Annotated in this window: 53 protein-coding genes and 2 other annotated features (2 of these 55 cut by a window edge); of the genes, 11 read left to right on the forward strand and 42 right to left on the reverse strand. The window is 41.7% G+C overall.

Annotated elements, in window-relative coordinates; all coding sequences use genetic code 11:
- The 11 genes from hflX to hisC form a co-directional block, all read right to left on the reverse strand.
- Nucleotides 1-145: the beginning of a GTPase HflX gene (gene hflX / locus LI074_RS00495; protein ID WP_008706455.1), read on the reverse strand. The gene continues 1,091 nt to the left of window position 1, outside the view; the window shows 145 of its 1,236 coding nt (coding positions 1-145); it begins with the start codon at nucleotides 143-145; its stop codon lies beyond the left edge, outside the window.
- A 24-nt stretch (nucleotides 146-169) separates the two neighbouring features.
- Nucleotides 170-1,219, reverse strand: a complete 1,050-nt coding sequence (locus LI074_RS00500) for a tetratricopeptide repeat protein (protein ID WP_025579231.1) — start codon at nucleotides 1,217-1,219, stop codon at nucleotides 170-172.
- Nucleotides 1,220-1,239: 20 nt separating this feature from the next.
- Nucleotides 1,240-2,586, reverse strand: a complete 1,347-nt coding sequence (glmM, locus tag LI074_RS00505) for a phosphoglucosamine mutase (protein WP_008706453.1) — start codon at nucleotides 2,584-2,586, stop codon at nucleotides 1,240-1,242.
- Nucleotides 2,587-2,717: 131 nt separating this feature from the next.
- On the reverse strand, nucleotides 2,718-3,635 hold the full coding sequence (locus LI074_RS00510) for a nucleotidyltransferase family protein (RefSeq protein ID WP_173697582.1): 918 nt from the start codon (nucleotides 3,633-3,635) through the stop codon (nucleotides 2,718-2,720).
- Between the two features lie 80 nt (nucleotides 3,636-3,715).
- Entirely contained in the window at nucleotides 3,716-4,792 is a 1,077-nt protein-coding gene (gene prfA, locus LI074_RS00515) for a peptide chain release factor 1 (protein ID WP_008706449.1), read from the reverse strand.
- Nucleotides 4,785-5,750 (reverse strand): peptide chain release factor N(5)-glutamine methyltransferase, encoded by a 966-nt coding sequence (prmC, locus tag LI074_RS00520; RefSeq protein WP_173697583.1) that lies wholly within the window; start codon nucleotides 5,748-5,750, stop codon nucleotides 4,785-4,787. The genes prfA and prmC overlap by 8 nt, the downstream gene beginning before the upstream one ends.
- Nucleotides 5,747-6,715 carry a DUF1385 domain-containing protein gene (locus LI074_RS00525; protein ID WP_022380506.1) on the reverse strand — a complete coding sequence of 323 codons (969 nt, stop codon included), beginning with the start codon at nucleotides 6,713-6,715 and terminating at the stop codon, nucleotides 5,747-5,749. Before LI074_RS00525 ends, prmC begins: the two co-directional genes overlap by 4 nt.
- A gap of 74 nt (nucleotides 6,716-6,789) precedes the next feature.
- Nucleotides 6,790-6,993, reverse strand: coding sequence for a 50S ribosomal protein L31 (gene rpmE, locus LI074_RS00530; protein ID WP_020993628.1), 204 nt, complete (start codon nucleotides 6,991-6,993; stop codon nucleotides 6,790-6,792).
- A 188-nt stretch (nucleotides 6,994-7,181) separates the two neighbouring features.
- Complete coding sequence (gene rho / locus LI074_RS00535) at nucleotides 7,182-8,579, reverse strand: transcription termination factor Rho (RefSeq protein WP_008706443.1); 1,398 nt, start codon at nucleotides 8,577-8,579, stop codon at nucleotides 7,182-7,184.
- Nucleotides 8,580-9,017: 438 nt separating this feature from the next.
- A complete protein-coding gene (locus LI074_RS00540; protein WP_008706441.1) occupies nucleotides 9,018-9,518 on the reverse strand; it encodes a COG2426 family protein in 501 nt (166 codons plus the stop codon).
- 15 nt (nucleotides 9,519-9,533) lie between these two features.
- Nucleotides 9,534-10,589, reverse strand: a complete 1,056-nt coding sequence (hisC, locus tag LI074_RS00545; protein WP_173697584.1) for a histidinol-phosphate transaminase — start codon at nucleotides 10,587-10,589, stop codon at nucleotides 9,534-9,536.
- A 147-nt stretch (nucleotides 10,590-10,736) separates the two neighbouring features.
- Nucleotides 10,737-10,964, forward strand: a binding site (T-box leader).
- A 164-nt stretch (nucleotides 10,965-11,128) separates the two neighbouring features.
- Here hisC and thrS point away from each other — a divergent pair.
- Nucleotides 11,129-13,090, forward strand: a complete 1,962-nt coding sequence (thrS, locus tag LI074_RS00550; RefSeq protein ID WP_118339299.1) for a threonine--tRNA ligase — start codon at nucleotides 11,129-11,131, stop codon at nucleotides 13,088-13,090.
- A gap of 96 nt (nucleotides 13,091-13,186) precedes the next feature.
- Here thrS and LI074_RS00555 read toward each other — a convergent pair whose 3' ends face one another.
- Complete coding sequence (locus tag LI074_RS00555) at nucleotides 13,187-15,622, reverse strand: GH36-type glycosyl hydrolase domain-containing protein (protein ID WP_025579251.1); 2,436 nt, start codon at nucleotides 15,620-15,622, stop codon at nucleotides 13,187-13,189.
- A 396-nt stretch (nucleotides 15,623-16,018) separates the two neighbouring features.
- Between LI074_RS00555 and LI074_RS00560 the strand changes: the two genes are divergently transcribed.
- The 4 genes from LI074_RS00560 to LI074_RS00575 all read left to right on the forward strand — a co-directional run bounded on the left by LI074_RS00560 (nucleotide 16,019) and on the right by LI074_RS00575 (nucleotide 20,312).
- Nucleotides 16,019-17,032, forward strand: a complete 1,014-nt coding sequence (locus LI074_RS00560; RefSeq protein WP_055059313.1) for a LacI family DNA-binding transcriptional regulator — start codon at nucleotides 16,019-16,021, stop codon at nucleotides 17,030-17,032.
- 86 nt (nucleotides 17,033-17,118) lie between these two features.
- Nucleotides 17,119-18,447, forward strand: a complete 1,329-nt coding sequence (locus tag LI074_RS00565; RefSeq protein ID WP_055059372.1) for a hypothetical protein — start codon at nucleotides 17,119-17,121, stop codon at nucleotides 18,445-18,447.
- Nucleotides 18,448-18,525: 78 nt separating this feature from the next.
- Entirely contained in the window at nucleotides 18,526-19,434 is a 909-nt protein-coding gene (locus tag LI074_RS00570; protein WP_025579256.1) for a carbohydrate ABC transporter permease, read from the forward strand.
- 14 nt (nucleotides 19,435-19,448) lie between these two features.
- Nucleotides 19,449-20,312 carry a carbohydrate ABC transporter permease gene (locus tag LI074_RS00575; RefSeq protein ID WP_022380254.1) on the forward strand — a complete coding sequence of 288 codons (864 nt, stop codon included), beginning with the start codon at nucleotides 19,449-19,451 and terminating at the stop codon, nucleotides 20,310-20,312.
- A 125-nt stretch (nucleotides 20,313-20,437) separates the two neighbouring features.
- On the opposite strand, the gene LI074_RS00580 is transcribed toward LI074_RS00575, so the two are convergent.
- Genes LI074_RS00580 through rsxC form a run of 3 tightly spaced genes read right to left on the reverse strand, consistent with a single transcriptional unit; the run spans nucleotide 20,438 to nucleotide 23,928 of the window.
- Complete coding sequence (locus tag LI074_RS00580) at nucleotides 20,438-21,316, reverse strand: methylenetetrahydrofolate reductase (RefSeq protein ID WP_008706435.1); 879 nt, start codon at nucleotides 21,314-21,316, stop codon at nucleotides 20,438-20,440.
- 25 nt (nucleotides 21,317-21,341) lie between these two features.
- Nucleotides 21,342-21,962, reverse strand: coding sequence for a methylenetetrahydrofolate reductase C-terminal domain-containing protein (locus LI074_RS00585; protein ID WP_008706433.1), 621 nt, complete (start codon nucleotides 21,960-21,962; stop codon nucleotides 21,342-21,344).
- A gap of 1 nt (nucleotide 21,963) precedes the next feature.
- Nucleotides 21,964-23,928 carry an electron transport complex subunit RsxC gene (gene rsxC / locus LI074_RS00590; RefSeq protein ID WP_022380252.1) on the reverse strand — a complete coding sequence of 655 codons (1,965 nt, stop codon included), beginning with the start codon at nucleotides 23,926-23,928 and terminating at the stop codon, nucleotides 21,964-21,966.
- A 472-nt stretch (nucleotides 23,929-24,400) separates the two neighbouring features.
- On the opposite strand from rsxC, the gene LI074_RS00595 reads away from it, so the two are divergent.
- Nucleotides 24,401-25,006: an outer membrane protein assembly factor BamB family protein gene (locus tag LI074_RS00595; protein WP_173697585.1), complete on the forward strand. Its 606-nt coding sequence runs from the start codon at nucleotides 24,401-24,403 to the stop codon at nucleotides 25,004-25,006.
- Nucleotides 25,007-25,121: 115 nt separating this feature from the next.
- Here the strand turns inward: LI074_RS00595 and LI074_RS00600 are convergent, their stop codons facing one another.
- The 9 genes from LI074_RS00600 to LI074_RS00640 all read right to left on the reverse strand — a co-directional run bounded on the left by LI074_RS00600 (nucleotide 25,122) and on the right by LI074_RS00640 (nucleotide 35,379).
- On the reverse strand, nucleotides 25,122-25,646 hold the full coding sequence (locus LI074_RS00600) for a hypothetical protein (RefSeq protein WP_173697586.1): 525 nt from the start codon (nucleotides 25,644-25,646) through the stop codon (nucleotides 25,122-25,124).
- 58 nt (nucleotides 25,647-25,704) lie between these two features.
- A complete protein-coding gene (locus LI074_RS00605; protein ID WP_173697587.1) occupies nucleotides 25,705-26,604 on the reverse strand; it encodes a hypothetical protein in 900 nt (299 codons plus the stop codon).
- Between the two features lie 88 nt (nucleotides 26,605-26,692).
- On the reverse strand, nucleotides 26,693-27,319 hold the full coding sequence (locus tag LI074_RS00610) for a response regulator transcription factor (RefSeq protein ID WP_118586543.1): 627 nt from the start codon (nucleotides 27,317-27,319) through the stop codon (nucleotides 26,693-26,695).
- Nucleotides 27,267-28,652 (reverse strand): sensor histidine kinase, encoded by a 1,386-nt coding sequence (locus LI074_RS00615; RefSeq protein WP_173697588.1) that lies wholly within the window; start codon nucleotides 28,650-28,652, stop codon nucleotides 27,267-27,269. The genes LI074_RS00610 and LI074_RS00615 overlap by 53 nt, the downstream gene beginning before the upstream one ends.
- Nucleotides 28,607-30,274: a histidine kinase N-terminal 7TM domain-containing protein gene (locus tag LI074_RS00620; protein WP_173697589.1), complete on the reverse strand. Its 1,668-nt coding sequence runs from the start codon at nucleotides 30,272-30,274 to the stop codon at nucleotides 28,607-28,609. Before LI074_RS00620 ends, LI074_RS00615 begins: the two co-directional genes overlap by 46 nt.
- A 220-nt stretch (nucleotides 30,275-30,494) precedes the next feature.
- A complete protein-coding gene (locus tag LI074_RS00625; protein ID WP_173697590.1) occupies nucleotides 30,495-31,613 on the reverse strand; it encodes a DUF4428 domain-containing protein in 1,119 nt (372 codons plus the stop codon).
- A gap of 67 nt (nucleotides 31,614-31,680) precedes the next feature.
- Nucleotides 31,681-32,514: a hypothetical protein gene (locus LI074_RS00630; RefSeq protein ID WP_020993631.1), complete on the reverse strand. Its 834-nt coding sequence runs from the start codon at nucleotides 32,512-32,514 to the stop codon at nucleotides 31,681-31,683.
- Between the two features lie 372 nt (nucleotides 32,515-32,886).
- Nucleotides 32,887-33,585, reverse strand: coding sequence for a DNA/RNA nuclease SfsA (gene sfsA, locus LI074_RS00635; protein ID WP_118586553.1), 699 nt, complete (start codon nucleotides 33,583-33,585; stop codon nucleotides 32,887-32,889).
- A 66-nt stretch (nucleotides 33,586-33,651) separates the two neighbouring features.
- On the reverse strand, nucleotides 33,652-35,379 hold the full coding sequence (locus LI074_RS00640; RefSeq protein WP_173697591.1) for a S8 family peptidase: 1,728 nt from the start codon (nucleotides 35,377-35,379) through the stop codon (nucleotides 33,652-33,654).
- 284 nt (nucleotides 35,380-35,663) lie between these two features.
- Between LI074_RS00640 and LI074_RS00645 the strand changes: the two genes are divergently transcribed.
- Complete coding sequence (locus tag LI074_RS00645) at nucleotides 35,664-36,575, forward strand: 4Fe-4S dicluster domain-containing protein (protein ID WP_118341840.1); 912 nt, start codon at nucleotides 35,664-35,666, stop codon at nucleotides 36,573-36,575.
- A 208-nt stretch (nucleotides 36,576-36,783) separates the two neighbouring features.
- Here LI074_RS00645 and LI074_RS00650 read toward each other — a convergent pair whose 3' ends face one another.
- Nucleotides 36,784-38,478, reverse strand: a complete 1,695-nt coding sequence (locus tag LI074_RS00650; RefSeq protein WP_055052711.1) for a carbon starvation CstA family protein — start codon at nucleotides 38,476-38,478, stop codon at nucleotides 36,784-36,786.
- Between the two features lie 72 nt (nucleotides 38,479-38,550).
- Nucleotides 38,551-38,793, reverse strand: a binding site (T-box leader).
- Nucleotides 38,794-39,312: 519 nt separating this feature from the next.
- On the opposite strand from LI074_RS00650, the gene LI074_RS00655 reads away from it, so the two are divergent.
- The gene (locus LI074_RS00655; RefSeq protein ID WP_020993635.1) at nucleotides 39,313-39,627 is read left to right on the forward strand and encodes a hypothetical protein; all 315 of its coding nucleotides are present in this window, start codon (nucleotides 39,313-39,315) and stop codon (nucleotides 39,625-39,627) included.
- A gap of 18 nt (nucleotides 39,628-39,645) precedes the next feature.
- Here LI074_RS00655 and LI074_RS00660 read toward each other — a convergent pair whose 3' ends face one another.
- The 11 genes from LI074_RS00660 to LI074_RS00710 form a co-directional block, all read right to left on the reverse strand.
- On the reverse strand, nucleotides 39,646-40,440 hold the full coding sequence (locus LI074_RS00660; RefSeq protein ID WP_118613438.1) for a hypothetical protein: 795 nt from the start codon (nucleotides 40,438-40,440) through the stop codon (nucleotides 39,646-39,648).
- Entirely contained in the window at nucleotides 40,437-40,976 is a 540-nt protein-coding gene (locus tag LI074_RS00665) for an RNA polymerase sigma factor (protein ID WP_008706385.1), read from the reverse strand. Before LI074_RS00665 ends, LI074_RS00660 begins: the two co-directional genes overlap by 4 nt.
- Nucleotides 40,977-41,275: 299 nt before the next feature.
- A complete protein-coding gene (locus LI074_RS00670) occupies nucleotides 41,276-41,713 on the reverse strand; it encodes a PPC domain-containing DNA-binding protein (RefSeq protein ID WP_008706382.1) in 438 nt (145 codons plus the stop codon).
- 145 nt (nucleotides 41,714-41,858) lie between these two features.
- Nucleotides 41,859-42,641: a ZIP family metal transporter gene (locus LI074_RS00675; RefSeq protein ID WP_019160679.1), complete on the reverse strand. Its 783-nt coding sequence runs from the start codon at nucleotides 42,639-42,641 to the stop codon at nucleotides 41,859-41,861.
- A gap of 135 nt (nucleotides 42,642-42,776) precedes the next feature.
- Nucleotides 42,777-43,175: a CHY zinc finger protein gene (locus LI074_RS00680; RefSeq protein ID WP_008706377.1), complete on the reverse strand. Its 399-nt coding sequence runs from the start codon at nucleotides 43,173-43,175 to the stop codon at nucleotides 42,777-42,779.
- Nucleotides 43,159-43,743 (reverse strand): biotin transporter BioY, encoded by a 585-nt coding sequence (locus LI074_RS00685; protein WP_008706376.1) that lies wholly within the window; start codon nucleotides 43,741-43,743, stop codon nucleotides 43,159-43,161. Before LI074_RS00685 ends, LI074_RS00680 begins: the two co-directional genes overlap by 17 nt.
- A gap of 96 nt (nucleotides 43,744-43,839) precedes the next feature.
- Complete coding sequence (locus LI074_RS00690) at nucleotides 43,840-45,324, reverse strand: response regulator transcription factor (RefSeq protein ID WP_008706375.1); 1,485 nt, start codon at nucleotides 45,322-45,324, stop codon at nucleotides 43,840-43,842.
- Between the two features lie 54 nt (nucleotides 45,325-45,378).
- On the reverse strand, nucleotides 45,379-47,199 hold the full coding sequence (locus LI074_RS00695; RefSeq protein WP_008706374.1) for a cache domain-containing sensor histidine kinase: 1,821 nt from the start codon (nucleotides 47,197-47,199) through the stop codon (nucleotides 45,379-45,381).
- 35 nt (nucleotides 47,200-47,234) lie between these two features.
- Nucleotides 47,235-48,074: a carbohydrate ABC transporter permease gene (locus LI074_RS00700; RefSeq protein ID WP_008706373.1), complete on the reverse strand. Its 840-nt coding sequence runs from the start codon at nucleotides 48,072-48,074 to the stop codon at nucleotides 47,235-47,237.
- Nucleotides 48,075-48,093: 19 nt separating this feature from the next.
- The gene (locus tag LI074_RS00705) at nucleotides 48,094-49,002 is read right to left on the reverse strand and encodes a carbohydrate ABC transporter permease (protein ID WP_008706372.1); all 909 of its coding nucleotides are present in this window, start codon (nucleotides 49,000-49,002) and stop codon (nucleotides 48,094-48,096) included.
- Nucleotides 49,003-49,090: 88 nt separating this feature from the next.
- Nucleotides 49,091-50,359 (reverse strand): ABC transporter substrate-binding protein, encoded by a 1,269-nt coding sequence (locus LI074_RS00710; RefSeq protein WP_020993637.1) that lies wholly within the window; start codon nucleotides 50,357-50,359, stop codon nucleotides 49,091-49,093.
- Between the two features lie 358 nt (nucleotides 50,360-50,717).
- On the opposite strand from LI074_RS00710, the gene LI074_RS00715 reads away from it, so the two are divergent.
- The gene (locus LI074_RS00715) at nucleotides 50,718-51,887 is read left to right on the forward strand and encodes a Gfo/Idh/MocA family protein (protein WP_008706370.1); all 1,170 of its coding nucleotides are present in this window, start codon (nucleotides 50,718-50,720) and stop codon (nucleotides 51,885-51,887) included.
- A 71-nt stretch (nucleotides 51,888-51,958) separates the two neighbouring features.
- On the opposite strand, the gene LI074_RS00720 is transcribed toward LI074_RS00715, so the two are convergent.
- The 4 genes from LI074_RS00720 to LI074_RS00735 form a co-directional block, all read right to left on the reverse strand.
- A complete protein-coding gene (locus tag LI074_RS00720; RefSeq protein ID WP_242832773.1) occupies nucleotides 51,959-52,606 on the reverse strand; it encodes a hypothetical protein in 648 nt (215 codons plus the stop codon).
- Between the two features lie 281 nt (nucleotides 52,607-52,887).
- Complete coding sequence (locus LI074_RS00725; protein ID WP_020993638.1) at nucleotides 52,888-53,379, reverse strand: GNAT family N-acetyltransferase; 492 nt, start codon at nucleotides 53,377-53,379, stop codon at nucleotides 52,888-52,890.
- Nucleotides 53,380-53,493: 114 nt separating this feature from the next.
- Complete coding sequence (locus tag LI074_RS00730) at nucleotides 53,494-53,931, reverse strand: PPC domain-containing DNA-binding protein (RefSeq protein ID WP_008706366.1); 438 nt, start codon at nucleotides 53,929-53,931, stop codon at nucleotides 53,494-53,496.
- A gap of 124 nt (nucleotides 53,932-54,055) precedes the next feature.
- Entirely contained in the window at nucleotides 54,056-54,427 is a 372-nt protein-coding gene (locus tag LI074_RS00735; protein ID WP_008706364.1) for a hypothetical protein, read from the reverse strand.
- A 129-nt stretch (nucleotides 54,428-54,556) separates the two neighbouring features.
- Between LI074_RS00735 and LI074_RS00740 the strand changes: the two genes are divergently transcribed.
- Nucleotides 54,557-54,934, forward strand: a complete 378-nt coding sequence (locus tag LI074_RS00740) for a response regulator (protein ID WP_081018832.1) — start codon at nucleotides 54,557-54,559, stop codon at nucleotides 54,932-54,934.
- Nucleotides 54,935-54,995: 61 nt separating this feature from the next.
- Here the strand turns inward: LI074_RS00740 and LI074_RS00745 are convergent, their stop codons facing one another.
- Entirely contained in the window at nucleotides 54,996-55,814 is an 819-nt protein-coding gene (locus LI074_RS00745) for a TrmH family RNA methyltransferase (RefSeq protein WP_173697592.1), read from the reverse strand.
- A 308-nt stretch (nucleotides 55,815-56,122) separates the two neighbouring features.
- Between LI074_RS00745 and LI074_RS00750 the strand changes: the two genes are divergently transcribed.
- Complete coding sequence (locus LI074_RS00750; RefSeq protein ID WP_173697593.1) at nucleotides 56,123-56,650, forward strand: methylated-DNA--[protein]-cysteine S-methyltransferase; 528 nt, start codon at nucleotides 56,123-56,125, stop codon at nucleotides 56,648-56,650.
- A 39-nt stretch (nucleotides 56,651-56,689) separates the two neighbouring features.
- On the opposite strand, the gene LI074_RS00755 is transcribed toward LI074_RS00750, so the two are convergent.
- A protein-coding gene (locus LI074_RS00755; protein ID WP_173697594.1) for an MATE family efflux transporter crosses the window boundary here: on the reverse strand, nucleotides 56,690-57,671 show its 3' portion. The gene runs 320 nt beyond the window's last position; 982 of the gene's 1,302 nt are visible here — the last part of the coding sequence; its start codon lies off the right edge, out of view; it ends in the stop codon at nucleotides 56,690-56,692.

Genomic DNA, 57,671 nt, shown 5'->3' on the forward strand with positions numbered 1-57,671 from the left:
TCTGAATGATTCTTCCCACTGTAACAGCTCCCGCAGTTGATGCAAGCTCCTTCAGTTCATCCAGGGATTCTTCCACATTATCATGATCATCCGTCTGCACTCCCACAAGAACCACCCGTTCTTCAAGCTTTCCAAATTCTTCCATAAATTCTCCTCAGTCAGATGGATATTACACACGCGTTTTAAGAAATGCAAGTTCCTTCTTAACAGTTTTATCTTCCGGGTATAATTCCAGATATTCCTGTGCTTTCTGCAAAGCAGTCTGAAAATCCAGTTTCTTCTCATAGACTACGATCTCATTAAACAGCAGACTCTGCATATCCTCCGCTCCTGCCACATGGATTCCGCTTTCTATATCAGAAAGGGCACTGTCATAATCCCCATCCTCTATATCACACAGTGCAAGTCCGTTAAATCCTTTGGCTCCGTTTTCTGCCTGTGATACATACTGCTGAAACATTGCTTTTGCATTTGCGCTGTCTCCTTTATCCATATATACCATACCAAGCAGAACCAGTGCCTCCGTATTATCGCCGTCTATGGCCTGTTTCAGTTCACTTTCAGCATTTTCATAATCATCCATATAATAATAAACTCTGCCGCGGTCACAATGATCCTCTGCATTTTTTGCAGTTCCTGACAAAGCAGCTTCCAGATAACGGGTTCCGTCTGCTTCCATATCCCTGTTCAGATATGCCCCGTAGATCTGGATAGCTCTGTCATAAGTTGCATCTTCGCCGTAGGCCTGTTCAAAATTAGCAGAAGCTTCCTCATAGGAATCCATGGCCAATGCTGTTTCTCCCGTAAGGAAATACAGATCCGCATCCATTTTATAGTTTTCTGCCAGAGTCTGGCAGTCTTCCAGCGCTGCCTCATAATCCTTTACTTTGAGATAAGCCACAGCTCTATACGACAGAATATCTTTCTTTAATGCTTTGCCAACTTTGTCACATTTAAGCGCATCATTGAAATATGTTATGGCTTCTTCATAGTTTCCAAGCTTGAGTTTCGCTACACCTGCACCTCTGTACGACTGTGCAGGCTTCACTCCTTCAGAAATTGCTGTCTCGTATTCTTCAAGTGCTGCCTCATAATTTCCCTGTTCCAGATCCTGTGCAGCCTGTTTATAATTCTTTGTATTTCCCACATTGCAGCCTGTCAGAAGTCCAAGGCTTAAGCAGACAGCAGTCAGAAATAATCTTTTTTTTCTGTTATACATGTAATTCCTTTGCCAGTAAATCAGTCAATGAGCAATCCTTCAGATTCCATTACCTTTACTACATGATCAACATTCTCAAGGCAGAGTTCATCTGTTCCGGCTTCTACCATAACACGAATCAATGGCTCTGTGCCACTCTCGCGTACCAGAATACGCCCATCACTTCCCAGTTTCTTTGCAACTTCCTCTACAGCAGCAACTACCTTCGGATTCTCTCTCGCAGTCTTCTTGTCTGCCACCCGGACATTTCTGAGAAGCTGTGGATAAACCTTCATTTCCCTTGCCAGATCACACAGAGTTGCTTTCTTCTCTACACACGCTTCCATTACCATGAGAGAAGTAAGGATTCCATCACCTGTTGCAGCGTAACGGCTGAAAATAATATGTCCGGACTGCTCACCGCCAAGACTGTATCCATTCTCCATCATATTCTCTGCCACATATTTATCTCCTACTGCAGTCTGCTCATATTTCATACCCTCTCTCTCCAGAGATTTGTACAGACCGAGGTTTGACATAACAGTGGTTACTACTGTATCATCTTTTAATCTGCCCTGCTCCTTGAGATATTTTCCACATACATACATAATCTTATCACCGTCGACCACATTTCCCTTATGGTCAACAGCAATACAGCGATCTGCATCACCATCATAAGCAAAACCGATATCCAATCCATTGTCCACAACATATTTCTGCAGGACTTCAATATGGGTAGAGCCACAGTTTGTATTGATATTTGTACCATCCGGCTGGTTATTGATCACATAAGTCTTTGCCTGAAGTGCCTCAAATACACTCTTTGCAATAGCTGAAGAACTTCCGTTTGCACAGTCAAGCCCTACTTTAATGCCTTTGAAATCCCTGCTTGGAATAGAGATCAGATGTCCGATATAACGATTTCTTCCTGAAGCAAAATCCACAGTGCGTCCAATATCTTCTTTAGTTGCCAGAGGAAGATCCTCGATCAGGCCATCCAGATATGCTTCAATCCTTGCTTCTACTTCCGCTTCAATCTTCTGTCCGTTTCCATTGAGAAGTTTGATACCATTATCATAGAATGGATTATGGCTTGCGGAGATCATAATACCACAGTCAAAATCCTCTGTACGTACTGCATAGGAAACACTTGGGGTCGTCGTTACATGAAGAAGATATACATCTGCACCGGACGCTGTCAGACCTGCAACAAGTGCATATTCAAACATATAACTGCTTCTTCTTGTATCTTTTCCAATAACAATCTTAGCTTTATGGTCTCTTCCATAATACCAGCCTACGTAGCGCCCCACCTTAAATGCATGATCTACTGTCAGTTTAACATTTGCTTCTCCACGAAATCCATCTGTTCCAAAATATTTTCCCATAATTGCTCTCCTTTACTTTTTACAATATCCTCTGTTTCTGCACTGCATACTGTATTTCCCGGATCACACCCAAAACTGCTTTTAATCAGATCAGACATGTCTCCTGCGAAAGCTGCAGATATCTGCTTAACTTATTGATAAAGTCCCTGAGGATATATACCCGCTTCTGTAAGATTTTTAAATGCTCTCATTACTGCTTCTTTATCTTCCTGATAGGTTACACCAAACCATGTATCCTTTGTCTCCAGGACATCAACTTCAGCACTTTCATTTTTGATCAGATGGTCAACTAACTCCGGAAGCAGATATTCCTTTTTTGTATCTTCCGGTGCGAGTCCACTGAGAAATTCTGCAAATCCTTTCTCGAGAACCTCCATAAAGTCCGGCGTCAGTCCCCACATATTCATGGACACCAGATCCTTTACATCCAGTTCCTGCACACTTCCGTCCGCATTTCTTGACTCTGCACCTGTGGCAGTCTTAAATATATCATGCGTCTCTGTCACACCTGTAAGCCGTCCATTCTCAATATGGCAGATTCCTCTGGTAACGCTTCCATTATCGCTCAATGTATTTCCAAGCCTGAAGCCGGCCATACAGATATGGAGTTTTCCGTCCTTTGGCTGTTCCTGCACAAGATAATCATGCACCTTCACATAAGCTTCTTTTCCATAATAATCATCTGCATTGATAACAATAAATGGCTCATCCAGAACCTTCTTTGCAGCAAGTACAGCCTGTCCGGTTCCCCAGGGTTTCGTGCGGTCAGCCGGTTTCGTAAATCCCTCCGGCAGATCATCAAGCTCCTGGAATACATATTCTACTTCCGTAATTTTCTCAATACGCTCGCCGATCACTCTGCGAAACTCTTCTTCCAGATCTTTACGGATAATAAACACTACTTTGTTAAATCCGGCTTCCAGCGCATCGTGGATGGAATAATCCATAATAATCTCTCCACATGTTCCCACCGGTGCAAGCTGCTTGATTCCTTTTCCAAAACGACTTCCGATTCCTGCCGCCATAATTACAAGTGCTGTTTTCTGCATAAATATTTTCCTCCTGACATTCTTCTCTCATATCAATACTTTTTCAGTCATCTTCTGTCACATACCCTCTCCGCAATATTCTATTCCGCATCCTGAAGATTACTTAATTTTGCTGCCTGATCTGCTGCGATCAGACTGTCAATGATCTCATCCAGATCCCCGTTCAGAACATTCTCCAGTCTGTGCAGTGTCAGTTTGATTCTGTGGTCTGTCACACGGCCCTGTGGAAAATTATAAGTTCTGATCTTCTCTGAACGGTCACCTGTTCCAATCTGGCTTCTTCTTGCCTCAGCCTCAGCATCATGCTGTTTGGCAAGCTCCATCTCATACAGACGGGAGCGAAGAACTTTCAGTGCTTTATCTTTATTCTTAAGCTGTGACTTCTCATCCTGGCAGGAAATTACGATTCCGGTAGGAATATGTGTCAGTCGCACAGCAGAGTCTGTTGTATTGACACACTGTCCGCCGTTTCCGGATGCACGGAACACATCGAATTTACAGTCATTCATATCCAGATGGAAATCGATTTCCTCTGCTTCCGGCATAATAGCAACTGTACAGGTAGAGGTATGGATACGTCCGCCGGATTCTGTTTCCGGAACTCGCTGTACACGATGTACACCACTTTCATATTTCAGTCTGGAATAAGCACCTGCACCTGTGATCATAAATGTTACTTCCTTAAATCCGCCGATTCCGTTCTCATTGAGACTCATCATTTCTGTTTTCCAGCGGCGGGATTCTGCATATTTCACATACATACGGTAAATCTCTGCTGCAAAAAGGGCAGCTTCATCCCCACCTGCACCTGCACGGATCTCCACAATAACGTTCTTGTTATCATTAGGATCTTTCGGAAGAAGAAGGATCTTAAGTTCATGTTCCAGTTCCTCTACATTCTTCTTTGCCTCAGACAGTTCTTCCTTCAGCATTTCCCGCATATCTTCATCTTTCTCTTCCTCAAGCATGGAAAGACTGTCCTGTATCGTTTCTTTGTTTTTCTTATACTCCCGGTAAGCATCTACTATCGGCTGCAGATCGCTCTGCTCTTTCATCAGCTTCTGAAAATGTTCCTGATTATCGGTAACTCCCGGCTCTCCAAGTTCATTAAGCACCTCTTCAAAACGAATGAGCAGATCGTCTAATTTATCAAACATATTTATCCTCCTGTAATTTCTTTCGCCCCAGAACCACCCGGTCCAACCCGGCCAGATCCTGCCTTATCTCAATATCTTCAAATTTATATTTCCGCAAAAGAGCTGCCACATCTTCTCCCTGGCTGCATCCGATTTCATATAAAAGCCAGCCACCCGGAACAAGATGATCCTGTGCCTGTTTCGTGATAGCCCTGTAAAAATAAAGTCCATCTTCCATACCATCCAGCGCCATACGCGGATCATGCAATTTTACTTCATCCATAAGATCTTCAATTTCCGCTGTAGGAATATATGGCGGATTTGATATAATCATATCATAAGCTCTGCTATAATTTCTATTACTATTTTCGCATTCTGTCATTTTTACAGTATCTTTTACAGCAGTCCTTTTCATATACTCTGTTCCGTACACAATGTTCTGCATTTCAGAAAACAGATTACTCTGTACGAATTCCGCATGCTCTGCCACTTCCAGTGTCCGTGCATTCCGCACAGCCACTTTCAGTGCCTCATCTGACAGATCCACGCCTGTTCCGTATGCATCAGCTCTCTCCTTCAGAATACTGATAAGAATACAGCCGGATCCTGTACACATATCAAGAATATATGGATTTTTCACAGCTTTCATGCATTCAAGAGCGGACTCCACAAGTGTTTCCGTATCCTGTCTGGGTACCAGCACATTCTTATCCACATAAAATTCATGCCCCATAAAAAAAGCCTGATGCGTCAGATGCTGCAGCGGTATGTGTCCCGCACGTCTGCTGATCAGTTCCAGATATCTTTCAGCAGCACTTTCTGTGACACTTTCTTCTCCGTATGCAAAATAATACGCCCGGCTTTTTCCTGTGACATATTCCAGGAGAAGCCAGGCATCCAGCCCGGCTTCCTTAATCCCCGCCTGTGCAAGGATCATCTGTCCTTTTTTTAATAATCCTGTCAGAGTTTCTCCGTTCATTGTTCTGCTTCAACTCCAAATTCTTCCTTCAGATATGCTTTCCAGTCAAAAACCGCCTCTACAGCCCTGATCGCAACCTCTGCCATATCTGCTGTCGGTTCCTTAGTTGTAAGTTTCTGCATTGCCAGACCCGGTTTACTGAAAAAGTCAGCAAGTTTGCTGTCTGATCTTCCAGCCCACTGAATAATCTCAAAAGATATTCCTGCTACAACCGGCACCATAAGAAGTCTTCCAAACAGTCTCACCCAGTAAAACGGAACCAATACAAAAATAAAATGCAGAAAAATGCTGACCAGCATAACCAGAAACAGAAAACTGGTTCCACATCTCTTATGCAGTCTGGAGCTTGCAAGAACATTATCCACCGTAAGCGGCAGTCCATGTTCCACGCAGTTAATGCACTTATGCTCTGCTCCATGATACATAAATGTTCTCTGAATATCCTTCATTCTGGAAATCAGAAGCATATATCCCATAAACAATGCAAGCTTTACAAATGCCTCAACTATTGTAACTGCAAATTCCGAAGCGCCAACCCTTCTGCAAAGACTTGCAAGGGCGTATGGCAGCAACATAAAGGCGGCAACTGATACCACGATCGAGACAGCAACTGTCACATATAACAGCCATTTGAACTGCTTATCTTCTTTTGCCTTTTTTGCAGCAAGCTCCTCTTCTGAAAGAGCAGCATTCTTCTGCTTATCCTCTTCGTCCTCCTCATCCCCTGCGATCTCCGCTGAATACATCAGACATTTTGTGCCGACCACCAGAGAATCCACGAAGCTTACCACACCTCGGATCAGTGGATATTTGAGAAATTTTGCATTTCCGAATACACATTTGTAATCTTCTACTTTTAATTCAATCTCATTGTCCGGTCTGCGGACAGCAATGGAATATTTATCCTTATGGCGCATCATAATGCCTTCCATTACAGCCTGACCGCCGATGTTCGATGATTTCATTATATTTCTCCCAAAGAAACAAGAAAGGCTGAGATTTCCCAACCTCAACCTTCTCAATTCTTACTATATTCTGATTATTTGTTCAGGCCGTATTTCTTATTAAACTTATCGATACGTCCACGAGCCTGAGCTGCTTTCTGCTGACCTGTATAGAATGGATGACATTTAGAGCAGATTTCTACGTGGATGTCCTGTTTTGTAGATCCTGTTACGAATGTGTTACCACAGTTGCAGGTTACAGTTGCCTGATAATAATTAGGATGGATTCCTTCTCTCATGATTTTCACCTCTCTGTAAAGATTCTATTTTCTATTCGTATTCATTTGACGAATTTACTATTAAACAGCTTTATGAGTATAACATATCGTCCCATGGAATGCAAGTTATTTTAAAATTTATTTTAAAATTTATTTAATATTTTTGTTACTGAGAACGTAGCGAACAGTAACTGTTTTTTTACAACGTTTCAGATAAACTTCTGTTTTTTTACAGTCTGCACAAATTCAGCATTATTTTTCGTACGGGTAAACATATTCAGGATCTGTTCTACCGCATCTTCTGACTTCATTCCATTGAGGGCTTTTCGCATAATGTAAACCGCTTCCTGTTCTTCTTTACTCAGCAGCAGATCCTCTCTTCTTGTACCGGATTTCTGGATATCAATTGCAGGGAATACCCGCTTTTCCTGCAGTTTTCGGTCAAGCACCAGTTCCATATTACCGGTTCCCTTAAATTCTTCATAAATTACATCATCCATTTTACTTCCCGTATCCACAAGCGCTGTAGCAAGAATAGTAAGGCTTCCGCCCTCTCTCATATTTCTGGCCGCACCAAAGAAACGTTTCGGCATATGAAGAGCCGCCGGATCCAGACCACCGGAAAGAGTTCGTCCGCTGGGCGGTATGATCAGGTTGTATGCCCTTGCCAGTCTTGTAATAGAATCAAGAAGAATTGTAACGTCTTTTTTATGTTCCACCAGACGACGTGCACGTTCTATTACCATTTCAGACACACGTTTATGATGTTCCGGAAGCTCATCAAATGTAGAATAAATGACTTCCACATTATCGCCACAGATGGCCTCCCTGATATCTGTAACCTCCTCAGGACGCTCATCGATCAGAAGAATGATCAGATGCATGTCCGGATTGTTTCTCAGAATAGACTTTGCCACATCTTTCAGCAAAGTTGTCTTACCGGCTTTCGGAGGAGATACGATCATTCCTCTCTGTCCTTTACCGATAGGGCTGATCAGATCTACGATCCTCATGGCAACTGTGCCGCCCGGTCTTTCCATTATCAGTCTCTCATTTGGAAAAATCGGTGTCATATCTTCAAAATTATATCGTCTCTGCCCTTCACTGGGATGGAATCCGTTGATAGAGGTCACATATAGCAGGGCACTGAATTTCTCTCCCTGTGTTTTGATACGGATATTCCCCTTAATAATATCACCTGTTTTCAGGTTAAATCTGCGTATCTGAGAAGGTGATACATAAATATCATTTTCTCCCGGAAGATAATTCTCACATCGGATAAACCCATATCCATCCGGAAGTACCTCAAGGATTCCGTCTGCTCTCTCTCCACTGTCAAGCTGTACTGCCTCTGCCGGGGCATGATACTGTGTACGTTCCGGTGTTTTGTTATACTGGGGGATTCTCTCTCCGTTACCTTCCACTTCACTCTGCTGCGGTTTCTCCCGGACTGTTTCCTGTTTTTTTGTCTCACCTTCCAGTTCATCTTCGTGAAGCATTCTCTCGATCAATTCCGGTTTTCTCAATGCTGAAACCCCTTTTAATCCTCTGGCTTTTGCCAAATCCTTTAAAGTTGCCAGTGATAATGATTCATACTTTTCTCTCATAAAATAATCCTCTGCTTTTTGTTTTGATTGTTAATATTGATAATTATTTTTATTTTTGTTTTCCTGATTTCCTATGTATCTGAGCAATTTATTCTTTATTAACTTTTCCTGTAACAGTTAGTGGGATAATCTGTCTGAAGTGACACGAATATCAGATCTGCAGCAATGCATATCGCAGGAAAATTATACTCCTGCTCCTGTGTCGACAAGTTAATTCCTGTAGTAATCCTGTCTGCACACCGGTATCTTTATATTTATCTTAGCACATCTTCTTCATAATTGACAATACCATATTATTCCAAATCTTTATTATTGGCAAGCTGTTTTATACGTCATAAAACTGATATTATCGACATAAAAGCAGAAATCCGGAGACATAAAATATGTCCCCGGATTTCCGGTAAATCAGATATTAATAACACTTATTTAAGAAGACAATTAATGTACCAGATTTCCCACTAATCCATAAGAAACAATATACATAATGACAGTTGCCATAATAATGCCACAAAAAATTGCCAGAGAGGACTTCTTAATATCAATTTCCAGAAGAGATGCAATCAGAGATCCTGTCCATGCCCCTGTTCCCGGAAGCGGAATTCCCACAAACAGCATCAGTCCCCAAAACTCATATTTCTTTACCTGATCACTTTTTCTCATTGCCCTGTCTTCCAATTTCATAACAAGTCCCCGAAAGAGTTTCGTCTTTTTTAAAACCTTGAAAATCTGTCTGATAAACAACAGAATAAACGGAATAGGAATAATATTTCCAACAATACACAGTGGAATTGCCTTTGCAGCCGATATCTTAAGTAAGGATGCTGCAAGCAATCCTCCCCTGAGTTCCAAAAGCGGAATCATTGAAATAATAAAAACTGCCCCTTCCGGTGAAATATATTGTGACAGATTCTGCGAGAACCAATGTACCAGTGCTTCCATAAAACCTCCTAACTTTTACTTCAGATAATCCTTCAAAAAATTAATAAATTTCTGCATTTCTTCCTTTGTTCCAACTGTGATACGAAGGAAATTGTCAATTCTGTCCTTCTGGAAGTAACGAACATAAATATGCTGCCCTCTCAATGCCTCAAAAAGTTCTTTCGCAGGGCAGGTTTTATGCGTAGCAAAAATAAAGTTAGACATAGAATCCTGAAAAGAGAATCCCAGTGCCTTCAATTCTTTCTTTGTCCATTCTCTTGTCTCTATGATTTTATTACATGTCTCATCAAAATATGCTTTATCTTCAACTGCCGCCACACCTGCAGCAATCGCTGTACGGTCCATAGTATAAGAATTAAAAGAATACTTCACATCATTCAGGAATCTGATCAGTTTCTCATTTCCACACGCAAAACCAATTCTCATCCCAGCCATAGAACGCGACTTGGAAAATGTCTGTACGACCAGAAGGTTGTCATATTTTTCAATCAATGGAAGCGCCGACTGACCACCAAAATCCACATAAGCCTCGTCCACGATCACAATCACATCAGGATTATGGCGGATAATATCCTCCACTTCCTCCAGCGGCATCTCCACACCTGTCGGCGCATTCGGATTCGGGAATACAATTCCTCCGTTTTCTCTGAAATAATCTTCCTTCCTTATATGAAAGTTCTCATCCAGTGCCGGTCTCTCATATGGAATGCGAAACAGGTCTGCCCATACATCATAAAAAGAATATGTGATATCCGGAAAAAGGACCGGCTTCTGTGAATTAAAGAATGTAAGGAAACTCATGGCAAGCACATCATCGGAACCTACTCCCACAAAAACCTGTTCATCCTTCAGCCCGTAATTCTTTGCAATGGCATGTACCAGTTCTCCTGCTGTAGGATCCGGATAAAGTCTCATAGTATCTGTATCCATCTCCCTCAACGCCTTCTCCACTCCAGGTGCCGGCGGATACGGATTCTCGTTGGTATTCAGCTTGATCATATCCGGCTGATTGGGCTGCTCGCCTGGTGTATATGGTATTACTTTACGTATATTTTCTTCCCATCTGCTCATTTATCTGATTCCTTTCATGTTTTTTATTGTTTTTCACTTTCGTCAGTATAACATTAATCTCTATTTTCGTAAATCAACTTTTTGCATTTTACTGATTGACAAACCCACTTTGCAAGTTTATAATAGGCGGCAGAAAAGATAAGAAGGATCAAAACGTTGAAGAGAAGAGTACGCTGAGGAACGTTACAGAGAGAAATGTATACCGGTGCAAGCATTTCATCGCGAACCAGCCGAAGACCACCTCTGAGTGACTTTAATACAGTCCGGTGATTCCGTTACCATCGAATGAAGCGGTTCTGATCAGATGATTTATCCATCAGTAATGTATCAGAACAACCGGGGTGGAACCGCGAGTAATGTTATCTCGTCCCCTACAGTATTTAACCGTACTGTAGGGGATTTTTTTATTCTTTCTTTTACCCCTTCGCAGTACAAAAAACTGTTACTGTTCACTCCGTTCTCAACAATACGCTCCGCGGGATATCAACAGTGAACAGCAACTATAACAAATCCATACTAACGTAAAGGAGATAATCATCATGATCGTAACATTAAAAGACGGCTCAAAAAAAGAATACGCTGAAGCAAAATCCGTAATCGACATTGCTTACGACATCAGCGAGGGACTTGCACGTGCTGCCTGTGCAGGAGAAGTAAACGGAGAAGTTGTAGACCTGAGAACAGTTATTGACAGTGACTGCGAATTAAACATCCTGACAGCAAAAGATGAAAAAGGACTTGCAGTTCTCCGCCATACAGCATCCCACGTACTTGCCCAGGCAGTACAGACCTTATTCCCGGATGCAAAGGTTGCTATCGGACCTTCTATTGATACAGGATTCTACTATGATTTCGACTGCCCTCCATTCTCCCGTGATGACCTGGATGCAATCGAAAAAGAAATGAAAAAGATCATCAAAAAAGGCGCTAAGATTGAACGCTTCACAAAATCAAGAGAAGATGCCATCGCATACTTCCAGGAGAAAAATGAACCATACAAGGTAGAACTTATCGAAGATCTTCCTGAAGGCTCCGAAATCTCTTTCTATTCCCAGGGAGACTGGACAGACCTCTGCGCAGGTCCTCACCTTATGAGTGTAAAGGGTGTAAAAGCATTCAAGCTTCTCTCCTCTTCTAGCGCTTACTGGAGAGGCAGCGAAAAGAACGCAATGCTCACACGTATCTACGGAACAGCTTATGCTTCCAAGGATGAGTTAAAAGAACATCTGGAACAGATGGAAGAAGCAAAAAGACGTGACCACAACAAACTTGGCCGTGAGATGAAGATCTTCACAACTGTAGACGTGATCGGTCAGGGACTTCCACTTATCATGCCAAACGGTGTGATCATGATGCAGGAGCTTCAGCGCTGGATTGAAGACGAAGAAACAAAACGCGGATATATCAGAACAAAAACTCCGTTAATGGCAAAGAGCGACCTCTACAAGATTTCCGGACACTGGGATCATTACAAAGAGGGCATGTTCGTTCTCGGCGACGAAGAAACAGACAAAGAAGTATTTGCGCTTCGTCCTATGACATGCCCATTCCAGTACTATGTATACAAAGCAGAACAGCACAGCTATCGTGATCTGCCTCTTCGTTACGGTGAAACATCCACTCTGTTCCGTAATGAGGATTCCGGGGAAATGCATGGTCTGACACGTGTGCGTCAGTTCACGATCTCCGAAGGTCATCTGATCGTAAGACCTGACCAGATGGTAAAAGAATTTAAAGACTGTATCGCACTTGCACAGTACTGTCTGCAGGTTCTTGGTGTAGAGGAGGACGTAACCTATCACCTTTCCAAATGGGATCCTAACAACAGAGAGAAATACATCGGTGATGCAGAAGTGTGGGATCAGACAGAAGCTCATATCCGTCAGATGCTTGAAGAACTGAACATTCCGTTTACAGAGGATGTTGGCGAAGCTGCATTCTACGGACCTAAAGTTGATATCAATGCCAAGAACGTATACGGAAAAGAAGATACTATGATCACGATTCAGTGGGATGCTCTTCTGGCTGAACAGTTCGACATGTATTATATCGATGAAAACGGTGAAAAACAGCGTCCATACATCATTCATCGTACATCCATGGGATGCTACGAGAGAACACTGGCATGGCTCATTGAGAAATATGCAGGTATGTTCCCGACATGGCTCTGCCCGGAACAGGTTCGTGTGATTCCAATTTCCGAGAAATTCCACGACTATGCTGCCAAAGTTGAAGCTCAGTTAAAAGAAAACGGAATCCGCTGCTCTGTTGACCAGCGTTCCGAAAAGATGGGCTACAAGATCCGTGAAGCACGCCTTGCAAGAGTTCCATACATGCTCATTGTTGGCGCCAAAGAGGAAGAAGAAGGCAAGGTTTCCGTAAGAAGCCGTTACCTTGGCGACGAAGGAATGAAAGACCTTGGTGAGTTCCTTACATCCATCAAAGAAGAAATCAAAAACAAGACAATTCGTAAAATCGAAGTTCAGGAAGAAAATAAATAAAACAGGTATTTTACTTTAACCTGTTCAAATAAGTCCCCACCCTCTGCTTTAATTGCATCAGGCAATAAGCAATGGGTGGGGACTTTTATTTATCAGTTATCCCATCTGTACAATTACATGGTATTCGTTTCTGCCATTGACCATAGGAATCTGGTTTCCATTTATCCTCTCACCATCTACCTCAATCCATCTGACTCCTTTCTGCACACCTTTCGGTTTATGGATCTCAATATGATAATCCGCCCCTCTAAAATGACGGTTCACTTTAAAATCGCCAAACGTTTCCGGAAGGCAGGGGTCTACGATCAAACCATCATATCCTGGCAGAATACCAAGAAGCGCCTGTGACAGGTTTATAAATGTCCACGCTGCAGTTCCTGTCAGCCAACTGTTTTTTGCCTCTCCAAATCCTGGTGCATCAGCTCCCGCGATCATCTGCGAATATACATATGGTTCTGTCCGGTGAATATCACTGATTTCCTCAATATAAGATGGACATATTTTACGATAAACCTCAAATGCCCTGTTTCCTCTTCCAAGCACAGTCTCCGCAATGGAAATCCACGGATTGTTGTGGCAGAAAATTCCTGCATTTTCTTTATATCCAGGCGGATAAGAAGTAATTTCCCCAAGTTCCAGATGGTATCTTGTATAAGCCGGCTGAAGGATCATTATTCCATACTTTGTTTCCAGCAATTCATTCACAGAGTCCAGAGCTTTTTCTGCTATTCCTTCTTCCTTGCCGATTCCTGCCATAACACAGAATCCCTGTGGTTCAATAAAAATCTTTCCTTCTTCGCATTCTTTTGAACCAACCTTTTCAGACTGTGCATCATAGGCACGCAGGAACCATTCTCCGTCCCATCCATTATCCAGCACTGCCTGATACATCTCATCCACTGCTTTCCCTGCTTCTTTTGCAAGTTCTGTGTGCCCGGTCCGCTCACAGAGCTCCTCAAATTCTTTTCCATATTTCACAAACATACCTGCAATAAATACAGATTCTGCCACAGGGCCTTCCGACGGCCCTGTTGTCTGAAAGGATTCTCCAGGTTCACTGGAAAAACAGTTCAGATTCAGGCAGTCATTCCAGTCTGCCCTTCCGATCAGAGGAAGTTTGTGAGGACCAAGATGGGTTACTGTGTAATAAAAAGATTTCTCCAGATGTTCAAAAAGCGGTACCTCTGTTCCCTTCTTACAATCAAAGGGTACCTGCACATCAAGTATCCCATAATCACCAGTCTCTTTGATATATGCTGCTACTGCTGCGATCAGCCATAACGGGTCGTCATTAAATCCGCTTCCAACATCCAGATTCCCCTGTTTTGTCAGCGGCTGGTACTGATGATATGCACTTCCATCCGGAAACTGTGTAGATGCTATATCAATAATCCTTTCCCTTGCCCGCTCCGGGATAAGATGCACAAATCCCAGAAGATCCTGACAAGAATCGCGAAACCCCATCCCCCGTCCTGTTCCTGATTCGTAATAAGATGCTGATCTGGACATATTGAAGGTTACCATACACTGATATTGATTCCAGATATTTGCCATGCGGTCAATATGTTCGTTCTCGCTGACGACTGCAAAGCGTGCCAGCAATGTTTCCCAGTAATTTTTCAGTTCTGCAAAGGCCTGCATCGCTTTTTCCATTGTATTAAATCTTTCAATCAATGCTTTTGCAGAGGTTTTATTGATAATTCCGGGAGCTTCCCATTTATCATCTGCCGGATTTTCACAATATCCCAGCATAAAAACAAATTCTTTTTCCTCTCCCGGCAGCAGAGTCAGATCTATCTGATGTGCAGCAATGGGATACCATCCGCTTGCAATAGAGTTACTGCATTTTTTCTTACATACAGCTTCTGGAAAAGCATTCCCGTTTCCTGCTCCCAGAAAAGCATCTCTGTTGGTATCATAATTGTCCACCTGTGTATTTACTGTAAAGAAACTGTAATGTTTCCTTCTTTCTCTGTATTCTGTCTTATGATAAATCGTACTCCCCTGTACTTCCACTTCTCCGATACTTAAATTTCTCTGGAAGTTCGATGCGTCATCCACTGCATTCCAGAGGCAGAATTCCACGTATGAGAACAGAGAAATATTTTTTTCAGTTTCAGAGTTATTTTTCAGTTTCAGACAATTGATCTCACATGAAGCATCAGAGGGCACAAAAACCAGAAGCTCTGCTTTTAGATTATTTTTCGAAGAACAGAAGCGACTGTATCCAAGACCATGTCTGCATTCATAAGTATCTGTTTCTGTTGCAGACGGCATAGTTCCCGGATTCCAGATTACTCCGTCATCATTAATATAATAATACTTTCCGTTGGAATCTGCAGGAATATTATTATAACGGTACCTGGTAATTCGCAACAATTTTGCATCTTTATAAAAGCTATATCCTCCGCAGGTGTTGGAGATCAGTGAAAAGAAATCATTACTTCCCAGATAATTGATCCAGGGTAATGGTGTATGTGGTGTAGTGATAACATATTCTTTCGCCTTGTCGTCAAAATATCCGAATTTCATTGAAAAGCCTCCTTAAAAAGAATAAATAAACACTTGTGAAGAAAAGGCCGAAAACAGACTTGCGAAAACGAATACGTTCAGAATTTATATGTTTATTATATAGTTTAGATTGGATTTATCACAGTATAATTCAGTTTTTCAAAAAAATCAACTACATTTTTAGCAGTCAAAATATTTCACAACTGTTATTTTAACTTCCGTAAGATCATCGCGAAACTTTTCGTTATATTAAAGCCTGTTTTTTGTGAAATTAATAAATTATTATAAATTCTTTTTTGTGCAACAGGGATAAATTATGCAAATATAGCAAAAATACTTGAATTTTATCTGAAAATAAAGTACGATTAGCTTGCGAAAACGTTTTAGAAACAAAAACAGAAAAGGCTGGACTATAATATGGTATCCATGAAAGACATCGCAAAACAATGTAACGTATCTGTTGCAAGCGTCAGCAAAGCACTTAATGGTTATTCGGATATCAGCGAAGAAACCCGACAGCTTATTTTGAAGACTGCATCAGAAATGGGATATCTTCCAAATTCCTCAGCAAGAGCACTAAAGACCAGACGCAGTTATAATCTTGGCGTACTTTTTGTAGACGAAGCCATGAGTGGCCTCACCCATGATTATTTCAATCATGTACTGGAAAGCTTTAAACGCACTGCCGAATCCAGAGGATATGACATCACTTTTACCAGCGGAAACCTCTCCGGTCAGCATCTCAGTTATTATGAGCACTGCCGTTACCGTGGAGTCGATGGAGTGGTGATCGCCTGTATCAATTTTTTTACAGAAGAGGTACAGCGCCTGGTACAGTCCGAGATACCGGTAGTCACTATCGATCATGTATTTGATGGAAGAATTGCTGTTGTTTCCAACAACATTCAGGGAATGGAAGAACTTGTCTCTTATATTCTTGAACGGGGACACAGAAAGATTGCCTATATTCACGGAGAAGATTCCTCTGTCACACGAAACAGACTTGGAAGTTTTTACAGAACTCTCCAGAAAAAACGAATCGATATACCTGATGAATATATGCCAGTCATTCCTTATCGAGATGCAGAAGCTGCAGCAATAGCAACTTCAGAGCTTCTGGATCTGAAAGATCCTCCTACCTGTATCCTCTATCCGGATGACTTCTCCGCACTGGGTGGCATCAATGAAATCCACGAACGTGGACTTCGAATACCAGATGATATTTCCATTGCAGGCTATGACGGACTTACTTTTGCACGCATCCTGGAGCCACGGCTGACAACTCTGTGTCAGGACACAGAAACGATTGGACGGCTTGCCGCACAGAAGCTGATTGATCTTATCGAAAATCCTAAAACAACGATCATCGATAAATTCACCGTTGATGGAAGACTTTTCCCCGGTGCATCAGTCAGAAATCTGGCAAAATAAGAAAATCTTCAGTATCTTCACAGTTGGTGGACTGCTGAAAAGTTACAATCAACCCAAAACAATTATCACAAGGAGGTAATAACATGATGAAGAGAAAAGCTATGGCAATTACATTAACAGCAGCTATGCTTGCCGGTCTTACAGCAGTTCCAACATGGGCTGAAGATGCAGCCGCTGACGAAGGTAAAGTTTTAAACATTTATTGCTGGAATGAAGAATTCAAATCCCGTCTGACTGACCACTATCCCGGATATGAAGAAGTTGACGGAACTCATGGCAAGATCGGAGATGTTGATGTTGTATGGAACATTACTCCTTCTGATGACAATGCATATCAGAATAATCTGGATGAGACTCTTCTGAAACAGGCTGATGCAGCAGCAGATGACAAAATCGATCTCTTCCTTGTTGAAGCCGATTATGCACTGAAATATGTAAATACAGATTATACAATGTCTGTGGCAGATCTGGGAATCACAGATGAGGAAGTTGCAGACCAGTATCAGTACACCAAAGATGTTATGACAGATTCGGATGGCAACTTAAAAGGTCTTTCCTGGCAGGGCTGCCCGGGTGCTATGATCTACAGAAGAGATATTGCAAAAGAAGTATTCGGAAGCGATGATCCGGCAGAGGTTCAGAAGAAAGTTGCAGACTGGGATACATTTAAGGCAACAGCTGAAGAGCTGAAGGAAAAAGGCTATCAGATGACTTCCACTGTAAATGATGCCTACCGTGTATTCTCTAATAATGTAACTTCCCCATGGGTTGTTGACGGAAAGATCACTGTTGATGACAATATCAAAAACTGGGTAGATATGTCCAAGGAAATGGTTGATGCCGGAGAAACAGCTACCTATGAATTGTGGAGTGATGACTGGAGCAAGGGCTTCTTCAAAGACAGCAATGTATTCTCATATTTCGGACCTGCATGGTTCATCGACTTCTCCATGAGCGCTGACCAGGATGGTTCAGTTGGTAAAGATGGCGGCTGGGCTGCAACAGAAGGGCCACAGGGCTTCTACTGGGGCGGAACATGGATCACAGCAGCTGCAGGCACAGACAATCCCACACTGGTTGCTGATATCATGAGAACGATGACAACTAACGTTGACGTTATGAAAGAAATCGTTACTGCTGATAATGACTTCGTAAACAATAAACCTGCCATGGAAGAAATGGCTAAAGATGAAAGCTACGGCGATGCAGTTCTTGGTGGACAGAATCCTCTGGCTATGTTCTGTGCAGGCGCTGATAAGATTGATCTGAGTAACATGAGTATCTATGATCAGGGCTGCAACGAAGAATTCCAGAATGCCATGAAGAACTACTTCGAAGGCAACGCATCTTATGATGAAGCTCTCGACCTGTTCTATAAGGCAGTTGTAGAAAAATATCCGGAACTTTCCTATTAATCAAACATTGAAACCTGTGTGCCTGCCTGACCATCAGGCAGGCACACTTTGGATTACAGCAGACTATGGAGGAAGATAATGGCAAAGAATAATAACCATAAAGCGGTCAGCTATAACAAATGGGGATATATCTTCCTGATACCATTTGTAGTAGTATATCTCATATTCCAGCTCGTTCCGCTTATCAGTACAATTTATAACAGTTTCTTTGAAAATTACAGATCTGGATTAACGCAGATAGGACCGAATTTTGTGGGACTTGCCAATTATGCAAAGCTCTTTCAGGGTGGCGATATCTGGATTTATTTTAAAAACACAATGATCATGTGGGTAATGGGATTTATCCCACAGATCCTGGTTTCCCTGCTCCTGGCTGCCTGGTTCTCCAATCCAAGCCTCCGGCTTAAGGGACAGCGCTTCTTCAAAACAGTTATTTATCTGCCAAACCTGATCATGGCATCCGCCTTTGCAATGTTATTCTTTACCTTATTTGCAGACGGCGGTCCCATCAATGCAATGCTGATGCAGTCAGGAATACTGAAACAGGCATATTCCTTTTTCAGCCATGCCTGGAGTGCCAGAACCCTTGTTGCAGTCCTGAACTTCCTGATGTGGTTCGGAAATACAACTATTCTTCTTATGGCAGGTATGATGGGAATTGACTCCTCGCTTTACGAGGCAGCTGAAGTAGACGGTGCAACTTCCTCACAGATTTTCAGAAAGATCACTCTTCCACTCCTTCGTCCAATCCTGATCTATGTTATGATCACATCCCTGATCGGCGGCATGCAGATGTTCGATGTACCTCAGATTCTGACAAACGGAACCGGCGACCCCATGCGTTCCACTATGACACTGATCATGTTCCTGAACAAGCATCTGTTCAGCAAGAACTACGGAATGGGTGGTGCATTATCCGTATTCCTGTTCATTATCACAGGAGTGCTCAGCCTGATCGTATTCCGCTTTAACAAGATAAAAGACTGATGGAGGTGAGAAGAATGAATGAAAAAAACTCCAAAAATAAAAAAGGAATGAGCATGAAAGGTCAGCGTACTCTTGCCTATATCGTACTGATCATCATTTCCTTCTTCTGCCTGTTCTGGTTTTATGTACTGTTTATCAATGCCACCAGATCTAATGGCGCACTGAAAAAGGGATTCACAGCCATTCCCGGAGGACATCTCATTGAGAACTGGAAAAATCTTCTCGCAGGAACACTCCCTGTATGGAATGGTATGTTCAACAGTATTTTCATTGCTACCTGCTCCGCTGTTTTATGTACCTATTTTTCAACAATGACTGCTTACGCTATCCATGCATACAATTTTAAAGCAAAAAAATTTATGTTTACATTTATCCTTGCAGTCATGATGATCCCAACTCAGGTAACTGCTCTTGGATTCCTTCAGCTGTTGGGAAAAATAGGTCTGGACGACTCCTTTGTCCCACTGATCGTTCCAAGTATTGCTGCTCCTGTTACTTTCTTCTATATGAAACAGTACATGGAAAGCAACCTTCCTCTGGAGCTTGTGGAAGCAGCACGTATTGACGGTTCCGGTGAATTTAATACCTTTAACAAAATCGTATTCCCGCTTATGAAACCGGCTATCGCTGTGCAGGCAATTTTTACCTTTGTACAGAGCTGGAATAATTACTTCATTCCGGCGCTGGTCCTTCACTCAGATAAAAAGAAAACACTTCCTGTACTGATCGCACAGCTTCGAAGTGCAGACTTCCTGAAGTTTGACATGGGACAGGTGTATGTAATGATCGCCTTTTCCATCTTCCCGGTCATCATTGTCTACATTCTTCTTTCCAGATTCATTGTAGAAGGTGTTTCCGCAGGTGCGGTTAAGGGTTAGATGCTGATACAACAAAAGCTGTCTGTTCCGGATGCAAATACATCCGGAATCCAGACAGCTTTTTTAATTATTTGCAGTACTGTTCTGTAATGATGTTACTATTTACAGCTCAGAGTTTTATTTTCTTAGATCTCAGCCAGTTTCAGCAGATCCGGGATCTTGGATTCCCATCCAAGTGCCATGATATGTACACCCTGACAGTATGGCTTGCACTCTTTGATAATACGTGCAGCGATCTCAACACCTGTGATACCTGCTTTTGTCTTTTCTTTGTCTGCTTTCAGTTCCTCGAGCATTTCGTCCGGAACATGAATGCCGGCAACGTTGTTGTTCATGAATTTAGCCATTCCAGCGGACTTCGGAATGATGATACCAACCTGTACAGGTTTTCCGAACTGTTTTGCTTTTTCCATGAATTTGATGAATTTCTCCGGCTCAAATACTGCCTGTGTCTGGAAGTATTCTGCACCTGCAGCTACTTTTCTTTCCATTTTTGCAAGCTGTGCGTCAACGGAATCGCTGCATGGAGATACAACAGCACCCTTGGAGAATTTCGGAGGCTCGCCAACCAGTTCATTTCCGCCAAGATCCACACCTGATTCCAGAAGCTTCACTGTGTGAAGAAGGGATACGGAGTCAAGGTCGAATACAGGTTTTGCCTGTGGGTGATCACCCATCTTTGTATGGTCACCTGTAAGGCAGAGGATGTTGTCAATGCCCAGCATTGCAGCGCTGAGAAGATCAGACTCCAGAGCGATACGGTTTCTGTCACGGCATGCAAGCTGGAAAATAGGATTCATGCCTGCATCCTTGAGAACCTTACACATTGCAAGAGATCCAAGACGCATAACAGAAGACTGGTTATCAGTTACGTTAACTGCATGAACATCCTTGAGGTATGTTTTTGCTTCTTCTACCAGCTCATCTACGTGGATTCCTTTTGGCGGTCCTACTTCTGCAGAAACTACAAATTCACCACGGTCGAATAATTCTTTCATTTTCATTGTACATTGCTCCAATCATTATAATCTATTTTAATTCATCGTCTGTTGCAAAGTTATGAATCTGTGTCGGACATTTCAGCGCGTCAAGGCGTCCGATTTCTTTCAGACGTCTGTAGATGCGTTCCCATCCACATTCCATCTCGCTGTCCACTTCACATTTACCGTTCTTGGAACCACCGCACTGGCCGTTCACAAGGCTCTTTGAACATGCTGTGATCGGGCAGATCCCGCCTGTCAGGTTCAGGTAGCATTCACCGCACTGGTCACATTTGTACTCTAACGGTGTCACGCCCTGGAAACCTGGTACCGGGTATGTATCACAGGCTGCACAGACCATCTTGTCTTCCAGATATTCTGAAACGGTCTGTACACCAACACCGCAGGAGAATACCAGAACCAAATCTGCTTCCTGAATCTTGCTCATATGTTTCTTAAGACGTAATTCCATATTTTCCGGATTACAGATGTAATCAGTTGTCATGATCCCTGTCACATTTCCTTCAGCAGCAAGTTCCTTCTGAAGTCGGGCAGCTTCTTTTTCCGGAAAACGAACTTCTTTACATCCATGACAGTTGATAATGAAAACTTTCTTTCCGGCTGTCAGTGATGTAATTGCTTCTTTTGCTTTTAACTGGGTAATCAACATATTATTTCATCCCCCTTACTGCATTTTTTCCGGCTTTGATACTGTTAATGATTGGAATCTTGGAAGAACAGATATACTGACAGCATCTGCACTCAACACAATCCATAACGTTCATGTCTTTCATGCCCTGCCAGTTCTCGTCTTTCGCATATTTCACGAAATACAGAGGTGAAAGTTCCATCGGACATACATCTACACAACGTCCGCACTTGATACACGGCTGTTCTTTTGTCTCATCCGGTTCAACGGCAATGATACCATTGGAGCCTTTCATCATCGGTACATCCAGTGTGTTCAGAGGGAATCCCATCATTGGTCCGCCCATCTTAACCAGAACATCGTCATCTGTAAATCCGCCGCAGTAATCGATCAGCTCTCTTACGCTTGTACCGATCTTGATAACGAAGTTTCCAGGATTCTTGATCTTCTCGCCTGTTACTGTAGCAACACGCTCAACCAGAGGCATTCCTGTCTGGATCGCATCGGAAATTGCTTTTACTGTACTGATATTATCTACTACAACGCCGACATCTGCCGGAAGACCGCCGCTTGGAACAATTCTTCCCATAACGCGCTTAATGAGAGTTTTCTCAGCGCCCTGCGGGTATTTGGTTCTTGCAACAAATACTTCCATGTTTCCGATGTCAGCAACTTTTTTCTGCATTAATTCAATGGCATCCGGCTTATTGTCCTCGATAACGATGATACCCTTCTCGGCACCTGTTGTCTTAAGGACTGCTTTCAGGCCAAAAATAATGTCATCTGCATACTCAAGGAGTACTCTGTGGTCTGCTGTTAACAGAGGCTCACATTCACATCCGTTGAGAAGGATGGTATCTACCGGTTTTGCAGGTTTAAGTTTGACACAGGTCGGGAAACCTGCACCGCCCATACCAACGATTCCGGCTTCACGAATGATATCAATGATCTCATCCGGAGTAAGATTGTCAAGATCACCATGTGGCTGTACGGATTCGTGCAGAGTATTTTTTCCATCCGATTCAATGACAACAGCCATCACTTCGCTTCCGCGTGTGCCATGCATACGCGGTTCAACAGCAACTACGGTTCCGCTTACGCTGGAATGTACCGGAGCACTGATAAATCCGGCAGCTTCACCGATCTTCTGACCAACTTTTACAGTGTCACCAACCTGAACGATCGGATTGGCCGGTGCGCCCAGATGCTGTGACATGGAGATTACAACTGTCTTCGGATCCGGGAATTTCTTCAGAGCGATATGCTCACTGAATTCCTTACGTTCTGACGGATGAACACCGCCGTAATATCCGTCCAGTCTGTCTTCTCTGATGGACTTCACATAGTCGTTGATCACTTTGAAATTAACTTTGGAGAAATCACGAACCTGTACAGGCTGGTTTAAGAATTCTTCCAGACGTCCCTGTTTTGCAAGTCTCTGGTAAATCTTCTCCCATGCACAGTCTTTGTTCGGATCTACTTCGCATTTTCCATTCTTTGCTCCACCGCACTGCCCATTGACAAGACTCTTTGAACAGTCAACGATCGGACAGACACCTCCGGTAATGTTCAGATAACACTGCGCACATGCGTCACAGCTCTTCTTGGTAAGTGCCATGCCATGATGACCTCTGTAGTTAAGGGTGTTGCTTGCAGCAACTACCGGCTTACCTGCCAGATCCGCAACGGTCTGAATACCAAGGCCACAGGAAATTACTACTACATTCTCTGTACCTTCCGGAATCAGATCCTGTAATTTTCTTTCTGTGTGCATCTTATTGCATAAGAAATCAAATTTTGCACTGCCTGTAACCTTCTTTCCCTGATCTGCAGCGAATTTCAGGAATTCGTCACAATCCGGTTCGTCAACAGTTTCAAATTCTTTGAAACATTTGTTGCAGGCAATCACAAACAGGTTGTCCTTACCGTCAAGCACTGATGCAAGTTCATCACTGCTTTTCAGTTTGTACTTAGTATAGTTTTCCAATTGCTCACCTTCCTCACGATAAAATTTTATCCTTATGATATCTGTTCTTATCCGTTCCCTCCATCTCTGCACTCAAAAAAGGGCTAATAAAACCAGATAAATAAGTTCAATACATATACCTTATTAAATGTAACATAAAATGCACATTTTATCTAGTTTTATTAGCAAATTTTATAAATTTCTTCTATGATTTCATCCTAAAATTCTATGAAGTGCAGATATTTGTACTGTAAAAGATATGAAATCAGCAAATTGTATACAATATACCATATTCTATAGCAACTATGACGATTCAGCACCTTCACACAGTTACGCTCTCAAACTCAAATCTTTAGAAATCGCCTTCGGTGATGGAATAATTACTCTCCATACAAGTAAATACTAATGCAGGCTTCAAAAAGATATGATATAATTAAAGAAAATATTTGCAATATCCCCCAACCACTCATTTATCAGAAAGGAGCGTATTTACATGAAAAAGAAAATCCGGCAAATCCTGTTAACGTTACTGTTGTTTGTATTCTCAATACTAATCATATCAATCCCGACTCAGGCTGCCAAACCTGCAGCTACAACCGTTAAATCCAAAACTTCCTATGCCAATTCCAAAGAATCCATGACTGTAAGAGGACTGGATGCAAAGAAAAAAGCAGTCTGGAAATACGTTACAAAGAAATATACTGCTACAGAGCTTCCAAGAACAAAATGTATTGTCCGCAAGGATAAGGTTTATGTTTTTGAAAGTTCAAAAATTGTCGTACTTCGAAAAAAAGACGGAAAACAGTTATGGACTGCCAAAAAAGTCAGTGCTGCAGGACACCTTTGCAAATTTGACAAAAATGACAATCTATATGTAACCGGATACTACGATAACTATGTTTACAAAGTATCCACAAAAGGAAAGATTCTCTGGAAAACAAACATATCCAAAGCCAATAATTACTGGCCATATAAAATAACCATTTCCGGTAATCAGATGACCATCCTATACGAAATGAATAATAATGATGATTCGTCAGAAAAAACTCATAAAATAGTTTTTAATATAAAAAATGGTAAAATACTGAAGTATTCCTAAATTACAACTCATAAAAATAGCGGCAACACTGCCGCTATTTTTGATTGAGCACATCTGTTTCTTTTATTTTCTTTTTTATGAACACTCCTGATAATCCTCTCTCACAGTACTTGTATCATGAGTTAAGACGCTGTCCGCAATATTCACAATTGCTCAGACGTCCTTTTATTACCTGATTCTTTGCACCGCAGCTGGTACAGGTAACTGTAATATAAATCTTTTCATTTACACGTCTGTTTGGTGCAGTAATCATAATATAATTTCCTTCTCTGTCTATCTGGATATTCCGGATATATCCCCTGGCAATAAATTTTTCCAGTTTTTTTACTGCGCCTTTTCCCAGTTCCTGCTCAAGTTTCTCAAATGAGACCGTATTCTGGGCATAAGATTCAAACCAGCAAGCAATTTCCCTGGCTTTTTTCTTCCGTAATGCTTTCTGAACTTCCCTGAAAGTCGGATATAAAAATAACAGACAGAGCAGGATCTCTGTTGCTGCCATTCCCCAGCGTCCTTCACCAATATACTTCTCCGATGCACCAATAGCTCCCAGGGATAAAAGTATGCAGAATCCACAAAGAACCCACTTCAGTTTTCCCAACACCCCTGTTTTTTTATTTTTTTCTGTCAAAAAATCATTCATGTCTGTTTCCTCTTTCTCTGATTAATCAAAATTCTATAATATATTGGTGAAGCTTCTGTCAGCCTGCCCCCAGCAGAAGCCATGCATCACCTGACGGATCATAATAATAAACCACATTGTCTCCTACTGCATAATAATGTTCTTTTGTAAAATGATCCTCATGATCCGTTCCCAGAACAAATACCGGACAATTTCTTCCTTCAATGTACTCCTCAGTGCCTGTATACCACAGAGACATCCCAAGACCAAGGTAATAGCTGACTTCATCTGTCTCAGAAAGCTGTTCTCTGGCAATCTTTATATTCAATGCTGAACCATACTCCGGATTACACTCTGGATCGTACTCTGACTCATACACCGGATTATATTCCGGATCATACTCATCCCAATTATAATATATGGAGAAATCATAGCAGTGGGTTTCTGCTGCAAGATGTCCATCCTTTAACGACACCATAGGATGGTATTGTACACTCATATTCTGCTTCTGTACAGAAACCATCACATTGGAATGAATCTCACTCACATTGCAGCGCAGGATAATGATTTCATTCTCCTGCCCCCTATAGTATGGAGAGTTCAGATCATCCAGATATTCCCCTTCTTCCGTAGGCTGAGCCGGATAAACGCTGACCCTGCAATCATCCCCCGGGACAATGGCATAAATTTCATATCCCCCTGCATCAACCACTGTTCCATCCTGTAAAAAAGGATACGCAGCTGCTACCTCTCCCTGTCTGGTATATTCAAGTATCTCTGCTGCATCTGCACCTTCATAGGTATATCCCAGAAATGCCATTCCGGCCTGACATTCATTTTCCCTGATAATATCCTGCAGAATTGCCAGATTCTCATCTGCCCCAGGTGCTCTGGCAAATACTTCTCTCATACCTCCGCCATGAATACCAACAGAAAACAGTACCGCACAAACACATACAGCAACCGAATATTTTTTCATACTCTCATCTCCCTTCTTGTCAAACAGATATTTACACTCCACTTCGCTTTCTGCTCATAACAGAATAACTTCGCAGTTTATCAGCTTGCTATTTTAACGTAGTTACGATTAGCTTACTTTCCAGTGCAGCCGCTATCAGATCTTCTTTACAGCTGTATCCTGCCCTGGCGATCATTTCCTGAAAATTCCATCTTACCCCGGAGGTAGAGCATTTCATTTCCCGCGCAATCTCTGAATATGACATTCCACGGATATACAGGCGAAGCATCTCAAGCTGCCTGGGACTGATATCACCGCTTGTGATCCAGTTAAGCTCCACCTTCGGTGTCACATCCGGAAATACATGCTCACCATTTAAGGTTCTGTGGATCACACTTCGTATTTCCTCTTCCCCGTGATCCTTATACCAGAGACTGTCTGCACATCCACACTTTGCCCTCTCCAGTACCTTGGGATCGATCAGGGAAGTAACGATCAATACCTTTGTATAGGGATACTTCTCCCTGATTTCTTTTCCGGCACTGAGTCCATCATGATTATGAAACGTCTGCACATCCATGATCACAAGATCAATTGCCGAATAATCACAGATTTTTACAGCTTCACGTGCATCCGAAACCGTCTGGACATGTCGGAATTCCGGCTCCTGCATAATAATATATTCAAAATACTTCTGCATGATCTTCTGATCTTCTACTATCAGTATCCGTACCATCGAATCCCATCCTTTCTGTCAGTGGCATTTTCAATATCAGACAAAACTCAGGGGAAAAAGAAACCTGCATCCTGCATTTTCCTGATTCAGCTGCCTTTCTCAGTGCAGATAAACCACCGCCTTCTTCCGCATTTTTGTCAGGCACCTCTCCATCATTGGTAATCTGAACAGTATATTCATCTGCATTTTTGTCTATCTTCACCCAAACAGTACTGCCATGGGCATGTCTGGCACAGTTTGTCACACATTCACGGATTGCCCTGTCTATCAGCAGCCTGTAAGATGGATGCATGGGAAAGTTCCCACTGATCTGAACTGAAATTCCAAGCTCTTCTGCATGTCTGATCGTATCCTTATATACTTCTTCCATACTCTCAACAGCAGAACCGGTAAGAATATAAACCAGATGTTTCAATACAGACAACTGTTTATCCATTTTATCCGGATCTTCTTTCCTTTCCAATATTCTGCGTATTGACAGAAGGCTTCGTCCAAAATTGTCATGAACCTGCATTTTCATGACAAGCGTCTCCTGCTCTCTGATTTTATCTCCGATTTTTTCGTACATTTCCTCCAGCTTATGATTCAGGATTTCCAGCTTTTCATTGTTTGCCCTGATTTTTTCACCATTGTAATAAATTTGTGATACATTAACTGCCACTGTCTGCAGATATCCTGCACAATCCGGCTCCTGCAGACTATATTCCTGAAACATCCAGACGGAACCATCAGGAAAATAAAACACATTACTGTCTTTGCTCAATCTGCAAAGACCTTCCGATTCAGGTTCCCCACTCATTGCTTTCCTTAATGCGTCATAATCCTGCAGATAAGAACCTGTCATGATTCTGCTCAGCTCCTGCATCTTGGTATTACACAAAACAATCCTTCCAAAAGGATCCGAAAAACAAACTCCACAGGGAACGTCATTCACAGCCTCATTCACAGACCAGTAAGACAGGGAATAATGATATCTGCGTCTCTCTCTCCAGATTGCTCTGCAAAGATAAAGCACCAATCCCATAACTACTGCCATTAAAACACTGACCGGATAACCCTGAAGCATTGGCTGATAGGAACTTTCTCCCAGGCAATATCTGTGATCATTCATCAGAACGCCCATGAACATAAAAGAAACAGCAAAGACAGCCACTGCCGTTACAATTTTCTTTTTCCCGGAAAAGCAGGTGATTCTTACCAGCAGGAGGATTAATTCCAGAATCATGCAGATTTCAAGAAGAATCATCAGAACATTCTGTATTGCCATACTGCATTCCACAAAACTGATCATCTTCCGCCTCTCTTTCTGAAGACGATACATTTGATAAACCATTCGTTTTCATCTTCCTGCTGCACTTTTAATTCCGGCCTTTCCGACATGAATCCACGCAGATCCGCCTCTGATACAATATGAACTGAAATCCGCAGAGCATCATCAATCTGCGACACACGGTAAAAAACAGACTGCATGATATCAAGCAATCGTTCCACAAGCCATTCAAAGGTGTCATAGCATTTTAGTATATCATCTGCATTCATCTGCACATCCACATTTTCCACGTAGTAAGCAGCCCGGATCCTGCATAATTTTAAGCTGTCACAGGATTCCGCCAGGCTTTGTCTGAGATCTTCCATTGTAAGCAGATTTCCATCTGATGCATATTGTGTCAGCACCAGATTCTTTCTCCGCTTCAAATACGTACCAACAACTACAATTTTACCGAGAATCCGATCATATTGTTCCCTTGATTCTGTCCGTTCCAGCTCCTCCATAAACTGTGACAGCAATTCCAGCTGACCTGCTGTCTGATTCTGTATCATATTTAACAGACGGTTCTGTTCTTCTGTCTTTCTCCGCTCAGCCTCTTTCTGATAAGCTTTCTGTAACAAACGATTTCTGGCAGTCAGTTCCTCCTGCTGTTCCCGAATATCCTGATACTGATCCAGCAGTACCGAAATATCCTCTGACCAAAACAAATGTCCTCCCCTTATAGGAATATGGTTGATCCGGATTCCCTGTTCCTGTACTGATGATCTGTCTATTATGATTTTACGCAGTTCAGACGACAGCTCTGGGAAATCGCCGGAATGATAATAGCGCTGAAAAGAATGATCTGTAATCTCTGCATCCAGTCCTCCGGAAGTCTGGAATAATTCAAAATATCGATTATTGGTCTGTATCAATCCACATAATATACAACCCTGAAAAATTGCTGCCATTAAAAGGCAGCACACTGCCGTCATATCCCCTGCAATGATTTTGATGAAAGGCAGGCGGAGTATATTTCCGATATTCCATCCCAGAAGTAATATTCCCGGAATCACTGGCAGCCAGAACTGTTTCTTTCCCGGAATTCTGCTTTTTCTGATCAGAATGATTTCCATCCCTGTCAGACAGATCAAGATCCATCCCTGAATCACCATAAAAATAATACCATAACTGTAATCTTTATCCGAAAATGGAGGCTGTTTGGAAAAACGAAATACCAGCTGATGCAAATCATTTGTAAAAACACTTACGATCAATATCGCTGCCACGGTCAATAAAATTATAACCTTTCTGACCGTTTTCTCTTCCTCCTTTTCGCCCAAAAACATTGCTGCTGCCAAACCCAGAACCGGAATCAGAATCATGGGAATATAATATAGATACCAGCAGATATGTTCTCCAAGAGGATCATGAAAAATATGAAATTTTACTGTCCGCACAAAGAACCAGAATACCATCAGACAGCCAATTGCAGTCAGGCATCTGCGCGTTTTTTTATGTACTACATGTCTTCTCAGATAAATCACCCAGGCACAGTACATTCCCAGATAAATACAGCTACGACACTGATCTGCCAGATTTCTCATAAAAACATTTTCCGTTCTCACCTGCCTGCAGAAATAAGCCAGCAACACACTTATCAGAATCACTCCATATGACAGAGTCCTCTTTTTACTGTATGTCATGAAAGTTCCTCTCTTACCGGAGCGGGTTTGAAAAATGCTTTACGCAAGATGTGCGTCACAATTTGCAGGAATGATTTTTCAAATACGCTCTAATCCATTTTTGTAATAATTATACTATAAAGCACCATTTTATCATATAGTTTTTAGAGAAATCATCTATTTTCAGAGCTTTTTATCACAAACAGAGTGAACAATTATGTCCACTCTGTTTAATCATTACTTAAAACGGTCTTGGCTGACCACAGTATTCACAAAACTTTCCGGTATTCTCTGCACCACACTGGCATTTCCACGAACTGTTATTCTGTTGCATTCCTCCGGTCATGTTCGTTTCTGACATTCCCGTCTGCTGCATTCCTCCGTTCATGTTCATTCCGGACATTCCGGGCTGCATTCCTCCGTTCATGTTCATTCCCGGCATCCCAGACTGCATCCCTCCGTTCATATTCATTCCGGGCATCCCGGGCTGCATTCCCACATTCATGTTCATCCCGGGCATCCCAGACTGCATCCCTCCGTTCATGTTCATCCCGGTCATTCCAGGCTGCATTCCCGCATTCATGTTCATTCCTGACATCCCGGGCTGCATTCCCGCATTCATATTCATCCCGGGCATCCCAGACTGCATCCCTCCGTTCATGTTCATTCCCGGCATTCCGGACTGCATTCCTCCATTCATGTTCATTCCGGGCATCCCAGACTGCATTCCTCCATTCATGTTCAATCCTGACATTCCGGACTGCATCCCGACTGCATTTGGTGTCAGTGCCGCAATAATCTGATAAGCAGTCTGCTCCACTTCCATCAATTCCCTTCTGTTATCACTGCTTATAGAGAAAGTATTCAAGCGAAAATCCATATCATCAAACCACTGGGTTCTCACTTTAATACGCATAGTATAATCAAATTCATATTTATATACCGGTGGCTGATAACTTACAGTTTCTCCATCCTTTGTATATGTTTCCTCTTGCTGCTGTTGGTCTACATCAACCCTGCACTGTACAATGGCTGATAAAGGAACTATGTCCGGGTTTTCATTGACATCCAGTTTCCGCGCAACAGTAAAATTCCCCTTATTATCATCAATAAAAACATTGTAATTTCTGGTATTGATCTGACGGGTTATACAAAAGTCCATTACCGCTTTTTTGTTTTTTTCACGATATTCCAGCTGGCGTTTGATATCCTCTACCGTACTATGCCGCCGCTCCTCAAACCATGGTGATAATTTTTTCGCACAATCCTTACACAGATTTCCGTCATCCAGTTTTCGATTTCCCAATAACCCAATTTTCTCTCCGCAGATGTCACAGATTTTCTTATCAAATAATCCCATACCCTATCCTCCTTTTTTATCTGAAAACCCATACTGCCTCACCGGAATGGTGCGGCAGTATTTTACCTTATTCTGTAACAATTATTTTTTCAAAATATGTCTTTACGGAAAAATCAACTTCACCTGTTTCAGAATCATCTGCTTCTTCGCCGTCATCAGATTCCTCTGCATCATCTTCTGCTATCAAACACAGTTTTCCATCATCCAGTAAATTGAACTTCATATTATCAAGACTGAAAAACATAGTTCCTGCCTCATCCTCTGTTACAGCCTTTAATACCAGTGCGTTTCCTTCCACGTCGCCCTGAAGTTCTACTTTTGTCTCTTCTCCGCTCTCTATTAAGATAATTTCAGCCTTTCCGTCTTCCACAGACATACTCATTTCAAATCCTGTAAAGTCAGCATTAACCGGCATCTGCATTCCAAATGCTTCCATCAGAGTACAGCTCCATTCTCCTTCAAAATCCTTCATAGTTGGATTTTCTACCGGTTTGCCCGGTACATAAGGCTCATACTCTTCCTTTTCCTGACTCAGGATCATTGTCGTTCCATCTGCTGTTAAGGTTATCTTACCGTCCTTGTACTCGCATTCCCCTGTCTGATCATTATGAGTCATCAAAATTTTATCATTTTCTATTTTCCACTCTGATTCATCTACTTCAGGCTCTTCCCCATAAACAGAACTTGTTGTTTCCATTTTACCGTCTTCTTTAATGTCCACGGTCACTTCCATTCCCATTGCCCCCGGATGAAAGGATGCACCTTCGCCCATAGAAAGCTCATTTACATACCAGGTTCCAATAACATCCTTTTCTTCAAGGGCATAAACACTTACGCTCATAAAGCCTGCCATTAAGACTCCTACTGTTCCTGCCATCCACAACCTCATTTTTTTACTCATACAAACATCTCCTTTCTTTTTTTAATGTACTGCTCGGACTCTTTTTTACTTAATTTTGTGAGAAGATTTTTTGTTTATCTACATTATACGTGAACGCTCAGATATTTACACTAGCACTTCTGACAGTATGCATGTAATTTTTTGGATAAATTAAAACCTGCTGAAAAGTTTTTAACTCTTCTCAGCAGGTTCATTAAAATACTTTCTGTTTTGGCGCATTCTCTCCAGATTTTCCAGAATTATATCTACACTGATTGGTTTGGCAATATGAGCGTTCATACCCGCTTTGATTGCCTTTTTACGGTCTTCTTCAAAAGCATTGGCAGTCATCGCAATTTTTGAATAGGACCTGCTGATTGCGGGAATACTTTTTTATTTCCAGTCAGAAGCAAGGCATACAGGTACCGGATCCTGAATTTCCATTCTGTCAGGTTCTACCAGGCAGTCATAAGCCAGAATATGCACTCCTGCCCTTTCCGCTTCCTGTAATGTTTCTCCAAATTCCCGATGAGTCTCCCAGTTGGGCTCAAACCTGTCAACTCCCTTCATCTGGATTACCAGAAGCAGATAAGCTTCGTATCCTTCCTGCATACAATGGATCAGCTCTTTCAGATGCTTCACACCTCTTTCTGTAGGTGCATCAGGAAATCGTGCTATATTGTCAGATTCCAGAGTGACACCTTTCACTTCTATAAAAGCCTTACGTTTCTCTGAACAGACGTAAAGATCAAATCTGGAATTTCCATAGGTCTTCTCCGGCGTTACCTGAACCTTTTCCGGAAAAAGATGTCCTGCCTTTACCCACTCCAGTGCTGCTTTATTGGGAATCTGAGAATCCATATTGATCAGGCCCCTGCCCTTTTTATTTACGCAGATCAGATCATAGGCTGTCTTTCTCGCCGGATTGCTGCTCTTTTCCAGAAAAACCTGTGTACCCGGGACCAGAAGCTCCCTGCACCTGCCTGTATTCTTTACATGAACCGTTTCCACCTGCCCATTGATCTCCACATGTGCAATAAACCGATTAGGACGATCTATGAAACGGCCTTCTGTGATATGTTCGTACTTCATTTTTTCTGCTCCTCTTTGCGCATTGTATACATACCATAGCATGTTTTCCTCATACCTACAACATTTTCATTTTGGAAAACTATTCTCCAAACAAAGTGCCCCCCATCCTACCTCTTCATTGGGATACTCCTCGTACCCCGGCAATGGTCTGGCGCCTTTTCGGAGATAGGCTTTTACTTTTTCCCCATAGAGGTAGGGATCGTTTCCATTTACAATCCCCCATTGCATTAACAATGCTGCGGATCCGCTGACAAATGGTGTTGCAAAGGAAGTCCCTGTTACTATTCTGTAACCACCACCGGGTACGGGAGCAACTATGTTTACTCCCGGTGCCACCAGATCAGGTTTCAGATATGGCAGCATTCTGCTGCCCCTTCCAGAAAAATCCGCATAAGAGTCAACCAGCGAATCATATGCTCCAACTGCAATAACCCGCCGGGCTGTGGCAGGTATGGTCAAAGTTCCATATGCCCTTGGTTCATAAAACCCAGTCCCTCTGTTCAGAGTATTTCCACCCGGCAGCCACAGGTAATATTCCCCTCCTCTGACCTTTTTTCCACTTAGGATGATTTTCCAGTCTCCACTGTCCACATAAGTTTTCCCAGGAAGGAAATCTATGTAGATTTCCTGTGTCAGATGATAGGGTCCAGGTTTGCCATAATAGATTAAAAGATCTGTATTTCCCAGTCTGTACCTCTGAGGACCAAGCTTTTCGTCTAAGGGGCCGATCCGGTTTCCGGATGGATTTTCAATATAAATACTCATCTCATCCTCATAAGATTTCCATAACTGCACATTTAATGTTGGTTCCCTGCTGCTCACAGATAATTCTATCTGTCTGGTCTGTCCCTGTTTCAGGGTTCCTCCCTCATGCAGAGGCTGATTGCCGTTGTTCCCTGTACCTGTACAGATAGCTAGACGTCCTGTGGAAGAAACCATATCTATATATGTTTCAAGGAGGGAATCTCCTTTGTGTGAGCCATAATTATTTCCAAAACTGAGATTGATCACCATTGGTCTTTCCATAGCCAGCGCCTGCCTCACCAGATAATCAATCCCCTGTATCAGTTCCGTAGTTCTGGGAAAGGAGTTCTCTCTGGGAATTCCCATTTTCACAACCAACAGATCACTTTCACAGGCAACTCCCTGATTCACCCCATCTGACGCCCTTCCATTTCCTGCTGCAACCCCCAGCACGGAAGTTCCATGTCCACTGTAATCTGAAGATGGAACAAGACGCCTGCCCTGGTTTTCTCCAAGTGCAAGCGCCTCATCGATCTGCTCTTTCGTATATTCAGTTCCTGTCACATATCCCTGAGGTGGATTTCCCTGTATGCTCTGATCCCATAAACGTAAAATTCTGCTGCTCCCATCTGCATTTCGGAAATCAGGGTGAAAATAATCCACTCCTGAATCCACAACTCCTGTCAGGATTCCTTTTCCCGTCAGTCCATTCCTGCCGGTCTGCACTGTGCGGATGCAACTCGCTCCCTTCGCCTGAAACAATTCAAAATACAGGCGTTTGGGTTTCTCCATAAATTCCACCTGCGCTCTGTGGGAATACTTATCAATCTCACTGTCCGGCAAAGTTACCACTGCATAGCCGCCTAACAATGGCACTACCTGAATTCCATTTCCAGCCAGACCACTTTCCGGTCCGCTGTACTTTATGATCACATCCCATAGCCTGGTTGCAGGATCATATCCTATGTTAAGATTTCCTGACTTTCTACGCTCCTGTGGGGTTGCATCCATTGCGAGATTTAAAAGGTTATCTATTTTCTGGTCTGGCATTTTAATCTCATTTCCAGATATTCACTTAGTCTATTATATACAAAAGTTCTGCATATGGACTCTTATTATAACAATTTTAGGAACGGATAGTTCATTTCATGCTTTTCCAGCCAGAGCCACTTTCCAACTGCTTTTAAGAAACAATTTTGAATGACTCCCAACGAGTACAGACGCAAGCGGTCATAAAAACAATTGATTTTATCATTCATGAAGCTTATAATCAACAAAAGAAACGCCGTATATATCAGAGAAAAGCAACAGCTACATAAAGGAGATACTTAAACATGAATGAGGAAAAAATAACAACATCCGCCAACAAAAAACTGAGTCCCGAGGAAATCAAACGGGTAAAAGGTCTTGGATGTCTTCAGGACAAACGATATGATGACATCTTTAATATTCGGGTCATCACAGGAAATGGTCATATTACCACAGATGAACATCGTGCCATTGCGGACGCTGCAGATAAATTCGGAAATGGTCAGATTACTATGACAACCCGCCTGAGTATGGAAATCCAGGGAGTTCCTTATGATAATATTGAGAAAACAATCGCCTTCCTTGGAGAGCATGGCCTGATGACAGGCGGAACCGGAGCTAAAGTGCGTCCTGTTGTCTCATGCAAGGGAACAACCTGCCAGTATGGTCTGATTGACACCTTTTCACTCAGCCAAAAGATCCATGAGCGTTTTTATGTAGGCTATCACGATGTGATACTCCCGCACAAATTCAAGATCGCAGTTGGCGGATGTCCAAATAACTGTGTAAAACCTAATCTGAATGATATGGGAATTATCGGCCAGAGAATCCCAAAACCGGATGCAGAGAAATGCCGGGGATGTAAGAAATGTCAGATTGAAAAAAGCTGCCCTGTCCACGTTCCGAAATTAGTTGACGGTAAACTTTACATTGATCCTGAAGAATGTATCCATTGCGGACGATGCAAAGGAAAATGTCCTTTCGGCGCAGTACCGGAATATCAGAATGGTTATAAGATCTATATCGGAGGCCGCTGGGGTAAGCGAATCTCACACGGTCAGGCTCTTACCAGAATTTTCACAGAGGAAGAAGAAGTAATGGCAGTCATAGAAAAAGCAATCCTTCTCTTCAAAAATGAAGGAATCGCAGGAGAACGATTTGCAGATACTGTGAAACGTCTCGGATTTGAGTATGTGAATGAGAAATTGATTGGCTGACTATCGACAGATGATTGAAAATTCCGCTAACTACGACAAACGAATTCAAGCAAAATATATCACAAAGTCAAGCCAATGTTCTCAACTGAAACAGGGGACTTACTTGATTCGATTAAAAAAGACACTTAGGGATGAGGTGACTCTCCCAAAGTGTCTTTTTTCGGATTTTTATTTTTATGTAAGAATATCAACCGCTATCCTTCTTAAATTATGCAGTCTGTTTTTCATCATTTTTTTCAAAAAGCTTCTTCACTCCCTGGATTGCTACCAGCACACCAAGGATCAGCAGTAACACTGCAAAGATAAGCTGTAAGGTATTTCCAAGATCAAGGCCTGTGGTAAATAATGCTTTTGTAAGCTTACTGATGGTCATACCCAGTGCAGTAAAGGTAACTGCCATCATAAATACCATAGGAATCCAGAGCATGCAGCCCTGGCGTTTTGTTTTCTTAAGAAATACTGCGCAGGCTACAAGGGCAAGTACAGATAACAGCTGATTGGCAGAACCAAACAGTGGCCAGATTTCTGCATATCCTACCTTTGTAAGCAGATAGGCAAGTACCAGTGTAATGATCGTCGCAAAATATTTATTGGTTACTACTTTTAAGAACGGGCTCATATTTTCCTCGTCTGTATCAGAATCAAGGAAAAATTCCTGGAATGACAGACGTCCTACTCTGGCCACTGAGTCAAGAGAAGTCAGCGCAAAAGCTGATACAGCCAGATTGATCAGTGTAAATACAAGTGAATGTGGCAAACCGATTACAGAAAGGAAGTTTGCAATAGCACCTGCAAATATCTGCGGCTGAGTGGTAAGTCCCTGTGCTGCTGCCTCACCATCTGCAAAGGATGCAACAGCAATCAGTGCAATAATTGCCAGCATACTTTCCATAAGCATTGCACCAAAGGAAACCGGAAGCATGTTCTTTTCATTTTTGATCTGTTTTGATGCAGTGCCGGAGGATACCAGTGAATGGAAGCCTGAAACTGCACCGCAGGCAATTGTCACGAAAAGAATAGGGAACATATACTGTCCGTCCACATTAAAGCTTGTAAATGCCTTAAGATTACAGGATGGGTTGGCTGCAAATACACCGATAACCGCACCAACGATCATAAAGATCAGCAGATAACTGTTCAGATAATCACGGGGCTGGAGCAATGCCCATACAGGGGCTACACTGGCTACCAGAATATATGCAAAGATAATAATATGCCAGGTTCCAAGACTTACATATACCGGGAATTTAAGTCCCAGCGCAATTGCGAGCACCAATAATAAAATAGCCACTGCAGTATTGATCCATTTATTAAACTTGGAATATTTAAGGAAAAATCCCAGTCCCACTGCCTCGATGATAAATAACATGGAAGTTGTTGCAACTGCTCCGTTTGCTGCTACCTTGGTAACGGTTCCTGCGTTATCTGTCACAAATCCGTTAAAGGTTCCTGCCACAACATCTGCAAATGCTGCAACAACCAGAATACAGAACAGCCAGCAGAATAAAAGAAATAATTTCTTTCCCAGTTTTCCGATATAGGCTTCAATGATATATCCGATTGTACGGCCTTTGTTCTTTACAGAGGCATACATAGATGCAAAATCCTGAACTGCTCCAAAAAATACACCACCGATCAGGATCCAGAGCATAACCGGAAGCCAGCCGAAAATTGCTGCCTGGATCGGTCCGTTGATAGGACCTGCACCTGCTATAGATGCAAACTGATGACCAAATACCACATTGGTATCAGCCGGTACATAATCCACTCCATCCTCCATCTCATATGCCGGTGTTTTTGCTTTTGGGTCAATGCCCCATTTGTTCTGAAGATAACGGCCATACAGAAGATATGCTCCACCCAGCACTACAATGGCTATTATCATCATTACTATTCCACTCATAATGTCTTCCCTCTTCTTTCTTTTATATTTATATATAAAAAAACGCCCCTGCTATCCAATTTCCAATTGGATAACAAAGGCGGAATATTCCGTGGTACCACTTTGTATTATTATACCTGTCACCAGATACAATCTCTTAACACTGTCTAAGCCAAACAGCTTCTCCTGTAACGTGAAGACCACGTCCCGGCTTACTATAGATTTCAGCGGGATGCTCCCGGGTGATATCACAAACTACCATCTGCCGCATCTCACCTGCCTGCGACTCTCTGTAATCCGGTTCCTTCTGTGACCTGTCCTGTTCTATGCATTTCTCTTTTTTATTTATCTAAAGTTTTACTCTTTTTTTTATAAAATATCAAGAGATAATTTATATATATTTTACAATTATAGATAGGTGTTTTTATGCAATATGTATGATTATCAAGCAGATATTCGCAATCCGCTTCGCACGCATACGGTCATTTTATATCGTTATCTGTTACCTATAGCAATCCTCGTAAATAATGCATTTAAGACAGTTCAGCAGAGTGCGAAAGACAAAGAAGATATCTGCAGGCGTGCTGACGCACGGCAAAGATATCCGACGCAGGATTTCACACTCTGATGGGCTGGATTAAGATGCATTATTTTAGAGGATTGCTATAAAACCATTTTCAAATGCATTCATTTGTATAATATACGTAATTGTTTTTCTGTCTTGTACTTTCTCCGTCCTCTGCATATAACAGAGAAAGAAAATTTTACAGAGATTTTTCATTAGCGAGCATGTGTATTTTACAAACTGTTTCTATAATAGTAATCAAAGAATTGAAAGAGAAAAGAGGAATCATTATGTATCAGACATTATGGAATTCTATTAATAAACAGGTAAAAAACTCACATGCTTACGCAGCTTTTCTGGCTGTTTCACTTATGGGCTGGACAACGATCGGTCTTCTGGCAGGATTTTTGATCTGCATGATCGGCGGTATGTCCTTCGTTACAAAGGTAACTGTTGTCCTTTGCAGTGGCGGGTATACAGGATTGATCTTTGGTTTCTTTGGCGGTATTTTATATCTGTACAGATCAGAACCCCGCCATTTGGCTGCTGCCACCCCTTCACAGGTATTTCCACAACAGTTACAAAAAGATGGTGAACCGGACTGAATTCACCATCTTTTTTCTTTATCTTCTGTTATTAATAACCTCTCTCGCCATATCTGCAAGTTCACCGGCAGATAATTTTCCATCTATTTGCAGCAAATCATACTGGATGCCATCTTTATTCCAGTTAACGCTTTGAACCTGACTGACTTCAATCTGAGAAGCGCTGTCATCGTAACTGAATACAACTTTTCCACTGGCCTGGTCTTTTTTATCCTGTTCTGTCAATTCGTAATCATCCGATACTACTTTATTTATATAATGTACATAATACAGATTTGTTCCATTTATAGTGGCAATAATATCACCTGCCGGTGTAAGCTTTGAATTGAACTTCTGCTGTTCAAACGATACAACATCTCCATTCTTCTGATAATCAAAGGACACGGATTTAAACTTCTCAATTACATTTGCATTGTCGTCCTTAAAACTGTTTTTTACAATATTGCCATCCTTGAAGCAGTACCCGTTCTCAAAGGTATCAATCAATACCGGTCTATACCCAATATTCTTTGTAACCTGTTCTGCCGTTGGAAGAGATGTATAATCAGCACGTGATGCAGATGAACCTGTCCACATTGAAATCTTCCCTGTTGCCGCCACAGCAGTAGCTCCAATTGTAAGTGTTGCAGCTATCAACAAAGGTAATATTTTCTTTTTTGATCTCATAGTCGTTTGCTTCCTTTCTGTATCTGCGAAGTCAAGTTTTGCATAAACTCTCTGTCTGATATTCTCTGTATCAATATCAAGAGCATTGCAGGAAGTATCTGCCTGTTTTTGTATTCCCAATTCTTTAAGCAAATTTTTTCTTCTCATAATCTTTCCTCCGCATTCGATAACATTTTTCTGAGTTTTCTTTTTCCTCTTGAAAGTCTGGTCTTAACTGTAGAAATATTAAGTCCCATTGCTTTTGAAATGTCCTTGATTTTTTCATCAAATTTATACCGTCTTACAAAAATCTCGCTGTCAGGTTCGCCAAGACTCATAACTGTTTCCCATACATAATTGTTATGAAAATTCTCTTCAATGAAATTTTTGCCATCTGACAGTTCAATATCCTCAAGAAATGTATAATCCGTTTTTCTGTTTATCCGTTTCAGAGCAAAATTCCGGGCAACGGCAGCAAGATATGACCGTAATGTACCTTTCTGTAAATCTATTCTCCCGGCATTCTTCCAGAGTACAATAAACACATCTGCCACAATTTCTTCAATATCCTCTTTCGGCAGTGAATTGCCGGCCATATGATACAAAACAGTGCTCAAATACGGTGTATAAATTTGGATTGCTTCATCTATTGAATTTTTTTCTCTGTTCCTGAGACGCTGCAAAAGCTCTGCTTCATCTGTCATATCAACCCAACTTTCTTTTTAATACTTTCAAAAATTAAAAGCTTTTAACCTTTACATTCTTATATATCCTGCCAGGGAACAAAAAGTTTCATTTCTTATAAAAAAAAGTATACAGAACTTGTGTTAAAATCTGTACACTCTCAATGAACTGTTCCTTTTGCATTTTATCTTCTACCCATCCATTTACCTCTGATACCTGATAAAAATAAAACCTCCAAACTGAGTAATCTTATCTTACATCAGTTTGAAGGTTTGCACGAGAATTCCTTGCTCAATCAAAACAAATCGTTTTCTAAAGTTTAGTTAAAATCCCAGAATCCAGTCCCTGTTTCAGGATCATATTTGCGGTGGATAGTTCCGCCTGTTACCGGACGAAGTTCGATTTCTGCAGTATACAGTACAGTAATTGATTTCATATGACCTGCTGCCATGCAATGTCGTTCACCATCTTTATAAGAGAATACTGCATGAGTATGATGGTAACAGATATTATTTTCACCTGTGACCACGTTGCCGTTTAAAGATACCAACTCAAGCATTCCGGAAATACGCTGTTCTTCGAAGCTGCCTGTCTCTGGGATAAAGGTCTGGATTTCTGCATCCTTACATCCTCCGATCCCGGAAAAAGTGGCTGATCTGATGTTTTCTTTTTTGCATATTTCGAGGATTGTACTGATGATCTCGTCATCACGATCCATTCTTATGTAATAGCATTCGCCGAATTTTCTGTAGTCCATTTTTTATCTCCATTTAAGTTATTGCTTTTGAATAAATATTGCTTAACAGAAATATTATATTCCTGTTCCCTGCAGATAACAATCCCAAAAAATCTCTGGCAGGGATTGCTATAGTAATGAATATTTATAGTGTATTATTATCTGTTTATCCAAGAGCTACATCCAGAATCATCATCAGAGAGAATCCTACCGCAAAGAAAAGGGTTCCGATGTTGGAGTGTTCTCCGGCAGACATTTCAGGTATAAGCTCTTCTACCACTACATAGAGCATAGCTCCGGCAGCGAAGCTTAAAAGATATGGAAGTGCCGGGACAATGAGGCCGGCAGCCAGGATTGTGAGGACTGCACCGACAGGTTCTACGATTCCGGACAGGACTCCTCCTGCAAAGGCTTTGGTTTTTCCCATTCCCTCAGAACGCAGGGGCATAGAAATAATGGCTCCCTCGGGAAAGTTTTGAATGGCAATCCCGATAGAAAGAGCCATGGCTCCCATTATAGTGATCTGGGCGTGACCTGTTAAATAGCCTGCGTATACGACTCCTACTGCCATTCCCTCCGGAATATTATGCAGAGTTACTGCAAGAACCAGCATGGTAGTTCTCTGAAGTTTGCTCTTCGGACCTTCTGCCTTGTTACTGTTCTGGTGAAGATGCGGGATCATGTGATCCAGCAAGAGCAAAAAAAGCACCCCTATCCAAAATCCCACTGCTGCCGGTACAAATGAAAGCTTCCCCAGTCCGGAAGACTGTTCAATTGCCGGGATCAGCAGACTCCATATGGAAGCTGCAACCATAACTCCTGCTGCAAAACCGGTAAGTGCCCTTTGAATCTGTTCATTCAGATTCTTCTTCATGAAAAATACGCAGGCGGCTCCTGCAGAAGTTCCAAGAAAAGGAATCAAAATTCCATAAAATACATTTATATCCATCAATTTATTCCTCCTGTTTTTATTTGTATGCAAATAAAAGAAATAGGTTCTTGTTATTTGTTTAGTTAGTTTATTCTAACTTTAATCAGTATATCAGATTTTTTGACAAATAAAAAGAGAATACAAAATTTTTTGCTATTTTGTATTCTCTGTATTTGTACAACAGAAATAAATATTCTCATGTAAACTGCATTTTGGATTAAATCCTGCGTGGCAGTAAGGGCAGCTGCCTTTTTTGTATTCCTGAAGTGTAAGTTTCCTGCCACAGTTTCCGCATAAAACAGGATAAACTTCTTCCGGTGTTGTTGCAACAAATGAATGGTCTTCCAGTTCATCGTGGCAGGAATAGCATGCGTAATATTTCCTGCATTTCGCACAAAGCAATGCAGCTATGTCAAGCTGTGTGTGATAGTGTGTACACCGTCCTGCTTTATCAAGTCCGATTCCGTGAATCTTTATGTTTTCCTGCTTTACCAGATTGTCTTCCGGCAGGCTATTCTTTAACCTGTTACTTTTATCAGTGGTTTCCTGCATTGTTGATTCCTTTTCTGATGGGAATTGCGATCAGTACTGCAAGAACTGTGATCACAATATCCTTTGGAATAAATGCTGTTAAGGAGTATACTGCGATTGCCGGGATGCTCATGGAGCCTCCCACAAAGTGCCACTGCAGACCACCGATTGTCTCAACGATCAGAAGTCCGATCAGTGCGAATACGATTGAGATTGCAAGATTCTTTGTCTTGTTCTCTGTTTTCGGACGGATTCCGCAGAGCCAGGTCATGATTGGCCATGCCCAGATGTATCCTCCTGTAACTCCTACGATGCTGCTGATTCCGCCTGAGAAGTTAGCAAAGATTGGAAGACCGATGGCTCCTAACAGAACGTAAACCAGTGTTGCTGTAGTTCCAAGCCTGGAACCAAGTACTGCGCCTACAAGTGCTACACCAAATACCTGAATGGTGATCGGTACACCGGTAGGCATTGGCAGTGAAATCTGTGATATTACTGCAAGAACTGCTGCAAACATACCAACCAGTACCATTTCTCTGGTTGTAAATTTTCTCTCTGCAGCAGGGCTTTTTGCATATGACTGACTCATAATAAGACTCTCCTCTTTCCCTGTTGATGATTGGTTTTGACTTTCTTTTTATATCATAGGCGCGGAGAATTGTCAACTTATTTATCTGAATTCAGTTTACATTTGTTTCCGATAAGTATCCGGCGATACATCTGTATAGCGTTTAAACACTCTGGAGAAATAAGTGCTATTTTCGAATCCAAGAAGTTCTGAGACTTCATAGACCATTTTTCCATCCTGAAGCATTTGTCTGGCCAGTTCTATTTTTCGGAGGTTTACATATTCTATGAAATTATAACCGATTTCTTTTTTGAACATGGTGCTGAGATAAGCTGAGGAAACTCCTGTTTCAGCAGCTGCATCTGACAGATGGATTGGTTCCGTGATATGCGCTTCTATATATTTTACTACTTTCTGCAGGATTTCAGATCTACTGCATTTGTAGGCAATCCAGAATTTTTCCATAAAAATATCATTAAATTTCAGAAACCATTTTTCTATTTCCCTGAGGCTTTCCATCATCATGATTTTCTGATAATGACAATTATCACCATCCAACTCTATTTCTTCCAGTGCGCCGTCCAATGACTGTGCAACCAGGGAATAAATTCCCAAAATATCCATAAAATTTCTTCTCAGCACATTGATACTGACATAAGGCTCCTGTCGGATCAGTCCGAAGATTCCATACAGCTCCTGTTCAACTTTTTCTCTGTCAAAACTTCGAATCTTCTCTTTTAGGGAATCCAGATATCCATGCATTCCTCGTGGACTATGACCTTCTGTTTCAATCTTCTTCTGAAAAAACACCAGTTTCTCTTCTTTATCATAATAACTGAAAAGCTGTATCTGCTCGGCCATCGCAGCAGCCCGAACAAGATCCGCAGTTTTTTCCATGCAACCTTCAAAGATTCCCATGTACAGTTCTCTGCCTGTTTTCCGCTCTGCCCTTTTCTTTAATTCCATATAAACAGATCTTTCCGGTTTTTCTTTCAGCAGGAAATATCCATACTGATTTCCCTTCTGAATCTGCAGACCTTCCCTGAGTTCGGTTTCTGCCCATTTATGGATCATTTCCATAACCCCGGACAACTCTTCTGTATCTTTCGCCAGTATACAGATTAATGTCTGATAATTACAGGTACCTGCAAAAATATCTCTGCTGTCTCTCATAATCTCTTCATAACGGATCTCACGTATTCCCTGCATATGCACCTTATTTCTTTCTTCTGTTTCTCCCAGACACTTTTCCAGAATACTTTCCAGTTCATCAGAACTCAGATTCAGTTTTCGCAGATAATCATACGCCCCCAACTTCATTGCCTTCTTTACAACATCGAATTCTTCCTGGCAGCTTACCACGATTACTCTGGTTTGCATTTCTTCTTTCTTCAAAAATTCCAGAATTTCTAGCCCGCTGACTCTGGGGATATTCAGATCAAGAAGAATGATATCCGGACGGCTGTTCCGGATCATTTCCAATGCTTCTTCTCCATCTGTTGCATCCGGCAGCAGTTCCAGATCCAGTTTCTTCCAGTCTACAAGCTGACGCAGTCCAAGTCTTGCCAGAATTTCATCCTCTACGATCAATACCTTTTTCATAGAATGTTCTTCCCTTCATCCGGATAATAATTGCTATCTTTTTATCCTATTTTATCACCTTTCTTCTGATTCTGTAATTTTTTTTGGAAGACGAACCCATATTTCGAAACCATTTCTGACCTTTTCATTATAGATCAGTCCATAAGATTCGCCGTACAACAGCTTCAGTCTGGAATTTACATTGTAAAGCCCGATCCCCGTCACAGCTCTCTGGTTCTTCTCTCCCTTCAGAAGATCTTCAATCTTCTTTTTATCCGCAGAATTTCCATTATTGAATACAGATATGACAAAATCATTCTCATACTCTATTGCAGAGACTATAATCTGCCCTGCTGGCACACCTTTTACTCCGTGCAGAATCGCATTTTCTACAATCGGCTGCATGGTAAATGCAGGGATTTCATAATAGAATAGTTCTGTTGGAATTACATTATAATACTGAAACGAACTTCCAAACCGCATCTGCATGATATCTACATATGCTTTCAGAAGTGCCGTTTCCTGTCCCACAGTAGTCATGCCGTTTTTGTTACTGTAAACTGCATGCAAAATATCTCCCAGTGCTTCCAGTGCTTTCTCCGTGTTTTCATTCCCCCCTGCACGGTCCTGTCCTTCTTTTATGGCCATGATCCTTATGGAATTAACCGTGTTAAAGATAAAATGAGGGGAAATCTGCGACATGAGCATCTCATAATGGGCTTTTTCTTTTAATCTGCTCTCTCTTTCTACTTTTTCCAGAAGCTCTTCGATCTTTTTCCCAGCCTGGTTATAGCAGGATACAAATTTGCTCATCTCCTTGAAAGAACCTCTGGGTTCCTCCAGAACTGCCATTCCATTGGGAGCTTTTTCCAGAGTCTGTGCCACTTCAACCAGAGGTCTGGCGAGCCTTCTGGAAAAATATAACATAGTACAGACCGTGAATCCGATTACCAGCAATACCATTTCCAGAATATGCTGGAGAATCTTTCTGTTTTCCTTCAGGAAAATTTCCCGTGGCACAAGATAGACCAGTTTATTGGACGCATTTTCCAATTCACCTGCTATATAGTAGAAATCATCTTCCAGGTTACCGGTAATGATCTCCTTCTCAGAAATCTCTTTTACAGACTCCTGTTCTCCCAGCTCTTTCAGCTGTTTCTGATATTTCTCATTATATCCCATCAGTATATTATTGTTTCTGTCCAGGATATAAATGGCACCGCCTTCCTCTGTCACCTTGCTTGCTGCCAGTTTTCCCCAGATGTTCGTCTCAGACAGGCGGATCAGCATAACTCCCAGATTTTTGCCGGAATAATCCAGGATCTCACGTCCCATATAGAGATATTTCTGTACGTTGTCATATATGGTCATTTCCTGAAAAATTTCCCCGATGCCGGTACTGTAGGTCGTCTTTCTTCCATTCTTCAGAACCTCCTGATACCACTGTTCTTTCTCATAATCTGTCTCTGTCCTGCTTAATGCGTAGGAACCAATCACATATCCTGTTTTCGTAAGAATGGCTACTTTTCCGTTAACGGCATTTAAGACGGAGCTCTCTACATTCGAAATATCATTGGAAAGTTCTCTTTTCGCCTGATAAATCTCGTAGGAATCCCCGTCTTGTTCTAAAGTCCGCAGGTTCTTCAGCGTATTTTTGTTTGTCATCAGCATACTGGTGGCATAATTTGTCACCTCGATCATCTGATCCGCATTGTCTCTGATCTGGGACAGCAGATTTGTTTCATTGTTAATCTTATTTTCCGTGGTAACCTTCTGAAGATAGAAATTCAGAAGCATCAAAGCCAGGCACAGCGGCAGCACCACAAAAAATCCCATATAAAATGTGAGCTGCCTCCTTATGCTCTGGTTACCCGGATTTTTACGTTTGAAACCCATACGCAAATTTCCTCTTTCTACATCTGATCTGTGTTTTATCCTTTCACTGCACCGGCAGAAAGTCCTTGTACCAGATTCTTCTGTACCAGTGCAAAGAAGATCAGGATCGGTATCAGGCTGATCACCACCGCTGACATCAGCAGTCCCCAGTCTACAGAATACTGTCCTATGAAATCCTGCATACCGACCTGAATGGTTTTCTTTGAAGTTGTATTAATAAAAATAGACGCATACATATATTCATCCCAAGATGTCATGAAACAGAACAGGGCCGTGACAAAAAGTCCCGGTTTGGCCACATGGATGATCACATGAAAGAATGATGTCAACCTACTGCATCCGTCGATCCTGGCAGCTTCCTCCAGCTCCCATGGGATGGAAATAAAAAATGCACAGGTATTCCATATGGCAAAAGGCAGGGTAAAGGAGCAGTACATCAGAATCAGTCCTGTATAACTGTCAATCAGGTTCAACTGTTTCATAATAATATAGTAAGGAATACACAACAGGATTCCCGGAAACATTCTTGTCATAAGAACCGCCATCTTGATCTTCCCGGCACCTGCGATTTTATATCTGGTAAGTCCATATGCTGCCATTACTGATAATATCATACAGATCAGTGTTGTGACCAGTGTAATAAAAATACTGTTCATAAAATATCTTACGAAATTCGACTGAAACAGTACATGTCTGAAATTGTCAAATGTGATATGCGTCGGTATGATCTGGGATGGGTCATAAATCTGTTCTTTTGTTTTCAGGGCAGTCAGCACCACGTAGATAAACGGAGTCACTGCAAGGAAAACCATGACTATTGTAAACACATAGGCGATCACATGCCTTATGGCTTCATTTCGTTGTTTTGCAAGCATATATTTTCCTCCTCCCTATTCATTCTTTCTCACTTACCATCTTCAGATAAACTCCGGAAAAAACAGCCATGAATACAAACAATACCACGGATGCAGCTGCTGCAGTTCCGAAATTATGGTCAATAAATGCTCTTCTGTATGCATAGGTGTAAATGATCTCTGTGCTGTACAGCGGTCCACCTTTGGTCATCAGCCAGATGGTGTTAAAACAGGACACAATACCGATCAGGTTCAAAATGGTTGAAATAGCCAGAGGCTCTTTAATGATCGGAAGTGTGATTTTCCAAAAACACTGCCAACGACTGGCACCATCTATTTCCGCACTCTCATACACATCCCCGGAAATTCCCTGCAGTGCAGCCAGAATAAAGATCATCTGAAAAGGAATTCCCTTCCAGATTGCTACCAGAACCACACACCAGAACGCTGATCCCACATTTCCAAGCCAGGACACAGATTCTGTAATCATTCCCAGTTTCACTGCCAGGATATTAATGATACCTACATTTGCATTGTATAAAAAAGTAAAGGTCATGGCTGCTATGGCGTGAGGAACTGCCCATGGAACCAGGATCAAGGTTCTGTATACGGATCTTCCTTTCAGCTTTTGGTTCAGTGCAAGCGCAAGAAGCATGGCTGCCACAAGCTGCACTACAAGGTTTATCACTGTCCACTTTACTGTATTTCCAATAGACTGTATGAACACTTTATCTTTAAAAATATCAATATAATTCTGCAAACCTGCAAAAGTATTAAATGCAGGATCATTGGGGCGTACAAGGTTATAATTTAAGAAACTCAGATAAATACCTCTGAAAAGAGGATACACGGAAAGCGCCAGAATCGCAATCACTGCAGGTGCCATCAGAAGATATCCCGGAAGATTTTTTCTCAGCTCCAGACCTTCTTTTCTACATATTTTGGACATGATCTTCCTCCCTTCTCAACGAAGAAGCGCTGCCGACATTTCACGCCAGCGCCTCTGTTATTATTTCATGTTTGTTTCCCGGATATTTTTACTGATAATTAGATGCAATGTTTTCATTGAGCTTCTGGGTAAGAGAAGTCAGCGCATCTTCAGCTGATGACTGTCCGTAGTCTACTTCCAGGATGGCATTGGTGATCAGTTCATCGATGGATTTCTCATTGATAACAGCAGGTCTTGCTTCTGTATACGGAAATTCCTCTGTAAAGACTTTCAGTTTGTCATTTCCTTCCAGTGCTTTGTCATAGTCGAAGTCTTTACGTGCTGAAATCTTTCCTTCTACGCCAAGAAGAGAATCTCCTTTTTCTGAATTCAGATACTGAATCAGGTCATAAGCAAGTTCCGGATTTTTGCAGTTGGTATTAATATTCCAGGTCCATCCTCCCAGTACAGTTGCTTCTGTTTTTCCTTTTACCATCGGAGCAATGCCGTAATCCAAATCCGGATTAATATTTTCTACTCCGCTGGAGCACCAGTCTCCGCCCAACAGGAAGGTTGCTTCTCCATTTGCAAAACTTTCATATACTTTGTCCCATGTAGTTGCTTCTTTAAAAGACTCTACCAAACCGCCTTTGGAGATCAGATCACAAATATAATTCCATGCCTCTTTTCCCTCCTTATTGTCGATCACTACCTGCGGGATATCTCCACTTGTATCAATGACTGGGCATTCATTCTGATAGAAAAATGAATAAAAAGCATATGCACTCTGATAAGTAATAATACCGCCATATCCGGCTTCTTTTGCTTTATCTACTGCATCAGAAAGTTCTTCCCATGTTGTAGGAACATCGATTCCCAGTTCCTCCAGACGTTCTTTATTATAATAGAGACCCGTACAGTCCATATACCATGGCACGGAATAATATTTACCCTCAAATTTGCCGGAATTGAGTGGTCCTTCCTGATACTGCGCAGTAAGCTCATCGGCTGTGGTAATATCTTCCAGTGGATACAGAAGTCCCATTGCTGCAAGGTCAATGGCATGTCCGGAATTGTCCATCATTACAATGTCTGCTCCGCCTCCTGCCAGAGCTGCTGTCTGGAAAGATTCCTTAATATCCTGCTGGGAAGCTCCCTGCAATGTGATCTCCACCCCTGGATTCTCTTCTTCATATTGTTTGATCACTTTCGTAAGCTCTTCCCCTTTTGCTCCTGTCTCATCGATCCAGTCATTTACCATCAGAAGTGTCAATTCTCCTTCTTTCTGATCTGAAGTATCGGATGCAGCCCACACACCTGTCTGTGCGCCCAAAACCATAGCCCCTGCCAACATAACAGCTAATGCTCTTTTCTTCATTATATAGTTCCTCCTTCTCATCTTCTCATCTTCTCTCTTATATCTCTGTATTTCTGATCTGCTTTCCAATCGATTGTTCTGCTATGCACTTATTAAAACATGAAATCCCTGATTTTTGAATAACGATATTATTCTTTCTTTTTCCATCTTTTCTAAAAAAAGTAGAGCTTTCCGGAACTGGTATTATTTTTATCTTTTTGGGGTCAAACATCTAAATTATCTTTATTCTCATTTCTCTTCTCATCACGTATAATCACAAGCATAAAAGACAGATGCAGGATTCCTGACATCCTGTGGATTTTATTCCTAACTAACTTTTTACTATTTTTTCTACTATTTTTAAGGAGGGTTTTCCATCATGAAAAAACTGAATGTTGCTTTAGTAGGCTTAAGCTTCGGGCTTGAATTCGTTGCTATCTACTGTAAACATCCTGATATTGATAAGGTGTATATCGTAGATAAAAATGAGAAACTTCTGAATATTGCAAAAGAACGATACAGCATTCCTGATGAACGCTGTTTCACAGATCTGCAGGATGTACTGGATATTCCTGAAATTGATGCAGTTCATCTTGTAACACCGCCAGCAACACATGCTCCGTTTTCTGTACGCGTCTTAAATGCAGGTAAACATTGTGGCTGTACAATTCCTATGGGAATGAGCATCCAGGAATTAAATGACATCATTGCAGCCCGCAAGGCCTCCGGCAAAAATTATATGTTTATGGAAACAACGATTTTCCAGAGAGAGTTCCTCTATATCCAGGAGCTTTATAAGAAGGGCGAACTTGGACGCCTCCAGTACATGACCTGTGCACATTACCAGGATATGGAAGGATGGCCGGAATACTGGGAAGGCTTCCCGCCACTGATGCATCCGACACATGCAGTTGCTCCTTGTCTGATGCTCGCAGGCCATCTTCCAGACAAGGTTTACGCAAGAGGTTCCGGAAAAATCCGCAAAGAACTGGCTGACAAATACGGCTGCCCGTTTGCATTCGAATCCGCATTTATTTCTCTTCAGGATAGCGATGTAACTATTGAAATGGAACGTTTCCTCTACGGTGTAGCCAGAAGCTATTCCGAATGCTTCCGAGTATACGGTGAAAACGAGAGCTTCGAATGGCAGCAGCTTGCTGATGAAGATCCTGTTCTCTTTACCCGTACAGGAGAACTGGAGAAAGTGGACATTCTGGATGAAGACAGCGAAAAATCCAGTCGTGGATCAGAGATTGTGGAAAAAAGAATCCAGATCCCGGATTATGCACACCTTCTTCCGAAGGAAATCGCATCCTTCACCACCAACACAGTATATAACAATGAGAACACCCATCTCTCCTTTACCCAGGGTGGGGGTCACGGTGGTTCCCATCCACACCTTGTACATGAATTCATTCGTTCCATTCTGGAAGAACGTAAACCTGCTATTGACGACATCATGGGTGCTTACTGGACAGGTACAGGAATCTGTGCGCACGAATCCGCTATGAAGGGTGGAGAAGTTATTACAATTCCTCGTTTCGAATAACCTATATCATTTAACTTTATATCATAAATATACCAAAGGAGCTGTCTTGAAATAGACAGCCCCTTTTTTCTTTATCTTCTATTATTAATAACCTCTTTCGCCATATCTGCAAGTTCTCCGGCAGATAATTTTCCATCTATTTGCAGCAAATCATACTGGATGTCATCTTTATTCCAGTTAACGCTTTGAACCTGACTGACATCAATCTGAGAAGCGCTGTCATCGTAACTGAATACAAGTTTTCCACTGGCCTGGTCTTTTTTATCCTGTTCTGTCAATTCATAATCATCCGATACCACTTTATTTATATAATGTACATAATACAGATTTGTTCCATTTACAGTGGCAATAATATCACCTGACGGAATAAGTTTTGAGTTAAATTTCTGCTGTTCAAACGATACAACATCTCCATTCTTCTGATAATCAAAGGACACAGATTTAAACTTCTCAATTACATTTGCATTGTCGTCCTTAAAACTGTTTTTTATAATATTGCCCTTTTTGAAGCAGTACCCGTTCTCAAAAGTATCAATCAATACCGTTCTATACCCAATATCCTTTGTAACCTGTTCTAACGTTGGAAGAGATGTATAATCAGCACGTGATGCAGATGAACCTGTCCACATTGAAATCTTTCCTGTTGCTGCCACAGCAGTAACTCCAATTGTAAGTGTTGCAGCTATCAACAAAGGTAATATTTTCTTTTTTAATCTCATAGTCGTTTGCTTCATCTATTGAATTTTTTCTCTGTTCCTGAGACGTTGCAAAAGCTCTGCTTCATCTGTCATATCAATCCTACTTTCTTTTTAATACTTTCAAAAATTAAAAGCCTTTAACCTTTACATTCTTATATATCCTGTTAAAGAGCAAAAAGTTTCATTTTTAACAAAAAAGAGTATATAGAACTCGTGTTAAATTCTGTACACTCTCAATAAACTGTTCCTTTTCCATATCCTGAAAACGGCTTCAAAACTTTTCTACAGTATATTTTTACTCTCTACAGCACATAATAATGCGGAATAATATCTTCATAATGTCCATCCGGCATTCTAAATCCCTGGGGAATTACGCCAAGTCTGGTAAAACCGATTCTTTCATATAAATGTAATGCATGGGTGTTATTTGCAACCACTGCATTGAACTGCATAACACGAAAGCCTTTTTCCTTTGCCTGTGCAAGGCAGTCAAGAACCAGTTTCTCGCCAATGTGTTCACCACGGAAATCTCTTCTTACTGTATAGCTGGCATTACAGATATGTCCGCATCTTCCTACATTGTTCGGGTGCAGGATATAGAGACCGACAATTTCATTGTTGTCAGTGTTTACTGCGATTCCTGTATAGGTCTGCTCTTTGAAAAAAGCATCTCCTGTTTCTTCTGTCAGGTTTTCTTCCTGTGGGAATGCTACACCATCCTCTACCACCTGATTCCATATTGTAATAGCTGCTGTTACGTCTTCTGTCTGATATTCTCTGATTACAATACCCATTCTTCTGTCCTCCATTTTCCATATCATACCGTCAACGATCAGTTTTCTGTTTCTTTACACACATCCGCCCACTGCTTAGTACTTTTCGCACTTGAAACATGGGACTTACTTGATTCAATTAAAATCCCAGAATCCAGTCCCTGTTTCAGGATCATATTTGCGGCGGATAGTTCCGCCTGTTACCGGATGAAGTTCGGTTTCTGCAGTATACAGTACAGTAATTGATTTCATATGACCTGCTGCCATGCAATGTCGTTCACCATCTTTATAAGAAAATACTGCATGGGTATGATGGTAACAGGTATTATTTTCATCTGTGACCACGTTACCGTTTAAAGATACCAACTCAAGCATTCCGGAAATGCGCTGTTCTTCGAAGCTGCCTGTCTCTGGGATAAAGGTCTGAATTTCTGCATCCTTGCATCCTCCGATCCCTGAAAAAGTGGCTGATCTGATATTTTCTTTTTTACATATTTCGAGGATTGTACTGATGATCTCATCATTACAATCCATTCTTATGTAATAGCATTCGCCGAATTTTCTGTAATCCATTTTTTATCTCCATTTAAGTTATTACTTTCGGATAAATATTGCTTAACAGAAATATTATATTCCTGTTTCCTGTTGATGACAATCCCTATCATTCTATTTCTGTCATTTAAAGGAGTGTGCAATTTTAACATCTTCCACAGTTCCTGCACGGGTTGCATCCGGCTTTTTTTATATGCGGATACCATTCATGGATTTCCGGTAATGGATCGCTTTTTTTCCATTCTTTTACACTATAGTGATCTGTAAAAAGCACTTTTTCCCCAATATATTCTATTTCCAGTGGATAAATTGTAATTTTATCAGGATTCATGCAGCTTTGACAGATTCTCGGGGACAATAACTGATTTCCAAATAACACTGCCTGATCCATAGTAATAATCTGCATATGGTTTTCGCTGATATATTCTATTTTCTGTTCTGCTGCACATGTATATGCTGAGGGAATTTTCACTTTGTTGATCGTAAATATCCCCACAGGAGTTTCTGCCGTTTTCATTGTTCTTTCACCTCTTATATTCCCTATGGTAAAAACCTGATGATAAAATGTCAAACACAATTTGAGAAAATATTTGCAACACTCTTTATTGACGCATATGTCTGATGGGAGATATAATCTATAACAGAAATTTTACAGGGAAACAACAAAGATGAAGCAGGATATGAACAAATTGCAGAAACTCTGTTGAGTGATGAAGGTGCGAATCTGACAGTTGTAGAAAATGGATTACAGGCAGTCAGAATGTTTCAGGAGAAACCGGAAGGTTATTTTGACGCAATTCTGATGGATATCATAATGCCTGTGATAGATGGGCTTACTGCAACCAACTCAATCCGTTCATTGAATCATCCGGATGCTAAAAAAATCCCGATTATTGCCATGACAGCAAATGCATTCAAAAAAGATAAAGAAAAGTGCCTGGCAGCTGGGATGAACGCTCACCTGCCAAAGCCCATAGAAATCGAAAATGTAAAAAAAGTTTTATGCGAACAGATAAAACCATAATTTATAACCAAAGAACTCGCTTTTTCCAAAGACATTTTTCGTTTCCTCCTAAATTATATCCTTACCTGTGTCCCAGCTCCCAGAATGCCACTGCACTTGCTGCTGCCACATTCAATGAATCTACTCCGTGGGACATTGGTATCTTTACTGTATAATCGCAGTCTGCGATGGTCTGTGATGCAAGGCCGTCACCTTCAGTTCCGAGAATGACTGCCATTTTTTCTTCTGAACGGAGTGCTTTGTCATCAATTCCTACAGAATCATCACGCAGAGCCATTGCAGCTGTTTTGAATCCCAGATTTTGCAGAAGCTGCATTCCATCCTGTGGCCATATGGTTTTTTTAGCAAAATATGTCCAGGGAATCTGGAATACGGTTCCCATGCTTACTCTGGCTGCCCGTCGATAAAGCGGATCGCTGCATCCGCCGGTCAGAAGTACTGCATCCATATGGAGAGCTGCTGCTGACCGGAAAATAGCTCCGATGTTTGTAGGATTTACAACATTTTCAAGAACTGCTATGCGGCTGGCATTTCTGCAGATTTCCTCTACAGATGGCAGTGGATTTCTGCGCATTGCGCAGAGCATTCCGCGAGTAAGAGCAAATCCGGTCAACTTGACCAACAGTTCATATTCCGCAGTATAGACCGGCACATCCGGATATTGTTTCAGGATTTCCTGTGCCTCTCCTTCCAGATCTTTATGCTCCACCAGAAAAGAGATTGGCTGATATCCTGCATTCAGGGCTCGTTCAATTACTTTCGGACTCTCCGCAATGAAAATTCCCGGTTCCGGTTCATAATATCGTAAAAGCTGCACTTCAGATGTTCTGGCATATACATCCAGTTCCGGCGCAGCGAAATCCTTTATTTCGTTAAACATAAAAATAAAACCTCCAAACTGAGTAATCTTATCTTACATCAGATTTGAGGTTTGCACAAGAATTCCTTTCTCACTCGAAGCAGATGATGTTACTGTTCACTCCGTTCTCAGCAACACGCTTCGCGGGATTGTTACCAATGAACAGTAACCAAATGATTTCCCTGATTTATAACAATGCCAAGACAGACTAGCTGAGATTTTATTGCTTTTCATATGAGAAAATTTTATAATGAATTGTAACTATAGCATTTCATAAAAAGCTAAGTACTCTTTACTGTCATTTATTTTTCTGTTGAGGGTGAAATATTATGATTTACAAAACTTATTATCTGTCTCCATTTGGAAGAATGCTGCTGGCTGCTGATGATATGGGGCTTGTGGGAGCCTGGTTTGAGGGACAGAAGTATTTTGGAGAATTTCCAGGACACATGGATTTTTCTTTTGAAGAAAAGGAAAACCATATTTTAAAAGATGCTCTGCGTTGGTTGGATATTTATTTCAGCGGGCAAAAGCCAGATTTCCTGCCGAAGCTTCATCTGATCGGAACAGATTTTCAGAGAGAAGTGTGGGATATTTTACTGGAGATTCCTTATGGTCAGACAGTTACTTACAGCGAGATTGCCCGCAAAATAGCTGATAAACGTGGGCTGAAAACCATGTCTGCCCAGGCAGTTGGCGGTGCAGTTGGACATAACCGGGTTTCTGTGATCGTCCCCTGCCACAGAGTTATAGGTTTAGATGGAAGCCTTACCGGTTATGCCGGAGGGATTGAGCGGAAAATCAGGCTGCTTAATATTGAACAGCCTGATCTTATCCGGACAATTCCTAAATTTTAACTATAGCAATTCCCGCTCTCTACTTTACTTGCTATAAATTCAGACAACTGCCATTCTTTTTCTTCTGTCTTTATATGCCAGAAACAGAATCGTCAGAAATGTGACCGTCTCCGCTGCAAGAAGAGAGATCCAGATTCCATTTAATCCAAATAATTTCGCAAGTATAACTGCGCAGATAACAATAGCAACAATTCCTCTCAGGAATGATCCGACAATCGCGATTTTCGGTTCATCTACTGCTGAGAAATATGCCACCAGTACAATATTGATTCCTGCCACTATAAATCCAAGGAAATACAGACGCAGTCCTGTATGTGCATAATTCAACAACTGAACATTGTTTTCACTGTTGAAAATGCTGATCAGCGTGTCGGTTGAAGTCCAGATGATCAATTGGATCAGTGCTTCTACAGCAAAACATACGAGCAGGCTCCATTTCAGAAGTTTTTTTACCTGAGTGGGCTGGCCTTTTCCGTAGCTTTCACTGATCAGGGGCTGTGCTCCCTGGGCCAGACCGTTAAAAATTGCAAATGCCACGATAGAAAGGTTTGCCACAACTCCATAGGCTGCTACACCCATATTTCCCGCGATTCCCAGGATCAGAAAGTTAAATACAATGGCGATCACACCGGAAGACAGTTCACCGACGAATGCGGAAACTCCTAGCTGACAGCAGGAAATCAGATGTCTGAATGACGGTTTTTTCCAATGGAATCCTACATGGTTTCTGCTGCTTCTGTAGTGTATGGTACAGACGCTCATTGTTACGATCGGACAGATTGCAGTAGCCAGTCCGGCTCCGGAAAATCCCAGACCGACCGGGAACATGAATATATAATCAAATATAATGTTAAAGATACTTCCACTGATGGAACCGATCATTGCAATAGAAGGCGCTCCATCATTTCTGGCAAATGCAGTAAATGTATAATTTGACATGAAGAATGGTGTTGCGATCAGAATAATTCTCACATAGTTTCGTCCAAGTCCGATCAGTCCGGCATCTGCACCCAACAAAGCC

Source organism: Blautia sp. MSK18_10 (assembly GCF_020553185.1).
Taxonomy (GTDB): Bacteria; Bacillota; Clostridia; order Lachnospirales; family Lachnospiraceae; genus Blautia_A; species Blautia_A wexlerae.

Bases quoted from the DNA above. Each gene is read 5' to 3' on its own strand.
- LI074_RS00555 (WP_025579251.1), bottom strand. From the start codon at position 15,622: ATGAAATTCGGATATTTTGACGACAAGGCGAAAGAATATGTTATCACT.
- LI074_RS00725 (WP_020993638.1), bottom strand. From the start codon at position 53,379: ATGGGTATTGTAATCAGAGAATATCAGACAGAAGACGTAACAGCAGCT.
- LI074_RS00630 (WP_020993631.1), bottom strand. From the start codon at position 32,514: ATGAGTAAAAAAATGAGGTTGTGGATGGCAGGAACAGTAGGAGTCTTA.
- rho (WP_008706443.1), bottom strand. From the start codon at position 8,579: ATGAGAGAAAAGTATGAATCATTATCACTGGCAACTTTAAAGGATTTG.
- LI074_RS00745 (WP_173697592.1), bottom strand. From the start codon at position 55,814: ATGTTTAACGAAATAAAGGATTTCGCTGCGCCGGAACTGGATGTATAT.
- LI074_RS00685 (WP_008706376.1), bottom strand. From the start codon at position 43,743: ATGAGTCAGTCATATGCAAAAAGCCCTGCTGCAGAGAGAAAATTTACA.
- LI074_RS00650 (WP_055052711.1), bottom strand. From the start codon at position 38,478: ATGAGTGGAATAGTAATGATGATAATAGCCATTGTAGTGCTGGGTGGA.
- LI074_RS00660 (WP_118613438.1), bottom strand. From the start codon at position 40,440: ATGAGAAGAAAAAATTTGCTTAAAGAATTGGGAATACAAAAACAGGCA.
- LI074_RS00730 (WP_008706366.1), bottom strand. From the start codon at position 53,931: ATGGATTACAGAAAATTCGGCGAATGCTATTACATAAGAATGGATTGT.
- LI074_RS00525 (WP_022380506.1), bottom strand. From the start codon at position 6,715: ATGAAATCATCGAACATCGGCGGTCAGGCTGTAATGGAAGGCATTATG.
- LI074_RS00670 (WP_008706382.1), bottom strand. From the start codon at position 41,713: ATGGACTACAGAAAATTCGGCGAATGCTATTACATAAGAATGGATCGT.
- LI074_RS00605 (WP_173697587.1), bottom strand. From the start codon at position 26,604: ATGAAAAAATATTCGGTTGCTGTATGTGTTTGTGCGGTACTGTTTTCT.
- LI074_RS00610 (WP_118586543.1), bottom strand. From the start codon at position 27,319: ATGGTACGGATACTGATAGTAGAAGATCAGAAGATCATGCAGAAGTAT.
- LI074_RS00705 (WP_008706372.1), bottom strand. From the start codon at position 49,002: ATGTCCAAAATATGTAGAAAAGAAGGTCTGGAGCTGAGAAAAAATCTT.
- LI074_RS00560 (WP_055059313.1), top strand. From the start codon at position 16,019: ATGGTATCCATGAAAGACATCGCAAAACAATGTAACGTATCTGTTGCA.
- LI074_RS00720 (WP_242832773.1), bottom strand. From the start codon at position 52,606: ATGAGATTAAAAAAGAAAATATTACCTTTGTTGATAGCTGCAACACTT.
- LI074_RS00640 (WP_173697591.1), bottom strand. From the start codon at position 35,379: ATGCCAGACCAGAAAATAGATAACCTTTTAAATCTCGCAATGGATGCA.
- LI074_RS00735 (WP_008706364.1), bottom strand. From the start codon at position 54,427: ATGAAAACGGCAGAAACTCCTGTGGGGATATTTACGATCAACAAAGTG.
- prmC (WP_173697583.1), bottom strand. From the start codon at position 5,750: ATGAACGGAGAAACTCTGACAGGATTATTAAAAAAAGGACAGATGATC.
- LI074_RS00690 (WP_008706375.1), bottom strand. From the start codon at position 45,324: ATGAAAAAGGTATTGATCGTAGAGGATGAAATTCTGGCAAGACTTGGA.
- glmM (WP_008706453.1), bottom strand. From the start codon at position 2,586: ATGGGAAAATATTTTGGAACAGATGGATTTCGTGGAGAAGCAAATGTT.
- LI074_RS00595 (WP_173697585.1), top strand. From the start codon at position 24,401: ATGAAAAAGAAAATCCGGCAAATCCTGTTAACGTTACTGTTGTTTGTA.
- LI074_RS00680 (WP_008706377.1), bottom strand. From the start codon at position 43,175: ATGCAGGAAACCACTGATAAAAGTAACAGGTTAAAGAATAGCCTGCCG.
- LI074_RS00665 (WP_008706385.1), bottom strand. From the start codon at position 40,976: ATGACAGATGAAGCAGAGCTTTTGCAGCGTCTCAGGAACAGAGAAAAA.
- LI074_RS00645 (WP_118341840.1), top strand. From the start codon at position 35,664: ATGAATGAGGAAAAAATAACAACATCCGCCAACAAAAAACTGAGTCCC.
- thrS (WP_118339299.1), top strand. From the start codon at position 11,129: ATGATCGTAACATTAAAAGACGGCTCAAAAAAAGAATACGCTGAAGCA.
- hisC (WP_173697584.1), bottom strand. From the start codon at position 10,589: ATGAGCAGATGGGAAGAAAATATACGTAAAGTAATACCATATACACCA.
- LI074_RS00715 (WP_008706370.1), top strand. From the start codon at position 50,718: ATGAAAAAACTGAATGTTGCTTTAGTAGGCTTAAGCTTCGGGCTTGAA.
- LI074_RS00570 (WP_025579256.1), top strand. From the start codon at position 18,526: ATGGCAAAGAATAATAACCATAAAGCGGTCAGCTATAACAAATGGGGA.
- LI074_RS00615 (WP_173697588.1), bottom strand. From the start codon at position 28,652: ATGGTTTATCAAATGTATCGTCTTCAGAAAGAGAGGCGGAAGATGATC.
- LI074_RS00575 (WP_022380254.1), top strand. From the start codon at position 19,449: ATGAATGAAAAAAACTCCAAAAATAAAAAAGGAATGAGCATGAAAGGT.
- LI074_RS00585 (WP_008706433.1), bottom strand. From the start codon at position 21,962: ATGTTGATTACCCAGTTAAAAGCAAAAGAAGCAATTACATCACTGACA.
- LI074_RS00540 (WP_008706441.1), bottom strand. From the start codon at position 9,518: ATGGAAGCACTGGTACATTGGTTCTCGCAGAATCTGTCACAATATATT.
- sfsA (WP_118586553.1), bottom strand. From the start codon at position 33,585: ATGAAGTACGAACATATCACAGAAGGCCGTTTCATAGATCGTCCTAAT.
- LI074_RS00565 (WP_055059372.1), top strand. From the start codon at position 17,119: ATGAAGAGAAAAGCTATGGCAATTACATTAACAGCAGCTATGCTTGCC.
- LI074_RS00500 (WP_025579231.1), bottom strand. From the start codon at position 1,219: ATGTATAACAGAAAAAAAAGATTATTTCTGACTGCTGTCTGCTTAAGC.
- LI074_RS00510 (WP_173697582.1), bottom strand. From the start codon at position 3,635: ATGCAGAAAACAGCACTTGTAATTATGGCGGCAGGAATCGGAAGTCGT.
- LI074_RS00695 (WP_008706374.1), bottom strand. From the start codon at position 47,199: ATGGGTTTCAAACGTAAAAATCCGGGTAACCAGAGCATAAGGAGGCAG.
- LI074_RS00625 (WP_173697590.1), bottom strand. From the start codon at position 31,613: ATGGGATTATTTGATAAGAAAATCTGTGACATCTGCGGAGAGAAAATT.
- LI074_RS00600 (WP_173697586.1), bottom strand. From the start codon at position 25,646: ATGAATGATTTTTTGACAGAAAAAAATAAAAAAACAGGGGTGTTGGGA.
- LI074_RS00750 (WP_173697593.1), top strand. From the start codon at position 56,123: ATGATTTACAAAACTTATTATCTGTCTCCATTTGGAAGAATGCTGCTG.
- prfA (WP_008706449.1), bottom strand. From the start codon at position 4,792: ATGTTTGATAAATTAGACGATCTGCTCATTCGTTTTGAAGAGGTGCTT.
- LI074_RS00655 (WP_020993635.1), top strand. From the start codon at position 39,313: ATGTATCAGACATTATGGAATTCTATTAATAAACAGGTAAAAAACTCA.
- LI074_RS00710 (WP_020993637.1), bottom strand. From the start codon at position 50,359: ATGAAGAAAAGAGCATTAGCTGTTATGTTGGCAGGGGCTATGGTTTTG.
- LI074_RS00620 (WP_173697589.1), bottom strand. From the start codon at position 30,274: ATGACATACAGTAAAAAGAGGACTCTGTCATATGGAGTGATTCTGATA.
- LI074_RS00580 (WP_008706435.1), bottom strand. From the start codon at position 21,316: ATGAAAATGAAAGAATTATTCGACCGTGGTGAATTTGTAGTTTCTGCA.
- LI074_RS00700 (WP_008706373.1), bottom strand. From the start codon at position 48,074: ATGCTTGCAAAACAACGAAATGAAGCCATAAGGCATGTGATCGCCTAT.
- LI074_RS00675 (WP_019160679.1), bottom strand. From the start codon at position 42,641: ATGGATATAAATGTATTTTATGGAATTTTGATTCCTTTTCTTGGAACT.
- rpmE (WP_020993628.1), bottom strand. From the start codon at position 6,993: ATGAGAGAAGGAATCCATCCTAATTATTATCAGGCAACTGTAACCTGC.